Consider the following 57,671-nt stretch of genomic DNA (forward strand, 5'->3'; position numbering starts at 1 on the left):
AAAGTTACGAAAAACTTAATTTATATATTTAAGGCTCACTATTTCACAAAAAATAGAATATCGCTATATTTGCACCAAACAATTCAACAAACATGAAATACAAAAGAATCCTTCTAAAATTAAGTGGTGAAGCTTTGATGGGCGATTTAAATTACGGAATTGATCCTAAAAGATTAGCTGAGTATGCCCATGAAATTAAGAAAGTACATGCTAAAGGAGTAGAAATTGCCATTGTAATTGGTGGAGGAAATATTTTTAGAGGTGTTGCTGGTGCAAGTTCTGGAATGGATCGCGTTCAAGGTGATTATATGGGAATGTTAGCCACTGTAATCAACGGAATGGCGTTGCAAGGAGCACTAGAAGATAACGGAATGAAAACCCGTTTGATGACTGCTTTAAAAATGGAATCTATCGCAGAACCTTATATCAAAAGAAGAGCCGATCGTCATTTAGAAAAAGGACGTATTGTGATTTTTGGAGCTGGAACAGGAAATCCCTATTTTACAACCGATACTGCAGCTGTTTTGAGAGGTATCGAAGTAAGCGCAGATGTCATTTTAAAAGGCACACGCGTAGATGGTGTGTATGATTCTGATCCAGAAAAAAATGCTGCTGCTGTAAAATTTGACTACATTTCATTTGAAGATGTCTTAAGCAAAGGATTGAATGTTATGGACACCACAGCATTTACTTTGAGTCAAGAAAACAAATTGCCAATTGTAGTTTTTGACATGAACAAAGAAGGTAATTTATTGAAAATCTGTGAAGGCGAAAACATAGGAACCGTAGTTAATATATAAGTTTATGGTTAAAGGTTTGTAGTTTATAGTTGACTGCGAACCACCAACAACAAACAACAAACATAAGATTATGACTGAAGAAATTGAATTTATATTAGATAGTACAGAAGAATCCATGAATGGTTCTATTGCGCATTTAGAAAAATCATTTTTGAATATCCGCGCGGGGAAAGCTTCTCCAGCAATGCTAGGAAGTGTTTTTGTAGATTATTACGGGTCTGCCTCACCGCTTTCGCAAGTGTCGAAAATTAGTGTACCAGATGCGAGAACTATTACTTTGCAACCTTTTGAAAAAAGTATGTTGCACCCTATAGAAAAAGCAATTATGGTGGCTAATTTAGGGTTTAACCCAATGAACAATGGAGACGTAATAATCATTAGTGTTCCACCTTTGACCGAAGACCGTCGTAGAGAATTGGCCAAACAAGCCAAAGCCGAAGCCGAAGACGCCAAAATTGGAATTCGTAACGCTCGTAAAGACGCCAATACCGATATTAAAAAATTAGAAAAAGACGGTACCTCTGAAGACATTTGCAAAAGTGCAGAAGAGCAAGTACAAAACTTAACCAACACTTTCATCAAAAAAATCGATGAATTGCTAGCTGTTAAGGAAGCCGAAATTATGAAAGTGTAACTTTCTCAACAAACATAAACGAAACCGTCTCCAATAATATCTTGGAGACGGTTTTTTTATGCCTCAAAATCACTAAATGTGGGTATTGTGAGTGGATAGAGATTACCTATTTTTACAATCCATTAACTAACCTCTTTTTATGAAAACAAACAAACAAACAAACAAACAAACAAACAAACAAACTAAAAGGTAGCGTTTTAACCCTACTTGTAATGCTATTTATAGGATGTATTCAAAGTTGTTCTACTGAAGAATCTTTACTAGAAAATAATGCTACTATTAAGACCGTTACCAAAGAAGAAGCTATCCTATTCCTAAAAAAACATGAAACAACGGTCAGTATAAGCAGTAAAAATGCTACTTTGGCCTTTGATTTCAACAAAATAACTCAAGAAAATCTAACCAATACCTCTGAATTGCTAACAGTGGTACCGGTAATCAATAAAGCTAAAAACCAACGAACCCGTGCACTATTACTAAAGGTAGAAAACTCTATTGAAACCATTCTTTACAGAGAATACGCGGATGTTTCTTCTACAAAAAATAATTTTACAGGTGTTATCCTTATGACGAAATTGAATGGTGATTTCATTAGAGCCTATAGATTAAAGAATAATGAATACGATATAGAGTTAGCACCGGCTAAGGGAAATAAAGCTGCAAAAAATATAATTGCAAGTTCAAACGAAACCGTTGACGGTGGCGAGTTACAAGAAGTAGTTATAGCACCAAAGAAAAAAAGGAATACTTCAAAACAAGTATATTTAACTTTAATGCCATCAGGATCTAGCAATACAACGGAGGAAGGCAACTATGTGTTTATATGGGAAAGTATGGGTGGTGGAGATGGTAGTGCGGAAACTGAAACTGAAGAAGAAGACGAACAAATTGACACAACTGAATTAAAAGGAAAAGAAAAATGTCTTAATGACCTTTTAACTAAGCAAGATAATCCATTTGTGAAAAAGTTATTAGCTAATTTCCAAGGTGATGGTTCAAAATTTGATATTAAAATTATTTCTAAAGATAAGGTAACAAACAAAGATGAAGATGGAAAACTTGTAGAAGTAAATGGCAAAACAATATTTACAAATGGGAGCAATATAATTACAATTGAGATAAATACAAATAGAATAAATAGTCATTCCTCCCTTGATGCCGTAAGAACAATATTGCACGAATATGTTCATGCTGATATTTTCAGAAAGTTAAATTCAATTACAAATGAAGTTGTTAATGACTCTACAGATTTTAAACAAATCTTTGAAAAATATGGGAATCACCATAGTACAATAGCTGCATTGTACATTCAAAGTATGAAAGAAGTACTTAAAGAATTTCATAAAACAAAACTACCAAATTGTTATAATGGTTATAAAAATTACTTTGATGAGGAACCCAGTGATGATTTTTATGAAGCTATAGCTTGGAATGGTTTGAAAGAGAAAAATGTTAAAGCATGGGCAAATTTAACCCAAGAAGAAAAAACTAAAATCGAGACTCTTGCGAAAAGGGATAATCTTTTAATTAAAGCCTCTCCTTGTTTAAATTAATTAAAAAACATATGAAAAAATATTTTAACTCAATAATTCTATTTTTTGGCTTTAACTTAATGTTAAATGCCCAAAATATCAAAAAGGACACACTTTGTTTCCTTCTTGACAAAAAATACATCGTAAATATTGATACTAACCCAAATGAATTTTATATAAAGGATAGCAAAGGGGGGAACAACGAAACCTTAATGTTTATAAAAAAAGAAAAATTAAACAAGAACAATGTTCAAAAAATACAATCATTAAAAAAATTCATCAGATCATCAGATTTTTATGATAAAAAACTAAAATTAAATGACACTAAAGCGGCTGCATTTTTAGGAAATTATGTAGTAATTTTTGCAAAAAAAAACAATAGCCTATATGAGTATTTTATCGTCAGCCCAGCTATAGTAATTCCATAACTATAAACTTAAATTATTAGTCTTTAAAGAACACTAGAAACAATTCGCTAATCAAAAAAATCGATGAATTGCTAGCCGTTAAGGAAGCCGAAATTATGAAAGTGTAACTTTCGCAACAAACATATACGAAACCGTCTCCAAAAGTATCTTGGAGACGGTTTTTTTATGGCTCAAAATCACTAAATGTGGGTATTGTGAATTGATAAGGAATAACTACTTTTATAAACCATTAACTAACAACCATTTTATGAAAACAAACAAACAAACAAACAAACAAACAAACAAACAAACAAACAAACAAACAAACAAACAAACTAAAAGGTAGCGTTTTAACCCTACTTGTAATGCTATTTATAGGATGTATTCAAAGTTGTTCTACTGAAGAATCTTTACTAGAAAACAATGCTGCCATTAAAACCGTGACCAAAGAAGAAGCTATCCTATTCCTGAAAAAACAGGAAACAACAATCAGTATTAGCGGTAAAAAAGCTTCTTTGACCTTTGATTTTAACAAAATTACCCAAGAAAAACTAACCAATACCTCCGAATTACTAACAGTAGTGCCGGTGATCACTAAAGCTAAAAACCAACGAACCCGTGCGCTATTATTAAAAGTTGAAAATTCTATTGAAACCATTCTCTATAACGAATATCCAGATGCCTCATCAACAAAAAATAATTTTACGGGTATTATCCTTATGACGAAATTGAATGGTGATTTCATCAGGGCATACCGATTAAAAAATAATGAATATGATGTAGAGTTAGCCCCTGCAAAAGGGAATAAAACTAGTAAACTATTTTCTACAAAAGATGTCATTGCAATGGAGGAATTAAATGAAGTAATCATAATCAATGACTATAAAAAACCATCAGGTTATATCATTATACTTGAATTCACGCCTCCTTCACCAACAGCACCTTCTTATGAGGTGATTTGGGAAAGTATGGGTGGTGGAGATGGAACCGCAGCTACTGCTGAGGAGGAAGTTGCCGCTGAATTAGCAAAAAAAATTGTAGACTCTATTGATGTATCACAATTAGACCCATGTACAAAAGAAGTATTTGAGAAGTTAAAAACATTAACAAACTCTGATATTGCAAGTATTTTTGAAAAATTTGGTGTACCAGTAAATGGAACTTACAACATTAAAATTGTTTTGGGGACACCACAAAAACCAACTGCATTAGCTGACACAAAATCAGCAGGTAAAAATAACTATATTATAACAATTAGGGACACCTATATTAAAGGAACTGAAAACAACGGAAAACCTCCAACAGATTTATCAATTGCAACAGTAATCATACACGAATTAATTCATGCACATTTCTTTGCATTATTTGATGATTATCACAATAATGGTGACATTTGCGCTTATGATAATTTTGCTTGTTTGTACGAAAAATATGTGACCAAAACTTACGGTGGAAATGATGACGCGCAACATGCCCAAATGTTTGACAATTATATACCCATAATGGCCTCAACGTTAGCGAAATTTAAGCCTGGCCAACCCTATCAATTCTATGAAGATCTGGCTATGTCTACTATGTTCGGTTTAAATTTTTATAATGCAAAATACCCAAAAGGTGGAGATGAAAGAACAAGAATAGAAAACAATCGTCTGTCTGAAGATTATAATAGACCTTTTGGAGAAGCAATACCTAAAGGTGTCCCATGTTCAATAAAATAAATATGTAAACATGAGAAAAATAATATACTTAGTTATCAGTATACTGCTCTTATCTTGTTCATCAATGAACGTTGAGAAACAAATCTTACGAGACTTTATAGATGAACAAAATAAAAACGGCCGCACAATTAAAGTAATTGTAGATAAGTCCTATCCCCGAACAAAATCTTTGGACTACTATGTCATGGCTTATGAAGATAGAAATATTCGTATGGGAGATTGGATAAGAGTTACCCCAAATGGCTACCCGCCATACAATTGGCCAATAGATATAAATGTGGTAAAAGAATTAAAATCGAAATACAAAAACGATATTACCTATTATTGGAAGAAAAAGGATTTTTACAGACCTAAATTCAAAATTATTAGTGAATATGAATCACGTACTAGCAGAAATCCGATCTTTGAAAAGTTTTTATTCTCAAGTGGTTTATATATTTCAAAACCAGTGATGACTTTAGATAACAAATATGCTTTTATATTTTATTCAGATTTTTCAGTGGGTACTGGAGGCACCGCTGGTAGATATGAAGCGGCTTTGCTAGAAAATGTAAACGGAAAATGGAAAATAATTGCTACCTATATTGACCCCAATGTAATTAGTTAGCTTTACTGATTAGACTACAACTAAAAACCGTCTCCAAAAGTATCTTGGAGACGGTTTTTTTGTGCTATTTTTGTCCATCTAATACAAAAATCGCTTGGGTTCAAAACACACTTTTATGAAGCAATTGAGTTGGTTGTTGCTACTTTTTACGTTCTCACTACAGGCGCAATTCCAATGGAATGGTTTGGTGAAAGACGCAAAGACCAATCAACCCTTGCCTTTTGCGAGCATTAGCAGTAACACGGGTTTTCAAACCATCTCGGATGTAGACGGAAAATTCCAGCTCTTGAGTCCCAATCCTATTTTGGATTTTACGGTTTCTTATTTGGGCTATACTCCCTTCCAACAAGTCATCACGCCCAACAAAACGTTTTATGTCGTGGCCTTACAAGAAAAGTCCAATGATTTGAATGAAGTCTTGATTCCCAAAGAAAATGAAGCTTTACAAATTATTCGAAAAGCTATAGCGGCCAAATCAGTCAATAATCCGCAGCAAAAAAACAATAGCTTTTCGTTTAAATCCTATAACAAACTCCTAGTTACCGCCAATCCCGACTCGATTAATGGTAAAATTGATTCGGTTTTTGTAGACAAAACCTATGGTAGAGAACTGGTAAAAGTAGATTCATCTAACTACAAGTTTAAAGAAATCATTAGTAAGCAGCATTTGTTTCAAACGGAGAAAGTATCGCTTTTTCAGTACCAAAACAGCTACTTAAAAGAAGTGATTTTAGGAACCAAAATGGCTGGCTTCAAGCAACCTATTTATGAAATGATCGCGTTCAATTTGCAATCTTTTTCGATTTATGAACCCAAATATGAGTTGTTCGAAACCAAATACAATAGCCCCATAGCCGATGACGCGCCAGAACATTACAATTACAAACTACTGGATTCGGTAGCCATTGACGGCAGGACTAGCTATATGATTTATTTCAAAAACAAGAAAAAGAAAAATGCAGCAGGACTAGAAGGCGTTTTATATATAGACACGGCTTCCTATGCGATTGCTAAAGCTATTATGCGCATAAAAGGCGTGTTGGACATCAGCGGGACTCACGAATTTGTGTATTTGCCTAAGGAAAAAATTTGGTTCCCCTCGGCCAAGACATTTCAAATTGTAAAAGGAAAAAGCGATGATGACATTAAAATTCTTGGTGGAACCATACAGTTTGATGGCGATGTTGAACAAGGATTCAAACCTCGAAAAAAGGAAGCTACCGATATTAGTTATTTGATTTCTAAAAGTTACAATTTTGATATAGAATACAACAAAGCTGTCAAAATCAAACAACCAACGATAGCTATTGACATTCAAGAAGACGCTATTAATCAAACGGATGCTTTTTGGGAAGCGTATAGAAAAGAGAAATTGGATTTGCGCAGTCAAAAAACCTATGCAGCTGTCGATAGCATTTCAATAAAAAATGGCATTGAAAGCAAACTGCTCTTTGGTCGAAAAATCATCAATGGCTATGTGCCCATTAGTGTGATTGATTTTGATTTAAGGAAGTTTGTGAGTTTCAACAATTACGAAGGTTTTCGTTTGGGTGTTGGAGGTATTACCAATGATCGCTTTTCTAAAAAATGGAAAATAGAAGGCTATAGCGCTTACGGCACAAAAGACGGGACTTTTAAATACAGTTTAGGTATTGGTACCCGAATCAATAAGTTTTCGAATACTTGGTGGGGCATTTCATTTACGGATGATGTGCGAGAAATAGCGAGCACCACTTGGACTGTTGACCGAAGAGCGTTCAAAATTTACGACCCAAGACCTATTAACATTAGTACTTTTTACCAATATCAAACGTGGAAAACGACTGTTGAAACCAAGTTTATTCCAAAAACCGAAAGCATTTGGGAAGTATCCAATACTTTTGTGGAGCCAAAGTTTAATTATGTCTACAATCTGGGTGGCAAACTCTTTACGAAATACAATTTGACTACGGCTATGGTTTCGTTGCGTTGGAATCCGTTTAGCGATTATATGCAAACGCCAACGGGAAGAATTGAAACCGAAAAAAGGTATCCCAAATTTACGTTTCAGTTTACCAAATCATTGCCCAATGTGGGCAACAATGATTTTGAGTTTAGTAAAATCGATTTTAGAACCGAATATCAAAAGAATTACTTGAGCGGTCAAAAAACAAGTTTGCTATTTGAAGCAGGCTATACTATTGGCGACTTGCCTTTGACGCATTTGTACAATACCTCGCCGAATAATTTGAATAAAGAAACGATTATTCAGCGTGTGACTTTTGCGGGTAAAAACAGTTTTGAAACGATGTTTTTTAATGAATTTTTCTCGAGTAAGTTTGCTTATTTTCAGTTCAAGCACAGTTTTAATCGCATTCATTTGTTGAAAAAGGTGAAACCTAATTTGGTAGTGGTGAGTCGAATGGGATGGGGCGATATGGAAAAACCAGAACAGCATGTTGGCATTAACTACAAAACCCTACGCGAAGGCTATTTTGAATCGGGAATCGAGTTGAACCAAATTTATAACGGCATTGGACTAAGTGGTTTTTATCGTTATGGGCCGAATCAATTGGAAAAATTCCAAGATAATATTGCGGTGAAAATTAGCTTTATTTTGAATTTGGGATTCTAACTCAGATTTAAAGAAAGTGGTGCTTTGACAATTCACCTTTGACTTATATTTTGCAATTTCTTTTAACCGCAAGGCTCGCAAAGAAAAAAATCGCAAGGTTCGCAAAGTTCTACGTGAGGACAATGCCATTAAGTTAAGAGATTTTAGCTTAATTCTACTATTAAAGGCTTTTTGTCATTCCGACGGAGGAGGAATCACATAATGTGAGTAATTTGTGCGATTCCTCCTCCGTCGGAATGACAACTAAACCAGCAAAATTGAGTTTCAATAAATGATGTAACAAATAGAATTAAGCGGAGATTTTTAATTGAAGATTAACGATTCTTGACCCGAGCGTTAGCTAATTGGCGAAGCATTTTAGATTTTGTGCTAATAAATAAAAAAGCCTTTTTTTTTCAATGTTTTACACATCAGAAATCAAAAATCGTTATTCAAAAATCAGCAATCAGATTATTTGATTATTCCTTAATTTAACGACATTGTACGTAAGGGATAGAAGCGGCATCCTCTAGGGGCGGGGTTCGACCCTAGAGATATAGCGTAGAGCCCGACAGCATAAAACAAAGAGAGCCACTCAATAGTTAGTTGAATGGCTCTCTTTGTTTTATGGTGGCACGCCCAAATTCAACCCAGATTCCGCATTAGAAATTTACTACAACTAAATTCTTCTTCAAAACCAAGAACTTACTCCCATTTTTAAATTCAAAATACGAAAGTATTCCTTCTTCAAAAATAGTCCGTGAGCTCTTGCTTTTATTGAATAATTTAGTTTCGCTACAAAGTCTAATGCGGATTCTGGGTTTAACTTAATGCTCGGAAACCATTTTTAGTCCGATAATGGAGGCGATGAGGGTAAGCAGAAAGAAAATACGCCAAAAAGTAGCGGGTTCTTTGAAGACTAAGAGTCCGACGAGAACTGTTCCTGCGGCGCCTATACCCGTCCAAACAGCATAAGCGGTTCCGATGGGGAGGGTTTGTGTGACTTTGTAAACCAAGGACATACTGATGATAAGGCAGGCAAAAAAACCGAGGTACCAAAAGGTGGCTTCGGTGCCTTGTGCTTCTTTGGCTTTGCCTAAACAAGTGGTAAATCCTATCTCGAAAAGGCCTGCAATTAGTAACAAAATCCAGTTCATACTATGGTTTTATGATTAATACCGAAGGGACTCCGCTCAACCAAACACTTCTGGAATCGACAAGTGCTTTCCAGCTTTCAAGACTTATCATCATCAAATCTTGCTCGGCTAGGAACTCTTTTTTGATGATTTTTTCGCCATACAATGTGATGTTGTTTGGGAATTTATGCTCCAATGAACTTATGGCGCTTCCGATTACAAAATTCGATTTGATGTGTCCGTTTACGTCCAAAACTACTACTTTGGACTTGTTGTTATGGATGAGTTTTTGAGCGTAATCAATCAAGAAGGCATCATCGGCACTGAAGATGGGGATAAAAATGGTGTTTACTTTTTGTAAGTCTTTATCGATTAATATTCCCACAGGCATTTTGGCTTTGAGCAAAATTTGTCGGGTTCTTTCGTCGAAAGGAGAATTGGCAAATAAGCCTTCTTTTCCTGTGAATTTATCCATTAATCGCTCTGGATTAATGATTCTAGTGGTAAAACCAATCACTTTTCCGAGCAAAGTTCCTTCGAAAATTGATTTCCCGAGTCCTACTAATAATAGGTCGTATTCGCCTTGATTGGCGATGTCGGTAATTTCTGTTTCGATGTCGACTGTAGCTTTGAAGATGGTAGTAACTTCCTGTTTTAAGATTTTTGATTCTTCTTGAATGGGCAAAAATGTTGCAGTCTCTTTGTCCTCTAAAGCAAAAGGATGCATCTCGTTGCTTACAGACAAATGCATAGCAGTAACCGAAGCGTCTTTTTGTTTACGAACTAAACTATTCGCTAAACGCAGCAGCGACCTTCCTTTTTCGTTGTTGCCAAAAGAAATCAAAACGCGATATACTTTGGATTGTTCCAATTCTTCTATCTCAACATCGTCTTTAGTCTTGAAAATAAAATTGATTAAGTTAAGGGCTGGTCCCGTCATAAAAGTAGTGACCAATGCCATAATCACCATCATTGTAAATACCGCTGGTGTCAACACTCCCAATTCTAAACCAATGTTTAGTACGATTAATTCCATCAAGCCGCGTGTATTCATCAATGCGCCGATGGTTAAACTATCTCTCCAATTTTGCCCCACAAATTTGGCCGCCAAAGCACTACCAAAAAACTTCCCTACTACAGCTACCAAGATGATGAAACCCGTTACTTGCCATAAGTAAGGGTCGTTGATTAGACCAATTTCGGTACGTAAACCTGTGAATACAAAGAACAAAGGCAAAAGTAAAATAACGGATACGTCCTCTACTTTTTCAATAAAAACGATTCTGAATTTAGCCACATCTGGCATAATAACACCCGTCATAAAAGCTCCAAAAAGCGCGTGGATTCCGATTACTTCTGTAGCATAAGAAGCAATAATAAGTGTGACAAAAAAGATAGCCACGACTGGTTTACTAATCGCTTCTTTGGATGCATATAGATCACCAATTCGCTTAAGAAAAGGTTTTACAATCAGCAACATAATCAGCACAAATCCGACAGCCAAAGAAATCACATATAAAGAACTCACAAAAGAACCCGCTTTTACAATAGCAATTACCGCAGCCAATAAACACCAAGCCGTAATATCATCGGCGGCGGCGCAAGTGATTACGATGGCACCCAATTTGGTTCTGTGAATACCGCGTTCTTGAACGATTCGTGCCAAAACAGGAAATGCTGTTATACTCATTGCAATTCCCATAAATAAACTAAACGAAAGGAATTTTACTCCATCAGGCGCAAATTGGTCATAAACGAAATACGCCAAACCAATTCCGAGCGTAAACGGAAAAATAATACTAGCGTGACTAATCACTACGGCATCGTTGGCTTTGTTTTTTAGTACTTTCAGGTCTAATTCCATCCCAATGACATACATAAAAAGTATTAATCCGATTTGACTTAGGAATTTCAGATTCCCTAAAGATTCTACAGGAAATAAAATCCCCGAGAACTCAGGAAAATAGGTTCCTAACAAAGATGGTCCTAACGCTATACCCGCAATGATTTCACCAATTACAGAAGGTTGTCCTATTTTTTTGAAAATCCAACCAAAGATTCTAGCAACAATAATTATGGTGATGATTTGAGCCAAAAGTATGGCCAAAGGTTCTTTAAAACTGTGTTGCATCGAAACTATAAAATCCAACCAAGCATCTTTTGAACCAACTGTTGTTTTTTTAATATCTGCGCCTTCTAGTAATTTTCCGTTTTGTATAATCCAATACATTAAGGCGGAAAAACCTCCCGTAACTGCTAGATAGAATAGGGTATTTTTGTAATTCTTCATTTATATATTTTAGAAAGTAATGAAATGCTCATTTAACAAAGATGAGAAAATCAAATATAACAATTATATCAGGAACAAGAATATTAACCAAAATTTAAAGAATTTCACAATACGATCAAAAAAACTGCCATCAAACCAATGATTTCCTGCTTTTTTAATCGGGGTTTCGTTACCTTTACGGCTTTTTAACTACTGAAAATGATTAAATGGTTTAGTTTGGGATTTTGGGAACTCATTGCCCGTATTGTCCTTAGAAATAGAATTTTAATGCTCTCTATCATTGCAGCGATTACGGTCTTCTTGGCGCTACAATGGAAAAATATTCATTTTACGTTTACCGAAGCGAATATGTTGCCCGATGACAACATTGCGAATGTAGAATACAATGCCTTTTTGGATAAATTTGGAGAAGAAGGCAATTTGATAATTATTGGAGTTAAAGATTCCACTTTTTTTACGCCAAAAGCCTATGCTGCATGGAGTAAATTGATGAATACTATCAAAAAAAATCAGGAGGTAGACTTGGTGGTTTCGCTCAATGATTTGAAAAAACTGCAAAAAAACGAAGCTTTAGAAAAATTTGAATTGGTTCCTTTTGTAGACGAATCGAAAACTCTCGATCCAAAATACATGCAAACCATCAAAAAAGAGTTGTTCAATGACCTTCCTTTTTATGAAGGATTATTGTTCAACAAACGATCTGGAAGTGTTCGCTCGGCGATTTATATGGACAAAAAAATCGTCAACACTAAGGCTCGTAAAACCTTTGTTTTAGAAAAATTAATCCCTGCGATAACCACTTTTGAAAAAGAAACCAAAATTGACCTTCGCGTTTCGGGGATGCCTTACATTCGAACGCTGAATGCCAAAACGATTACCGACGAGATTAGTATTTTTATTGGCGCTTCGTTATTGATTACTTCTTTATTGTTTTTCTTCTTTTTTAGAAGTTTCAAAGCGACTTTAATTTCTATCGTAATTGTTGTGATTGGTGTGATGTGGTCGTTTGGTTTTCTGGGCTTATTCAACTATGAAATTACCATTTTGACGGCTCTAGTTCCTTCATTGATTATTGTAATTGGAATTCCGAATTGTATTTTCTTGACCAACAAGTACCATCAGGAATTTAAAGTTCACCGCAACAAAGCCAAAGCCCTGCAAAGAGTTACCACCAAAATTGGCATGGCTACTTTGATGACCAACTTGACCACAGCCATTGGTTTTGCCACTTTTGTCGCTTCGAACAATAATTTATTGTTGGAATTTGGCGTGGTAACCTCAATCAATATTATGGCTTTGTTTTTCTTGAGTTTACTATTGATTCCCATTTTTCACAGTTACTTGAATCCTCCCAAAGAAAGACACCTGAAACATTTGGACAGAGGTTCCGTGAAAAAATTTATGGATTGGATTCTTAGAACCATCAAAACCAATCGTATCTCAATTTATGTAGCTTCTGTCGCTTTACTAGTGTTTAGTATTATCGGTATTTATGAAATGCGCATTTCGGGAAGTTTGATTGAAGATATGCCTAAAAAAGAAGCATTCTTTCAAGACATTGTTTTCTTTGAAAAAGAATTTGATGGTGTGATGCCTCTCGAAATAATGATTGATACCAAACGTAAAAAAGGAGTGATGAAACTATCTACTCTAAAACGTATGGAAGAACTAGAAACTGCGATTGAGGAAATCCCCGAATTATCGAAGCCTATTTCGATTGTGAATTTGGTGAAATATTCTAAACAAGCTTACTACAATGGCAATCCTGATTATTATGAATTGCCTACTTCGCAAGAACAAGCTTTTATCCTTTCGTATGCCAAAAATGCTACAGCCAATAGCAAAGAAAACCTGATGAAAAGCTACGTAGATAGTACTGGTCAATACGCCCGAATCACCACCTTTATGCGAGATGAAAACGGTGACCAAATTGCTAAAATCGAGGCCGAAATTAGAAAGAAAGCGGATAAATTGTTTCCGAAAGAACGCTACAATGTCATCATAACTGGAAAGGCTTTGGTATTTCAAAAAGGGACGGGCTACTTGCTTGACAACTTGCTCTCGTCACTGATTTTTGCCTTTTTCTTAACGGCACTTTTGATTGGATTTATGTTCCGTTCGTTCAAAATGATATTGGTTTCTATTATCCCTAATTTATTGCCTTTATTCTTAACGGCTGGTTTAATGGGCTTTTTGGATATCCCATTAAAACCGTCGACTATTTTGGTTTTTGGGATTGCCTTTGGACTATCGGTAGATGACACTCTCCGATTCTTGTCGCAATACCGCGAGGAATTGAAGAAGAACAACTGGAAAATCAAAAAATCAGTGTATGCTACGTTTAACGAATCGGGATTGAGTATGTTTTATACTTCGATTGTGTTGTTTTTTGGATTTTCGGTGTTTATGCTGTCTAGTTTTGGCGGTACGATTGCTTTAGGCGGACTGATTTCGTTGACGTTATTATTTGGTATGCTGTCGAATTTGATGTTGCTCCCGGCTTTGGTACTGACTTTGAATAAAACCTTGGCCAATGAACAAGAATTTATTGAGCCTAAAATTGACATCATCGAACATTCCGACGAAGAGATTGATTCGCTCACTACCGATAAAAAATAAATTTAAAAAGATGAAAAAAATAGTCTTTGCTTTCGCTTTTATGCTCTTAACGCTTGGCGCTTTTGGCCAAACGACGACAATTTACTTGATTCGTCACGCAGAAAAAGTAGACAACTCTAAAAATCCTGATTTGTCTAAAGCAGGTTTGGAACGCGCCGAACATTGGAAAACAGTTTTAACTCAAGTTCCGCTAAAGGCAGTGTACAGTACTGATTTTTTGAGAACGGTACAAACCGCTACTCCAACAGCTACAAGCAAAAATTTGGAGATTATAAAATATGACCCAAAAACTCTCGACCTTGAACAACTCAAAAAAGAGCGCAAAGGTCAAGCTATTTTGATTGTAGGTCATAGCAATACGACGCCTGATTTGGCAAACAAAATCATTAATCAAAAGGTGTATGCGCCAATTGATGATACTGTTTTTGGAAATTTATACATCATTACCATTAGCGGAAATGAAGTAAGTCACCAATTGCTGCAAGGGTTGTAAACCAAGAAACGACTGGTTTCCCTACTGCCCTAGCCCCGATTGTAGTGGAAATCCTTGTGAAAATAAAGACTAATTTTTCTTGACAAAAAAGAGCGACCAGCGGAAGCTCCTTTTTTGGCTTAGAAAAATAGTATTTATTGAACAAGATTGTAACGAAAAGCGGGAAATAGCTCCTAAAAAATAAACACAAAACAATTATATTTGCATAACGCTTAAAGCACCGATTTTTGTTTTGAGCGCGTATTTAAATCTAAAAATCTAAAATTAAGATGAAACACACAAAAGTTAAAGACTTATTAAACAGTACAACGATACTTCAGGAAGTGAATGCAAAAGGATGGGTGAGAACGTTTAGAAATAATCAGTTTATTGCGCTGAATGACGGTTCTACTATTAATAATATTCAGTGTGTGGTTGATTTTGAAAATACACCAGATGAGACACTAAAACGCATTACGACTGGGGCTGCTATTTCGGTTATTGGCTCGTTAGTTGAAAGTCAAGGTGCGGGTCAAAAATATGAAATTCAGGTACAGCAATTGGAAATTTTGGGTGACTCGGATGCGGAGAAATTCCCAATGCAGCCTAAGAAACACTCTTTGGAATTTTTGCGTGAGAATGCGCATTTGAGAGTAAGAACAAATGCTTTTGGCGCGATTATGCGTGTGCGTTCGGTTTTGGCTCACGCGGTGCACACGTATTTTCAAGAGAAAGGTTTTGTGTATGTAAACACACCAATTATTACTGGTTCGGATGCTGAAGGTGCGGGTGAAATGTTTAAAGTAACCGCTTTGCCTTTTGACAACACACCAAGAACTGAGGAAGGTAAAGTAGATTACAAAAAAGATTTCTTTGGTAAAGAGACCAACTTGACGGTTTCTGGACAATTAGAAGGTGAAACGTTTGCCATGGCGTTGGGTCAGATTTATACTTTTGGTCCTACGTTTAGAGCCGAAAACTCAAATACTTCTCGTCACTTAGCAGAGTTTTGGATGATTGAGCCAGAGGTGGCTTTCAATGATTTGGAAGACAATATGGATTTGGCTGAGGATTTCATTCAATTTGTGATTAAATATGTAATGGATAAATGTCCAGAGGATTTGAAATTCCTAGAAGGACGTTTGTTAGAAGAAGAAAAATCAAAACCACAAGCCGAAAGAAGTGAAATGGCTTTGTTGGAGAAATTGAACTTTGTATTGGAAAACAATTTCAAACGCGTTTCGTATACGGAAGCCATTGATATTTTGAGAAACAGTACCCCAAACAAAAAGAAAAAATTCCAATATATCATCAACGAATGGGGAGCGGATTTACAATCAGAACACGAACGTTATTTGGTGGAAAAACACTTTAAATGTCCAGTGATTTTGTTTGATTATCCAGCCAATATCAAAGCATTTTATATGCGTTTGAACGACAATACAGAACCTGGAAAAGAGACAGTTCGAGCAATGGATATTCTTTTCCCTGGCATTGGAGAAATCGTAGGAGGCTCACAAAGAGAGGAACGCTACGATGTTTTGGTAGAAAAAATGAAAGCCTTAGGTATTGACGAAGAAGAATTGTGGTGGTACTTAGATACTAGACGTTTTGGTTCTGCAGTACACTCAGGTTTTGGTCTTGGTTTCGAAAGATTGGTATTGTTTGTAACTGGAATGACGAATATTCGTGACGTGATTCCTTTCCCAAGAACACCAATGAATGCGGAATTTTAAAAAAGTTTACTGTTGTTTAAAATGGTTTAAAGTTGTTGCCTACAACACAACAACTTTAAACCTTTAAACCTTAAACCTTTAAACTATTAAAAAAAATGCTAAAGCAATTTTTAAATTTAAAATTATCACAGAAATTATCTCCACAACAAATTCAGTTGATGAAGTTAATTCAATTGCCTACGCAAGCCTTTGAACAACGTTTATTAGAAGAAATGAACGAAAACCCAGCTCTAGAAGCAGGCAAAGAAGACGACTACGAGAAAGACGAATTTGAATCAGAAGACTACGACGATTATGATGATGCCGAATCAGATCGAATAGAAGCCGATGATATTAATCTTGATGACTATCTTGGCAGTGACGACATCCCAGATTACAAAACGCAAGTCAATAATTATAGTGACGACGATGAAGACCGCGAAAGTCCCTATGCTGCTCCAATTAGTTTTCACCAAGATTTAATCAATCAACTCAATACTTTTATTCTCAACGAAGAAGACCGAGAAATCGCAGAATTCTTAGTGGGAAGTATTGATGATATGGGTTACATTCGAAGAAGCATTCCTGATATCGTAGACGATCTAGCGTTCACGCAAGGCATTTATACCGATGAAAAAAATGTAGACAGACTTCTTCACGTTATTCACGAATTGGAACCCACAGGAGTTGGCGCTCGCGATTTACAAGAGTGTTTGCTTTTGCAACTCAAACACAAAACACCAACAGAATACATAGCACTAGCCATTGATATTATCGAAAATCACTTTGATGCGTTTACCAAAAAACATTACGAAAAGTTAATCCAGAAATGTAATGTTTCGAATGAACAACTCCGAAAAGCCATACACGAAATCGAAAGGCTCAACCCTAAACCAGGCAGTTCATTTGCAGGCAATACTAAAGTTACCGAAAATATTGTTCCTGATTTTGCCATCAGAATTGTGGATAGTGAATTGGAATTAACGTTGAATGGCAGAAATGCTCCATCATTGCACGTTTCTAAAGACTATCAAGAAATGATGCAAACGTACAAAGACTCTAGAGACAAATCGGCACAACAAAAAGAAGCGGTACAGTTTATCAAACAAAAATTAGATTCAGCGAAATGGTTTATTGATGCGATTCGACAACGCCAAGAAACCCTTTTTGTAACCATGAATGCGATTATGCATTACCAAGAAGAATTTTTCCTAGATGGCGATGAGACCAAGTTAAAACCGATGATTTTGAAAGATATTGCAGATTTGGTTGGCCTTGATATTTCGACAATTTCTAGGGTGGCCAATAGCAAATATGTAGAAACACCTTACGGTACTAAATTGATTAAAGAATTTTTCTCCGAAGCCATGATGAACGATCAGGGTGAAGAAGTTTCAACGTTAGAAATTAAGAAAATCCTAAAAAACACCATCGAAGAAGAAGACAAACACAAACCGCTTCCTGATGATCAATTGGCCGAAATTTTAAAAGAAAAAGGCTATCCCATTGCCAGAAGAACCATAGCCAAATACCGAGAACAACTCGATATTCCGGTGGCGAGGATGCGGAAGAAAATGTAGTAGTTTGTTATGCTTCAACCTTTGTGAGGCTTCATTCACTATTAATAAACAAAGCAACTCTTTTTTTGTAACTTTACCCAAAACAAAGAATTATGATAACGGATATTAACGAATTAGACCTTAATAAGACCTACTCTTATGCTGATTATCTAACTTGGCAGTTTGATGACAGAGTAGAGCTATTGAGCGGAAAAATTTTCAGTATGGGGTCAACTCCAAATACCACTCATCAAAGGATATCTAGGGAGTTAACAGGTGTACTTTATAATTTTTCCAAACAACATCAATGCAATTTATTTGCTGCACCTTTTGATGTTCGATTGATAGATAAAAAGAAATCTAAATTAGATCAAGATATTTTTACTGTAGTACAACCTGATTTGTGTGTGATTTGTGACGAAACAAAAATCGATGAAAGAGGCGCCATTGGAGCTCCAGATTTGGTGATTGAAATTTTATCGCCGGGAAATTCCAACAAAGAAATGAAGTATAAATTTGATTTGTACGAAGAAGCCGGCGTTCAAGAATATTGGATTGTAAACCCAGCAGATAAAACCCTTTTTATTTATGTCCTGAAAGAAAATCAATTCATAGGAATGCATCCATTAATTGAAGAAGATTCGATTCAAAGTAAATTATTTCCCGACTTAGATTTTCAATTAGCCGAAATATTCAATTAAAAAAATAACCCTTTCAAGTATGTACTAGAAAGGGTTTTATATTTTTAGATTATTTCTTTTCTTTATCGTCGTGCATCGCGTGATAAAAAGCGGCTCGACTTAAGGGTTCATATTCCTCTGTTTCCCCAAGCATAACGAGTTTGTCATTATCTGTTTTTCGGAAACTGTAATTCGCTAGATTTCCTGTTCGAGTGCACACTGCATGTACTTTGGTAACATATTCCGCAGTAGCCATCAATGCAGGCATCGGTCCAAAAGGATTCCCTTTAAAATCCATATCCAAGCCAGCCACAATTACGCGAATTCCTTGATTGGCTAAATCATTACAGACCGTAACAATTTCGTCATCAAAAAACTGAGCTTCGTCAATGCCAATAACGTCACATCCTTGTGCCAAAAGTGCAATATTAGCAGCAGCAGGAACGGGTGTAGAACGGATTTCATTCTCATCGTGCGATACCACCATTTCCTCGTGATAACGCGTATCAATAGTAGGTTTGAAAATTTCAATTCGTTGTTTGGCAAACTGAGCTCGTTTAAGCCTGCGAATGAGTTCTTCTGTTTTACCCGAAAACATGGAGCCACATATGACTTCTATCCAACCAAATTGTTCTTTATGATTTACTGTATTTTCGAGAAACATTTTGTATTTTTCTACCTTTAAAAATGAATAGTTTTTATTACTTTGTAATGGGAACAAATTTATTAAAAAAGACACACCCTACTCACTATAATACCAAAAGTTATGAAAAAAAGATTGGAGGCTGATTTAGTTAGCATTGCGCACAGAATTCTACAACTTAAAAACAAATCGGATGTGAATGTGCTGTTCTTAGAAACCCAAAAACTATACGAAAAACTGGCGATTTTAAAGTTTGTCGAAGAAAATCTAGGGGATATCAAACCAACCATAGGTCAGGCTGCAATTGAAGCAGAAATTGAAAAAGCTTTTGATTTACCTGAAATAAAAACGGAAATCCCAACAACTGAAGCTGTAATAGAAACTGAAGTTCAAAAGCAAGAACCTATCATTGAAACGGTTTCAATTGTAGACCAATTGCTAGATACTATTGCTCCCGAAGACAGCATTTTGAAGGCGATTACCAGCGAAACAGCAACCAACGAAATTGAAGAAAAAACTCCTATCTCTTTTGCTCCATCTAGTGATGAATCAGAAGTCATAAATGAGACAGCAACGCAACCAAACATACCAATTGAAGAAAAAAAGAATGAGGCCGTTCAAATTTCATTTGAAGAGCTATTGGGCGGAAACTATTCCGAAGCGCAATTCGTAAAAGTAGATAGTACTGAAACTACCAAAACCAATTCAACCTCCGTTTTCGATTTGTCTTTTGATAAAGTTGAAACGCTCACTGAAGAAAAAGAAGACAAACCCAAATCATTGAACGAAAAATTAAGCAAAGGAATTAACATCGATTTGAATGATCGTATCGGTTTTGTCAAACATCTCTTTGGCAATAGTAATGAAGATTATAATCGTGTCTTGAGTCAATTGAATAGTTTTAATAACTTTTATGAAACCAAAACGTTTATTGACGAAATGGTAAAGCCAGATTATAACAACTGGGAAGGAAAAGACGATTATGCTAATCGATTCATGGAAATTGTAGAGAAAAAATTCTTATAACTGATTCTACTCTCTGTATAAATCACTACCCCATCATCAAACACGAACTTCGTTTAATTACGGATTTCGTGTTTTAACTTTTTAAAATATGTCTAAACTATATATCGTACCTACTCCAATTGGCAACCTCGAAGACATGACGTTTCGAGCGATTCGCATCCTCAAAGAAGCTGATTTGATTTTGGCCGAGGACACCCGAACCAGTGTCAAATTGCTCAAGCATTTTGAGATTAGCACGCACATGCACAGCCATCACATGCACAATGAGCACAAAACCATCGAAAACATAATTAGTCGATTGCAAGGAGGTGAAACCATCGCTTTGATTTCGGATGCTGGAACGCCCGCCATCTCGGACCCTGGTTTTTTGATTACTAGAGCTTGTATTGAAAATGGCATTGCGGTAGAATGTCTGCCAGGCGCAACTGCATTTGTCCCTGCTTTAGTCAATAGTGGTTTGCCCAATGATAAATTTGTTTTTGAAGGTTTTTTACCTGATAAAAAAGGAAGACAAACCCGCTATTTGGCTTTGGCCGAAGAAACGAGAACAATGATTCTTTATGTTTCTCCACACAAATTAGTAAAGACTTTAAGTGAATTTATTACTTATTTTGGTGATGACCGTCCCGTTTGTGTTTCGAGAGAATTATCTAAAATGCATGAAGAAAACGTACGCGGAACGGTAAAAGAAGTGCTAACTCACTTTGAAAAAACCGCCCCTAGAGGCGAAATTGTAGTTGTGATTGGCGGCAAACCAATAACCAAAGAAACCAAAAAAAGTAAATTTTCAGAAGAACAATAAAATAGAATATATGAGCCTAACTGCCTTTTTAGAAAAAGTAAAAAACACCCCAAACGCGATTACATTTCAAGAAACTATTGCTGTTATTGAAGCCAATTATGATTTTGAACCAACCGCTTTCGAAAACGGATTGCAACACAATGCGGCTAACGAAAATAACGGCTCTTGCAAATTATTTGCTTTTGCTGCATTGCAACAATTGTCTCCAGAAGCGACATTAGCTTGTTTTGGAGCCTATTATACTGAAGATGTCTTGAAAAATCCAGAAGGCACAGACCATCAAAACATTCGTAATTTTATAAAAACAGGTTGGGATGGCATCGCTTTTTATGGGGAACCGCTGACATTGAAACAACACTAATTGTTATTTACAGCTAACGATTTTTATAAAAATTGTTATTTATAGATAACAAAAATAACAAATAATGTTATTTGTAAATAACAATTTTTACTATATTTGTTTCTTAAAAAGCACAAAATGGAAAATCTTTTAGTAGAATTTCAACAAAAGATTGCTCGAACTTCTTTGGATTTTCAACGGTATTTAATTGATGAAATCGATTGGAACAATCAATTGATTGCTATAAAAGGAGCAAGAGGTTCAGGAAAAACCACCCTATTATTACAACATATAAAAAAACATTTGAATCTAAAGACTACACTATTTGTAAGTTTAGACAACTTGTACTTTATAGAAAACACCGTAATTGATTTAGCCAAAAACTTTTCAAAGATTGGAGGAACGCATTTGTTACTCGATGAAGTACACAAATATGCCAATTGGTCGAGAGAGTTGAAGCTTATCTATGATGATGTTCCAGAATTGAACGTAGTGTTTACCTCTTCCTCTATGCTGGAAATCTATAAATCAGAATCGGATTTGAGCAGAAGAGCGGTGAGTTATGATTTGAAAGAAATGTCGTTTCGGGAATTTATTGTTTTTGAAACAGGAATTGATTTAAAACCAATTGATTTTAAAACAATTATAGAAAATCACACTGAAATTGCGAGTAGTCTTTTGCAACAAATAAAGCCTATCCCCTTGTTTTTGAAATATTTAGAATTTGGAGCTTACCCTTACTACAAAGAAAACAGTAAGTTGTACCACCAAAAATTGATTAACACCATAAACTTAATTATCGAAATTGACATCAATGCAGTTGACCACATCAGCTATGAATTGATTGTTAAACTCAAAAAATTGCTTTTTGCTATCGCTACAAGTGCTCCATTTACACCAAATATCACTAAATTGAGCGAGAGAATTGGGGCATCAAGAGCGGTTTTAATTCAAGCTATAAAACAATTAGAGCGAGCCGGTTTGGTCAACGAATTGTACCGTCCTACAAAAGGAATTGGCGCGCTTACAAAACCTGAAAAATTATTTTTGAACAATACCAATTTGATGTATGCCTTAGCAAAGGAAAATACGAATGTGGGCAATTTAAGAGAAACATTTTTTGTGAATCAATTCAAAAATCTTGCAGTAATTCATTTAGCCGATCAAGGTGACTTTTTGATTGATGAAAAGTATACTTTTGAAATTGGTGGAAAAAACAAAAAACAAATTCAGATTCAAAATGTGAACGATAGCTTTATTGCAAAGGACAATATTGAAATTGGTGCAGGAAATGTGATTCCGGTTTGGCTTTTTGGCTTTCTGTATTAATAAAGTAAACAGGAACCTCTTTTAAATGCTTACAAAAAGGCAATTTGTGGCTCTTTAACCCCGACAGCAGCGGCATCCTTTGTTTTTTTGCTGCCAAAAAAACAAAGATATAGCGGATGGCGGGACCCGTGTTTCCTGAAAAAGCCTTTTGCCTTGGTTGCTAAAAAAATAAATTATACGCCTAATTAACAAGTTATAAAACCCAAAAAAGCATGCGTTGGACACTCAAACCCAAACCTGAAGAAGAAAAAATAAATGAACTAGCGACTGCCTTACAAGTTTCTGGAACGATTGCCACATTATTACTGCAGCGAGGCATCACCACATTTGAGGAAGCCCGACAGTTTTTTCGCCCCTCGCTACACGATTTGCATGATCCGTACTTGATGAAGGATATGGATAAAGCGGTGGAAAGGCTTGAAAAAGCGATAGAAAATGAGGAAAATATTTTGGTTTTTGGGGATTATGATGTGGATGGAACAACGGCAGTTTCTTTGGTTTCGGGCTATTTGAAAAGTTTTTACCCCAATGTTGCGACCTACATTCCGGATCGTTATGACGAAGGCTACGGCGTGTCGTTTAAAGGTATTGATTTTGCAGATGACAACGGTTTTTCGCTAATTATAGCGTTAGATTGTGGCATAAAATCTATAGATCACGTGGCGTATGCCAAAGAAAAGAATATTGATTTTATTATTGGCGATCACCACCGTCCGGGGGAACACTTACCTGATGCTGTAGCGATTTTGGACCCAAAACGAGACGATTGTAACTATCCGTATGATGAATTGTGTGGTTGCGGCATTGGTTTTAAACTCATTCAGGCGTTGGCGGCTAACCGTAACCAAACCCTAGATGATTTGATTCCGTATCTGGATTTGGTCGCAACAGCCATTGCTGCGGATATTGTTCCGATGACGGGTGAGAATAGGGTTTTGGCACATTTTGGTTTGCAGGTGATTAATAGCGATCCGCGTCCTGGCATCAAAGCCATGACACATCAACTCAAGAAAAAAACGCTCGACATTACGGATGTGGTTTTTATTATTGCGCCTAGAATCAACGCGGCGGGTCGCATCAAACACGGGAATCATGCGGTGGAATTGTTGACGGAATTTGATTTTGAACAAGCCCAGCAATTTGCCTCTGAAATTGAAGCCTATAATGCTGAACGCAAAGATTTGGACCAACAAATCACCAAAGAAGCATTGACACAAATTGAAGAAAATGGCGAACAAAACCGATTTACTTCGGTCGTTTTTCAAGACACTTGGCACAAAGGCGTGATTGGGATTGTAGCGTCACGATTGATAGAAACCTACTATCGTCCCACCTTAGTTTTTACCAAAAGTGGCGATAAATATGCTGCATCGGCCCGCTCGGTAAAAGGGTTTGATGTGTACAATGCACTCGAAGCTTGCGCGGAACATTTGGAACAATTTGGAGGACACATGTACGCTGCAGGAATGACCTTGAAACCAGAAAATTATGCCGCTTTTAAGGAAGCCTTTGAAAAAGTGGTGCAAGCAACCATTGCACCCGAATTACTTCAACCCGAACTTTCTATCGATGCTGTTGTCCGTTTTGAAGAAATTACCCCTAAATTTACACGCATTTTAAAACAATTTGAGCCTTGTGGTCCTCAAAATATGACGCCTGTTTTTGCGACCAAAAATGTATTTGATACGGGCTATGGAAAACCGATGGGAAAAGAAGAAGAACATCTGAAACTTTTTGTGCGCCAAAATAATTCGGAAGGAATTCCTGCTATTGGTTTTGGATTGGGAAGCAAACATGCAATAGTAAAAAACAAACAACTTTTCGAAGCCGCTTATTGCATAGACGAAAATGAATGGAATGACAAAATAGAATTACAATTGCGATTGAAAGACATTAGAAACTAAAAATGAAAACAAAAAACGACCCGTACGCTGCTTTACGTTATAAAGAATTCAATACTTTTTTATTGTTACGCTTTGCTATGGTTTTTGCTTGGTCCATGCAATTTATCATTATTGAATGGCAAGTGTATAGCCTAACCAAAAATCCTTTATCGTTAGGGATTATTGGCCTAATGGAAATTATTCCAGCCGTAGCTATGGCATTATTTGCGGGTCATATTGTTGACCAAAAAGAGAAAAAAAGTTTGCTCTTTAAATGTATTGCCGGTTTTTCAATCATTAGTATTGGTTTGTTTTTATTGACTTGGCCTCCTGTCGTTTCAGGTTGGAATATGGATACTGTTTTGTATGCCATTTACTTTATGGTATTTCTAGGAGGAATTATACGCTCCTTTTTAGGGCCTACCATTTTTTCACTTTTGTCGCTAATTGTTCCGAAAAAAGTCTATTCTAATGCTGCCACTTGGAGCTCTTCTGTTTGGCAAGTAGGCTCTGTAGTAGGTCCAGCTATAGCGGGTTTTTCAATCCATTGGATTGGTGTACATTGGTCGTTGTGTATTGTAATTGCTTTTTCTATTTTTTCAATAATCGCCTTGACCCAAATTGAATCCAAACCTATTTTGAATACAAAAATTGGGGAACCTGTTAAAGAAAGTTTGAAAGCGGGTGTGCGATTTGTGTTCACCAATCCCGCCATTTTATCTTCATTGTCACTCGATATGTTTGCGGTTTTGTTTGGCGGAGCGGTAGCCTTGTTACCCATTTTTGCTCAAGACATTTTAAAAGTTGGTCCTGAGGGATTTGGTGTTTTAAGAGCCGCGCCAGCTGTTGGTGCTTTCATAACAATGTTTGTATCGGCATATGTGCCTATGAACAAAAATGCTGGAATGAAACTCTTGATTGCTATTTTTGGGTTTGGAGTGTGTATTATCGTCTTTGGACTTTCTACTTTGTATTGGCTTTCGGTAGTTGCGTTGTTCTTTAGTGGCATTTTTGATGGTATCTCAGTGGTGATTCGCCAAACGATTTTACAACTCAAAACACCTGATGCTATGCGCGGACGCGTTTCGGCGGTGAACTCCATTTTTGTGGGTTCGTCGAACGAATTGGGTGCTTTCGAAAGTGGTGTTACGGCAAAACTAATGGGAACCGTAACAGCCGTAGTTTTTGGAGGAAGTATGACGCTGCTTACCGTTTTAGTCACCGGAATAGCCTCACCTAGCTTTAGAAAACTGGATTTACAAAAAGATTTAGAAGAAATTGAAAAGGCATAGAACAGTAAGCCTATTTTTTGACCAAATGCCAAATACTTATTTTTTTACGAGTAGAAAATCCCAAAGATTCGTATACGTGAATAGCGCCAACGTTTTGATCTGAAACATGTAAAAAAGGAATTTTGTTTTGATCAAAAATGGCGTTTGCAGTATGTGTTACTAACTGTTTTGCGTACCCTTTTCCTGTGTGATCCGGATGCGTGATAACAGCACTAACTTCTATAAAATCGTTCATTTGCATGCGCTCACCTGTTACAGCAACTAATTTACTGTCTTTAAAAATACCATAATAATTTCCCATAGCTGCGGTTTGAGCCTTAAAGTATTCTGGGTACACCAAACTCACCAAACCCAACAAATCGTCCAATTTTTCAGGGCCTAATTTGATGATCGTTTCAGTAATAGGATGCTTACTTCTAGTCGTTAGAATCATTTGACGACAAAGTAATTCCCCTTTGTTTTCAATACTTGAAGGGACATCTGGCAAATTACCAAAAATGTAAAAAGAAGAAGCCATTTGGGCATACTGCTCTAAAATAGTAGCTGCATTTTCAAAAGAAGAAAAGTCCCCAAAAGGACAATAGTCAGGAAGATAAAAATGCCCATTTTGAAAATTTAATCCATACTGACTATGGCATTCTTTCACAGAATTCCCAATAGGATAATCTAATGCATCAAAAGCTATTGGTTCCATATCAATTTAATTTAGTTGAATGTTTTGATTTCAAAAGTTTCACCATCAAAAACACCGTAGGTAAAATAAGTAATCCAATCACCCAGATTGACGTATTCGGCGTTTTCTCCAACGGTATATTTCATAGGCAAATGGCGGTGTCCAAAAACCAAATAATTGTAATGCTTGGTTTCTAGTTTTCGTTTGGCATATTGAATCAACCATTCGCTGTCTTCACCTAAAAAAGTAACATCTTCGGCTCCAGAAATTAACTTGTTTTTTACTGAAAGATATTGCGCCAGTCCAACACCTAGGTCAGGATGCAACCAACGAAACAGCCATTTAGAGAACGGATTGGTAAACACTTTTTTCATGCGTTTGTAGCCCAAATCTCCAGGTCCTTTTCCGTCTCCGTGTCCTACTAAAAAAGTTTTTCCATGAAAAGTATATTCTTGATTGTCATGAAAAACGGGAATATTCAGTTCTTTTTCAAAGTAATCGTTCATCCATAAATCATGATTCCCGACGAAAAAATAAATCGGAATACCGCTATCGCGAATCTCGGCCAATTTACCTAAAACGCGAACAAATCCTTTGGGAACCACGGTTTTGTATTCGAACCAAAAATCGAATAAATCACCCAATAAAAAAATAGCTTCTGCATCTTTTTTTACTTCATCAAGCCAAGCTACAAATTTTTGTTCTCTAGGAAAACTCAACTCAGGCGTGGGCGCACCAAAATGCTGATCGGAAGCGAAATATATTTTTTTGGAGATTGAAGTCATGCAATTTAATTTGGATTTGGTCTTGAATCGTTGGGTTAAATTGTTTTTTTACCACATAGAATCATAGAATTTGTAGTTTTTAAGAGAAAGAAAATAGACGTTTTACTATTCACATAGCTATCTATTGTGAAAAATAGAACCATTCCTCTTTTTCCTCTATGATTTTCTTTTAATCTATGCCTCTATGGGGTTAAATTTTTATTTTATTTGAATTTGACCAATGAGTTATCTATTTCTATACATTATCGCTGGCAAACCATTCTGCGAAAGAAGATTCGGTTTCTTGCAATTTTAAAGAAAATAAGTTAATTCCTTCTGGCAAACGGCTTTTGATTCTTTCAGCAAAATCAACAATCATATTCTCGCTGGTAGGCTGATAATCGACCAAAATCACATGATGTCCTCGGTCTTTTAATTCTTTTGCCAATTCAACATGAGGAGTCGTTTGGTTGAAAACCGTAGCGTGGTCAAATTGATCTACTACTTCTTCTTTGACAATTTTTTTCAAATCGGTAAAATCAATCACCATTCCTAATTTTACATTCGATCGATCAATTATAGGACAGCCGATAACAGTTACTGATAATTTGTAACTGTGTCCGTGTACATTTTTGCATTTCCCATCATAACCATATAAAGCATGACCGGTTTCGAAACTAAATTTTTTGGTGATTCTGATATTACTCATCTGTATTGAATTTGGCAGCAAATTTAAGTAATTTTAGCGGTTTTCGTCTCTTTTTTTTGCTCGGTAATACATCCAATACGCAAATCCAACCAAAACCACGAAAGGCAAATACGAGCCAATTACCACTCCTATTTCATAACTCTTATCAGGAGCTTGGGCTATTTTTTGGGCTACATCTACTTTTTGAAGTAAAGAAAAAGGGGTCATTGTCGTTATTTTTTAAATTGAAGTAAAGCGTTTTTGGTAAAATCAGAAAGCACCAATTGTCCGGAAATCGCAGCACGTTCTAACAATAAAGTTGCCCAATGATCGGTGCCTTCCCAAAACACTTTCTTGATTTCAAGTAAAGCTTGCGGATGGTAGCTGGCTAGTTGTGTGGCCATTTGTTGCACGGCTTCGTCCAAATCTGGAAGGGTTTCAAAAATAGCGGCATACAAACCTTGTTGGTGTGCCCACTCAGCCGATTTCCATTCTTGAGCCGCCAAGGTCATTTGGGACATTGCCATTTTCCCTATTTTACGACTCACTGCTGGCTCAATCACAAAAGGACCAATTCCGATGGCGAGTTCTGATAGTTTGATACTAGCCTGACGAGTACCCAAGGTATAATCACAAGCAGCAGCAATACCAAATCCACCTCCAATGGCTTTGCCTTGAATGCGACCAATAATCACTTTGGGACAAGCTCGCATCGCATTGATTACATGCGCAAATCCTGAGAAGAAAATCGCTCCTTCGGCTTCTGTACTCACCGCTAAAAGCTCATCAAAAGACGCACCTGCGCAAAATACACCTGTACCTTCACTCTTTAGTACCACCACCTGAACGGCATCATTAGCACTTACTTCCTGAATCGCTGTTGTGAGTTGCTGCAAAAGGGCTTTAGGAAAAGAATTGCTGGCGGGGTGACCAAAGGTTAGTGTTGCAATACCATTGGCAATTGTTGTGGTAAGTGTACCTGATGCAATCATTTTTGACATGCTTTTTATTTTAGCGTAAAGTTAAAATTATTTCCATAACCCACTCCTTTTTTTGCAGTGAAAGCATTTTTGTACGACATAAATTTGCGTATTGAGTAATTAAAATACTATATTTGCGCCATAGTCATGGGGATGTAGCTCAGTTGGCTAGAGTGCTTGACTGGCAGTCAAGAGGTCGTGGGTTCGAGCCCCATCTTCTCCACTTTTAAAAACCGCAATAGCTTGTGAAACAAGTGTTTGTGGTTTTTTGTTTTTGATATTTGTACGATTTCTGTACGGTCAAAAAAAATAGCCTACTACTTAGACTATTTTAATTGAAAAAAAATATTTTTTTTTAGCTTCATTTCGTGCATTTCGTGCATTTGAAAAAGTTGATTAATCAAAATCACATCATTAAAAGTATTTCTTCCATATTGGGTGGACAACTCTCGATTAAATCTATTTTCTTTTTTACTTTTAAATATCGTTTTGTTGGTTTGCCCTTATAATGCGTTTTAAAATATTTTTCATACCGCTCTTGGTAAATTTCATCAGTATTAAAAACATAATCAAATACTTTTCCTAAATGTCTGAATTTTTTACTCTCAATTTGTTTTGAATACATCAAACTTTTAAAAGCGGTTCGATGCAAAAAGTAACCACATTGTAAATGTAATTTTCTACATTGTTGTTTTGTACTTGGACAAACAAAATACTGAACCTCTCCTTTGCCTAAATTTGAGGGTTTACCAATAATCTCAACTTTATAATTTTTAGGCTCTCCATTTACAGAATAATCCAAAATCATAAACGCTGTGAAATTTGTCTTTGTTACTGTTATCCTAATATTAGAATGAGGTGTTCCGTTTCTGCTCCAACTAATTGTACCCGATTTAGTACCGTTATTAGTTAAGTAATCCCATTCTTTTAATTTTTTAATCGATAAATACAAACAGTCTTCAACTGTTGTTGGATAATTGCCATATCGTCCCATAGTAAATAACCTAAATTATTAAGGAATATAAATTTGATTTAATCATAAAAAGTAAACAAAAAAATTATGAGCTTTGTATAGCTTTTAATCTTCTAGTCTAATCTTTTCGTTCAATTATATTTTTACATTTAGTATCAATAGCTTTAATTTTTGCTTCTAAAAAAATTATTTTCTTTCTACTTTCAATTGATTCACCCTTGCTTATACTATCAGCCTTTTTCGCTTCAACCAATTGAATTAAAGCATCTTGCTTCATTCTATTAAGAGTTTCCAATTTATCATTCATTTCTTGGTTTAATTTTGATTGCTTATCATATTTTGATTCACAACTAAAAAAAAACACAACAAATATTGATAAGATAAATGCTTTTTTCATATTAAATAAAATTTTAAGGTTTATCAAATCTACTTATTAAAACTCAAATAATAATCTGCTAAATCAAAACCGTTTTCAAAGTCTGTTTGTTCTATCATATCACTAACCGAAATTTTAAACCCTATTGCATTTAATTCGGTGGCTTTGTTTAACCAGTTGTTATACTCTCCCTTATCAGGAAACGAAACAATATTTCTTTTTTTGATAGGTTTCAGCATCTCAAATTTAAAGTTTCCTTTGCTTCCTGTGGCTAACCAAATGTAATGAGGTAACAAAATGCTCATTATAATTGCTGTTTTTTCACTCTCAACAATTGCAATCGTTTTTTGATAGTCTTCATTTACTCGATGCAATCCAAACAAGCATTGACAAAGATTAAAATCAGGCTCTTTGGTGGCACTATGTAACCAGTTTATGTGATTATAAGGCTCTTTTACCCTTTTGCCTGTAAATCTATCGTATTGCATTATTTTACCAGCGTGTATTTGTTCTTTGTCATCAATTTGCCAAAATACAGTTGATAAAAGCCAGCAAAGGTTTGTTCCTGTAATGAAGTAATTTTGCATTGCCCTAAATACCTCATCTTTTGAAAACCGTTCTTTTAAATACTCGGTCAAATGGTCATTTACTCGATTTTCAAAATACATTTTTTCCAATAATTCGAAACTGTGAAAACTTGGTGCAACTGGTGGCGGTTGTACTATTTTTTTAACTTCATTTATAAAACCCGATACATTTGAATAATGATATTTAAACTCATTTGTTAAATATTGAATTGTGCTTTTTTCTAAAAACCATTCCGAAATCCAACACTCATTTTTTGACTGCTCCAATATTTGTGATTTTGGTACAATCGAAATAATACAGTTTAAATCAGTTAACTTAATTGCTTTGTCGGTTATTTCCTTTAATGATAAAGTCTTTATTAAATAGTACTTACTGCCTTTTGGTGGTGCTTTATGGTAATTACAGTTTTGCTCTCTATCACATTTACCAAAGTCATCTGTTAAATAGTTCCCAGTTTCGGTTTCAATGTATAAAACAAATGTTTTCTTGTTGCAATTAGGACAAAGAAACTTTTTACTTCCTTTGTCCAATGTGTATTTATAAGCTTCCATTAATACAAAGCTTTTGCAGTTGTAATGTATGCCACATTTCCGATACTAATACGATTCACTACAATTTTAAAACTGTGTAACCGCTTCATAAAGTTTGACTTGCTTACTGGTCTATAACCATCTTCAATACAAAAACTTTTATATTCTGTGTATAATGTACTTATTGCAGTATAGCCTGTTGAGGTGGTATATTCATACTCATCAATAAACATTTTCACACTATCACTTTGCTTTTCGTAATTGCTTCGGGCGTTTTCAACTGCATCACATTTACTGAAATTCTTTTGCTCCAGTACTCGGTCTAGTCCTTGCAAAATCCAGTTAAACACTCCCGATAATTCATTATTGATTATCTTTTGCGGTAACTGTTTATCCTGTTTGCTTTCGGGTATGGTAACATCAAAACCAATAATTAAAAACCGTCTGAAATAAGCGTTTGTATGTTCTACGTCTTTGGGTAACTCATTACAGTTAAAAATTAGTTTTGCATACTCGTTTAAAATAAACGGCTCTCCATAGGGCAAACGTGCTTCAATTGGTTCGCCCGATGCCATTTGTTTAAAAATATCAGTTTCTAGTTTGCCGTTTATCTCACTTGCATAGTTAACCAGTTTGTTTGCGATTTTTGCCCTAAAATAACCGTTATCATTCGTCAAACTTTGCAATGAATAGTTACTTATGTTTTCAGTTCCCAAAAGTGCATTGAGTATCTCAAAAAATACGCTTTTGCCATTTGCTCCAGTACCGTATAAGATTAACATTTTTTCAAGTTTTAAAACGCTTGGTTTTATGAATATGTAACCGCAATACTCGGCAAACACTCTTTGTTTATCCTTATCAGGCAAAACCTCATCCAAATACTTTTGAAATAGTGGTGCGGTGGCTTCGGGTTCGTACTCAAACGGCAACTGGTGCGTAATAAAGTCTTTGCTTTCAAATGGTCTTAAACCTCTCTTTGTGGGTGTAATTTCAAAAGTGCCATTCTGCAAATTGATTAATACATTATTCTTTTTGGTCTTTGGTGTAGGCAAATAAGCATCGGACAAAAACTGTTTGAATAACTCATCTTTGAACGTATGAATTTTACATTTGAATTTTTCAACTCCCATTTTTAAAGCTACATTGCCCAAAAAAGACTGAAAACACTCTTTGTCTATTTCACTCCAGTAACTGCCATTATACAAATAAATAAAGCCGTTCTTTTTGCATAAACCCCATTTATTTGCAACGGCAATTTTTAAAAGTTGCTCAATACAAAGGATTAAATAATGGTTTTTAGTAAGTCTGAATTTCTCTAACTTTTTACCCAACTCACTAAACAACTCCTGTTCAGCATCTGAAATCTCTATGCCTTTGATTAACTTTTTTTCAAGTGCCTTGTATTGCTTTAGTACGTCTGCACTTTCAGGATATGCCAAAAGCATAAAATCTATTTGCCCAATGCTTTTAGTAAGTTCCTGTAAAATATCATCAGTTGTGGTTTGCATTGGTTCAATGCTATTTGTAAGGCGTACAATATCATTTGTGATGAGTTCTTTAAGATTATCTTTAATATTTTCCATAGTCTAAAACATTGTTAATTGGTTCGACTTTGGGAATAATTCGGGGTTTGTGGTTAAATACCACGCACGAAAACCAGTAAATTTGCAATGCTTCTTTACTATTTCATAAAGTAAACCTTGTTTCTCTAAATCTCGCTTATAACGGCAAATTGATTTTTGCGGTACTCCTGTCGCTTCGGTTACCATTGAAGCGGTGGCGGTGTGTTGCTTCAAATATTCGAATATGGTTTTCTTTTGATTTTGTATTTGCTTAACTTTGCCTTGTTCTAATCCATTAAAATCAAGGCTTTGCGTATTGGTAGTACTCATTGCCTTATTTTTTTAACGGTTTTAAACATTCTAGTAATTCCGCTTTTTTGTAGTATCTGCGGTTTCCAATTCCATAGGCTATAACTTTGCCTTTATTAGTCCAATGCCATAACGTACTACTGTCGATTTGTAGAAAATCACACGTTTGCTCTCGGGTTAATAACTCATCAGGATTGTGAGTGTTGAAACTGTTTTTAAAGTCTTCTAATTGACTTTTAACGCCCTCTTTGATTAACTCGGTTAAAGCTTCGGGGCTTACATTTTGAAGTAAGATTGAATTTGTCATTTTGCAAAGTTTTATTGTATTACTTTGCAAATGAAAGACTGACTTTTGCGGTCAAAAAAGAGTTACATTTTGTGTTTTTTGTGTTTTTTGTGTGTTTTACTAGTTATTTCAAACTATCTTCAAATTTTATGCGGTGTTCTTCTAAAGTATTAAATACTTTACTGTCATAATTATCAGGTTTGTCTTTATTCGTTATTGTTATTTTATAGTTTTGTTTAATGAATGTAATGTAATCATCTTTTTTGATTCTCATTTTATACTTTTCAGTTTTATACTCACTTAAATAAAACCAAACACACATTAATTTAGTATTTGTTTTTTTCTTATCATTATAATACTCATCGAATAGGTATTTAAATAGTTCAAAACAATCTTTATTCCAGTCGTTCGGATTGTGTTTTGGGTGTAAATTTATAACCTCATCATTTTTAATAATTTCAGTTTGTTGAGTTCGGTTTTGTTTATTACCGTTAACTTGCACCTGTTCCAAAACTCCAGTTAAATCAATAAATTTAAGTAGCTGTACACAAAAACTTGCTAAATTTTCATTTGTACATTTTTTGGTATTAGCCTCTTTTGTAAATGTCGTAAAGGGTGTTTCATCAGAATCATAATTATAAGAAACATAATTAATCTTGGCTTTCCTTACTATAAACAAAACCGAGCTTTCAGTTATTTGTTTAATCGCATCTTCTCCAACATAAACCTCTCTTTTATCTTTGTGGTCTTTTAATTCTTTTAAAAAATACTCCCAAAGAGTAATTGCCTTTCTATAAATTTCTTCTAATTCATTCTTTAATAATGCCGAATTGCTGTTATCAATTCTGTTGGTGTAATAGTTTTTGTATTTGGAAAGTTCAAATAAATCTTCATTTGAGTTTATGTATAAATGATTGCAATAACGCCCCTCATCTATTTGATTCCAGTTGTTATTTTCATTTATGATTTGTGAATAAAAAATCTGCTTTACTAAATCTAGTTCGTTAATAATTTTATCATAAACATTATTTTCCATCGGTTTTGTTTTTTCAGGGGTTAATGTTTTAACCCTTTCATTGTACCAATTCATAAATGAAGCCTTCAAACTTTCGTTTTCAATTCTCAAAATCCCAAAGCCATACATAACGGCTTTTTTAGTAAAGTTTAGCCAATTAAGGCTATTGTTGGGCGTGTACTCATTATACAAATCGTATTGACTTTGAATGTATTTTATAAATTCAGTTTCGTTTGAAATAGTCCTTAATTTATTGTAAAAATATAATCCGTTTGAGTGCAACAAACTATTAACTGCACGAATAAAATCTTCTTCAGTTTCAAAACTATTTTCAAGCTTTTCATAAGCCTGTTTGATTCTTTTTTTATTTGTATCGCTAAAGTAAAACAGTCCCTTTTCAAAAACCATTTCTTTAAAAATTTGGTCTTTTTCAGCTTGCGAAATAAATTTAAGTTCATAAATACAGTTTTCTATAAACTTAATGTCTTTCAAAAATAAATGAATCGGAATTTTACCTTTAGTACTATGCAATAAATTAACGGAAACCTTTGTTTTGTCTAATGCTTCTAGTTCAGCATTAATAATTTTAACAGTATCAAAATCATTTTTAGTTTCGGCAATTACAAGTGTTTTATTATAGTTTTCAAACTCATTGTTTAAAGTCAAGCCTAATTGCAAATTCAGTTCATTTATTACTTTATCACAATTAAAATAAAACTCTTTTTTAGAGATACTTTTTTCATTTTCAATTTGTTTTTGGCGGTTCTTTAGAACCTCAGTAAAAATTTCTCTTTCGTTAATGTAGGTTTCCAATAAGAGTGTTAAGTAATCCATATTTCTTGCCTGTGTTAATGTACGTAATGTACCAAATGCACGTTAAATAACAATCTTTTTTTTAAAAATAGTTAGTCAATTCCATAGCAATATCCTTATTACTTTTGCCTATGTAATTTAAAAACATTGCTTCGGTACTATGCCCTGTTACATAAATCAAAAATGAGGTGGGTATAGTTCCATAATTGTTTGTAGCAAATGAACGTCTTCCGATGTGAGAAGTTACAAGGTCGCATTTTTCAAAAACTCCAGTTTCTTTGCGATAAATTCCGCTTTCGGATGCGGTTTCAGAAATTACACTCCCATTAACCTTTTGAGTTATCTTAGCTTCTCTACAAACAATTTTAATATAGTCATTGTATTTTTGGTCTGAAATTGCTCTCGGAAACTCTCCATTTCTTTTGCTTAAAATATCCATTACTTTTTGTGATAATGGTACAGTCATTTCTTTGCCAGTTTTCTTTTGGGTAAACTCTATTAAAGGCTTTAAAACTCCCTCTTTATTCTTTTCAAAACGTATCATTTCTTTTGTAAATCTCATAAAGTCCGAAACCCTTTGCCCTGTATAACAAGAAATCAAAAGCCAGTCCCTAGCATTGTCCAAATGTTCAACTAAATCGCTAGTTTTTTCAATTGCTTCTAATTCGTTTACAGTCAAATAAACGCTTTCGATTTTATGATATTTAACTTTGATACTATCTAACTGGTAACTGGTTTCAAGTCCGTTTGATTTTGCGTGTTTACAAATGGTTTTAATAAAACGGATTGTTCTTGCTATGGTGTTTGGTGCATAACCATTCGACAAACAATAATTTTCAAAATGAGTTTTAAAGTTTGTATCAACATCAGTAAGTAAAAGATTTTTCTTGTAGTGGGTTTGATACCTTGCCAAAAGCTGTTTAATAACATTGCATTTTTTAATTGTGCTTTCGGTTACTTCCGTACGCTTAACATCAATGTAATGAAGTAAATATTTATTAAGTTCCGTTGGTAGTTTTTCGGCTTGTTGAGGTGGGTTATAATAATAGTCAATTTGAGTTTGTAACCACTCTTTGTTTACCTCATCAGGATTAACAGAATTGAACGCATTTAAAACGTGGTTTTCAATTTTATTAAGTTCGTTGTTAACTTCGGTCTGTCTGTTTGTAATATCAATATCCTTAGACTTCTTTTTGTGTTGCTTGTTCCAGTAGTCTTTTAAAACTTCAAACTTTGTATTTGCACCAAAAACAAAATCAGTTTCATTGAAACGATACAATAACCTCAAATGCAAATTTGCTTTTTCTTTAGTTGAGCGATACAAAAAATTAACCGTTGCCATAAATTGAAATTTTAGTCATACAAATATAAATAATCTGTACGGCATTTGTACGGTTAAATACAAAATGTTTCAAACTACATCAAAACAAATAAAAAAACATATCTTTGTAAAGTCTTATAAATATTGATTTTAAAGTATAAATACTGTGATTTTGTAGAATTAAGCAAAATAGTATTTTTGTATTTATAGTAGTCCCATCTTCTCCACAAAAAAGCCTTAGAAACGAATGTTTTTAAGGCTTTTTTTGTTATAATATTTCATTTTTTTTATTTAATCCTGGTATGATGACATTATTCCATTCTCAAAATAATAATACTCCCTGTCATACACCCATTGTTCGTGAACACCCCATCTCCCGACAGTTCTATTTATTTCATTTGGACTACCTAAAGCAATTAACAACATATCATCTGTCATTCCAATCCAAACCATCCCTTTTTTTAATTTAGCATAAAGCGCTTGGCCAAATTTCTTAACGTTTTTGGCCTCAATAGCGGCATAGTCTTTATTCGCTTTTTTAAGTTTATTCTCCTCTTTAATTTTTTCTAATTCTTTTTTTTCTTTGATTCTAATACTAATTAAATCATTTACCTTTTGATTGCGTTTAACCCATAATTCATTAACATATCCACAAACTTCATCAACACATACTCCAAAATATTCATCCTGATAATCCAGAATTAATACCTCTGTATCTTCTTTAAAAGCATAAATTATGTCATCCATTGGAAAGGGTCTTTTTCTCAATTTTGCATCCTTAGATACAATTGCAGTTAATGTCGAATCCTTAACTGCTTTTAAAATTTCTTTAGATTTGATCAAATTAATTTTCTTATCAATTTGAGCAATAGAATCTTTTAAAGAATCAATCTTATCAACAAAACCTTTTCTACTCTTCTCAAGTTGAGTAATTTCATTGTTTACATGTTGAGCGTTTAATATGAAACCATAAAAAAGGAACATAATTAATATTTTTCTCATTTTGCCTTATTTTTTTTTCAAAAGTACAACATTGCAACTAACAACCTCATCCCCTAATTTAGTGATATTTTAAATTCCTATTCTAATAAATTAAAATGTAAAAACATCTTATGAAAAACAAAAGTCCTGTCTAGCCCTGATCGCAGCGGCATCCTTTGCTTTTTTCCTTTAAAAAAGCAAAGATATAGCGTAGAGCAGGTCGAGGCGTGGTTATGGAAAGAAAACGTTCTGCTCCTTATCAATTACCTAAAGCTGTAAGTTAGCCCAATCGAGCCATAATAATAGCCAGTATTGACAAGATGATTGACCTCTTTGGAGCGGTAAAAAAAAGTGTACTGACAATTGAAATGGTTGTAGCGGTACTTGATGCCCACGGCAGTGTGCCAGCGCCAACGAATCAGCTCTAATTCTACCGGACTCTGTGTTCCAAAAAGGCTGCCTTGAACCGTTGCATCATAGGCTTGATACTGCAAACTAGGGTGGATAAAAAAATACAATTCCTCTGTTTTGGAAGTGCCTAATACGCCGCCACTATAAAAATTAGAATGAGCTATGGGTTGCAAATTTTTCAAACCTATTCTAGCAAAAAAACCAGAATTAAGAGCGGTTTGCACGGTTCCTAAAATCGCTTGTCCTTGAAAATGAACATCAAAATTAGGGGTGGTCACGTTTGGAAAAAGCTTTTGGGAAAAACGAAATTGAGCCTGCAACGCAAAGGTATTTTTGATTTGGTTTTGCCAACCTTGCACATGGCGCAACGAAAAGGCATCGTGCAATCCGTTTTGCATTTCTTCGGCATAGGAGTTGGGGCCTACAAAACCAATTTGCACCGCTCCTTGATAAACGATATGGTTGGTCATAAAAAACGTTTGATTGACTTCGCCAAACAAATACCCAGCAAAAGGGCGATCGTTGTCTTTAATGGCGTTGGCCAATCGGGTTCTGGGAGTGTAGATGTATTGCCCTAATCGGAATTCCGTAGTCTTTTTTAATAAAGTTGAGGATTGTTTTTGATTTAAATACGCATAAAACAGGGTAATCCCGTTGGTGTAATAGCGGTCATTTTTTAAAGAAGCATACAAATCATTATCGAGTTCTACTCTCACTTGTTTGCTGTCGAAAGTTTGGGCAAAACCCAAAAAAGGCATCCCAAACAGCAGTAAAAACAAGAGTTTTAACTGTCTCATTTGTAGTTTATAGTCCCTACATGATTCATCACACGCACAATTTTGGCTTTTCGATTGTTGATGTAAGAAGACGAACTTGTGGCTTTGTATTTGCGTGGGTTAGGTAAAATAGCGGCAATTCCTGCGGCTTGCATTTTGGTCAAACTCGAGGCGTCTTTTCGGTACCAATATTCGGTCGCAGCATGGGCACCATATACCCCATCACCCATTTCAATACTGTTCAAATAGACTTCCATGATGCGTTTTTTACCCCAAATCATTTCGATTAGTACGGTAAAATAAGCTTCTAAGCCTTTGCGCAAGTAGCTTCTACCTTGCCATAAAAAAACATTTTTGGCGGTTTGCTGCGAAATGGTACTTCCGCCTTTTATTTTTCGTCCTCTTTCGTTGCTTTTATAAGCTTTTTGCATCGCCAAAAAATCAAAACCATTGTGGGTCAAAAACGTACCGTCTTCACTTGCGATTACGGCTTTTTGCAAATTCATTGAAATATTTTCGATGGGTTCCCAATCGTGACTAAAATGATTCTCTTTCCCGTCGGCTACATTTTCAAAATAGCGAATTACCATTAGCGGTGTAAATGGAACAGGAACGAATTTAAACAGCACTACAAAAAAGATAGAAAGCCCGAAAAACCATAGCATAGCTTTGAAAAGAAAGCGTTTCACTTTACTTCCCAAACTAGATTCTTGTTTCTTCACCGGTTTTTTTGAAGTTGTCTTTTTTGGGGTAATTTTGGTTGCCATTATACTAAATCTGCTAATTCGGTTCCTATTAAACTGCCAATTGCCACACCCATTCCGCCCATGCGGACGCCACAATATACATTTTGGGACAGATTGGTTACTATAGGATTTTTGCTCGCGCCTATTCCCATAATCCCGCTCCAACGGTGTGCAATTTCAATGTCTTGATTCGGCAAAATTACTTCTTTTAATAACTGTTCCAATTTTTTTTGAATAATTTCGGTTTGCCCCATTTCGGTAGTGGTTTCTTCTTCAAAAGCCAAGTTGCGCCCTCCGCCTAATAAAATTCGGTCACCTATATTTCTGAAATAATAATACCCGCGGTCCAAATGAAAAGTTCCTTTGATGTCCAAATTCGGAATAGGTTCTGTAATCAGCACCTGAGCACGCGCAGGTTTCACTTGTCCTTGCGTGAGTTCAGCAGCAAAACCGTTGGTTGCAAACAATAACTTTTGGGTCGTAAAACTAAAATCCCCCAAAGCTACTTCAACACCTGAACCCTTATCCTCAAACCCCGTAACCGTTTGCTGATTCAGAATCAAAATATTGGCTGCTACGGCTTGACGCAACAATTCTTGCATCATATTTCCAGTATCAATTTGTCCTTCAAAAGGATTAAAAATCAGGTATTCTTTTGTCCCTTTAAATCCAAAACGATCCACTTCCTTGGTAAAAACGCCTCCCCTAAAAATAGGATTCAGAATTTCATTGACAAAAGGCATTTTGTTGACACACTCAGTGTACAAACTCTCTTCGTCTTCCAAAAACAATTCATAGCCGCCAAAAGGTTTGTAATCCAAAACCGCATCAGGAATCCGTTTGCGCAACAATTGCAAACCCGACCAACGCTTTTGCACCAAAGCAATTACCTCCTCTTCGGAATGCGTTTTCAAATCTTCGACAATCTCCGAAAGACTTCCAAAACAAGCAAATCCAGCGTTTTTAGTACTCGCGCCTTGTGGCAACATTCCTTTCTCTAACACCAATATTTTGGCGGTAGGAAATCGTTCTCTCAATCGCAATGCGGCGTGCAATCCCACAATCCCACTGCCCACAATCGTGTAATCTACGTTGGTAAACCAATTTTTTATTTCCCAATAACTCAAGTGCATCTGTGAAAATTTTTTATAAAAATAAGGATTTTTTGGAGCTATTTCCAGCTGTCCACTGTATCTTTTCTATTTTAAAGAAAAATAGAAAAGGATGCCTTTCCCATCTGGGCTAAAACTAAGTGCATCACAAGATATTTGCTTTTGAAAAATTTCTCCACGTATGCACGAATAAATGCAAATTTGATTTTTATTCTTAATTTCAAATAACTACTCAGCTTGTCTTGCTTTCAATTGGCTCCAGCTTTAGCTGGAGTTATAGGAATCAATTGTATTGGCTTTAGCCAAATAAAAGCAGCTAATTTTGGCTAAAGCCTTTAAAATTTTCAAATTTCACCCCTCCAACTAAAGTTGGAGGCAATTAATGTCCAAAAAAATACCTGAATAATTACATTTTCACGAATCTATTAATATTATATGTACTTCGATTAGCGTCATTCGTGGCTACTTTCTTTTTTAAGCGAACGCTCTGCAATCCAAAACAAGTCGATTTAAATGATTATTTTTACGTTTTTAAAATTGAAAACAATGAAAAAGATTCTTTTATTAACCCTATCCCTGATGAGTTTAACAACAATGGCTCAAAACACACTGACTCCCGAGCTGCTCTGGAAACTAGGTCGCGTAACACCTCTAGGCCTTTCAAAAGACGGAAAAAACGTCATTTATAAAGTTAGCACACCCTCTGTGGCGGAAAACAAATCCAGCTCTAAGTTGTATTCGCTTCCCATAGAAGGCGGCAATGCCATCGAAATTAAAGACACCAAAGGGCTGCTAAACGACAAAAACAGCTCGCCCGACGGAAAATATCTTGTCTATAACGAGGAAGTAAAAATCGACAAAGTACACGGAAAAGATTTCTATCCCGAACTAGAAAAATCGAATGTACAAATCTACAACGGTCTCGATTACCGCCACTGGGACACTTGGAATGAAGGTAAATTCAACCACGTGTTTTACAAAGAAAATAAAGAAGGTGCCACAGGAATCGATATCCTAAAAGGTGAAAATTTCGATAGCCCACAAAAACCTTTTGGTGGAGACGAAGATTATATTTGGTCACCAGATAGCAAAAGTATTTTGTACGTATGCAAGAAAAAAGCAGGTACTCAATATGCCATTTCTACGAATACCGATATTTATGAATACCAACTCGAAACTGGTAAAACCATCAACCGAACCGAAGGCAATTTAGGGTACGACACGGCGCCTCAATTCTCTCCAGCGGGTCACTTGACTTGGTTGCAAATGAAACGTGATGGTTATGAAGCCGATAAAAACGACATCATTGTAGATTTCAAAGGCATCAAAATGAACCTTACCGCCAATTGGGACGGAAGTGTAGACCAATTTATGTGGAGTCTAGACGGAAAGAACGTCTATTTTGTAGCAGCAGTAGACGGTACCAAACAATTGTTTGCAGTGAACTTCCCCGGAATGACTAGAATAGCGGTAACAGTACGCCAAATTACCAAAGGTGATTTTGATGTAAGCGATATTATTGGCTTTTCTGGCGACCAAGTTTTGGTATCAAGAACCGATATGAATCACGCTGCTGAAATTTTTTCTTATAATCTAAAGAAAAACACTTGGAAACAATTGTCTGATGTGAATACAGCAACTTACAATACTTTAGCGTTAAGTAAAACCGAACGTCGCTATGTCACCACAACCGATGGTAAAAAAATGTTGGTTTGGGTGATTTTGCCTCCAAATTTCGATGCAACTAAAAAATACCCGACGTTATTATACTGCCAAGGTGGACCACAATCGCCTTTAACACAAAGCTATTCCTTCCGTTGGAATTTCTCTTTGATGGCGGCTCAAGGCTATGTAGTAGTAGCGCCAAACCGCAGAGGAATGTACGGCCACGGACAAGAATGGAACGAAAAAATATCGGGTGATTGGGGCGGACAAGTGATGGACGATTATTTATCAGCGATTGATGACGTCGCCAAAGAATCGTATGTAGACAAATCACGTCTGGGTTGTGTAGGCGCTAGTTACGGTGGCTATTCCGTGTTTTATTTGGCTGGAATTCACAACAATCGTTTCAAAACATTTATTGCCCACGATGGCGTTTTCAATACGCAGAGTATGTTTGGCACCACCGAAGAAGTCTTCTTTAACAACTGGGATTTTGGAGGAGCGTACTGGGAAAAAGACAATAAAGTGGCGCAAAAATCATACACGACTTTTAACCCAATCACATTGGTAGACAAATGGAATACCCCAATTTTGATTATTCAAGGAGGTATTGATTTTAGAGTACCGATTGGACAATCGCAAGAAGCCTTTCAGGCTGCACAATTAAGAGGTATCAAAAGTCGCTTTTTGTATTTTCCGGAAGAGAACCACTGGGTATTGAAACCACAAAATGCCCAAGTATGGCAAAGAGAATTTTACAAATGGTTGAAAGAGACCTTATAATTACTATAAAAAAACCTCGCAAATTGCGAGGTTTTTTATAGTAATTATTTCCCATCTATTCTGGATCATTCATTTTAAAAGAATCCATAAAGGCAGTCGTGTAATCTCCTGCTATATAACGAGGATCATCCATTAACTGTCTGTGGAAAGGAATAGTAGTTTTGATTCCTTCAATTACGAATTCATCCAAAGCTCTACGCATTTTGCTAATCGCTTCTTCACGAGTTTGCGCAGTAGTAATCAACTTGGCAATCATCGAATCGTAATTTGGCGGAATAGTATATCCAGAATACACGTGAGTATCTAAACGAACTCCGTGTCCGCCTGGCATATGTAAGGTAGTAATTTTTCCTGGAGAAGGACGGAAATCATTGTAAGGATCTTCCGCATTGATACGACATTCGATAGCATGTAAATTTGGGAAATAATTCTTTCCAGAAATTGGCACACCTGCCGCTACTAATATTTGCTCACGAATCAAGTCATAATCTACTACTTGTTCAGTGATTGGGTGTTCTACTTGGATACGAGTATTCATTTCCATAAAGTAGAAATTACGATGTTTGTCTACTAAAAATTCAACAGTTCCAGCGCCTTCGTATTTAATGTATTCTGCAGCTTTTACAGCAGCTTCACCCATTTTGGCACGCAACTCATCTGTCATAAACGGAGATGGCGTCTCTTCTGTTAATTTTTGGTGACGACGTTGTACAGAACAATCTCTTTCAGAAAGGTGACATGCTTTACCGTAAGCATCTCCCACTACTTGAATTTCGATATGACGTGGCTCTTCGATTAATTTCTCTAAGTACATTCCGTCATTACCAAAAGCGGCTGCCGATTCTTGACGAGCACCTTCCCAAGCTTTCAATAAATCTTCTTCTTTCCAAACGGCGCGCATCCCTTTTCCACCACCACCAGCAGTTGCTTTCAACATCACTGGATATCCAAATTCTTTGGCTAATGCTGCTGCTTGTTCGTATGATTCAAGAATTCCAACAGAACCTGGCACACAAGGTACTCCTGCCTCAATCATAGTAGCTTTTGCAGAAGCTTTATCTCCCATTCGATCAATCATTTCAGGAGCTGCACCAATAAATTTAATACCGTGTTCTTGGCAAATTTTTGAAAACTTAGCGTTTTCAGAAAGGAATCCATATCCTGGGTGAATGGCATCGGCATTAGTAATTTCTGCTGCTGCAATAATATTTGACATTTTAAGGTACGACAAATTACTTGGTGCAGGGCCGATACAAACGGCTTCGTCAGCAAATTTTACGTGTAAACTTTCAGCATCTGCAGTAGAGTAAACCGCTACTGTTTTGATTCCCATTTCTCTACACGTTCTAATAACCCTAAGAGCAATCTCTCCTCTATTTGCAATTAATATTTTTTTAAACATCTTGTTTTTTTTAAAATTACAAATTCCAATCTTCAAATTCCAACGTATTGGATTTTGTGATTTGTCTATTGGAATTTTTAAAAATTATGATGGATCTACTAAAAATAAAGGTTGGTCAAACTCTACAGGAGACATATCGTCTACTAAGATTTTCACGATTTTTCCTGAAACTTCTGATTCAATTTCATTGAAAAGTTTCATGGCTTCAATTACGCAAAGAACATCACCTTTAGCAATTGTGCTTCCAACTTCAGCAAAAACTGGTTTATCTGGAGCAGGTTTTCTATAGAAAGTACCAATAATTGGAGATTTGATGGTGATAAATTTTGAATTATCCTCTTTTGGCGCTGCTTCTGGTGTTGCAACAACTGGAGCAATTTGTGGTATAACTGCTGGTTGAATTGCCGCTTGAGTTGGTAATTGCTGAACATAAGTAGTTTCTGTTACATTACCTTCTAAAGTTGTTCTAATAGTGATTTTCACATCATCCATCTCTAACTTAACCTCAGCAACTCCAGAATTTGCTACAAATTTGATTAGGTTTTGAATTTCTTTTAAATCCATAATTGTTTTGTTTTTAGTTTTAATTTATTTTGTGTCGTAGGCCCATTTTAAATAAATAGATCCCCAAGTAAATCCTCCTCCGAAAGCAGCAAATATAATATTATCTCCTTTTTTTAGTTTCTTTTCAAAATCATGAAGCACTAAAGGTAAAGTCGCCGATGTTGTGTTACCATAACGCTCGATATTAACTAACACTTTTTCTTCTTCAAGGTTCATTCTGTTGGCTGTTGCATCGATAATTCTTCTGTTAGCTTGGTGAGGTACTAACCAATCAACATTTTCATTAGTTAAATTATTTCTTTGCAAAATCAATTCACTTGCATCCGCCATATTGGTTACAGCATATTTAAAAACAGTTTTACCATCTTGAATGATGTTGTGCATATTGTTGGCAACCGTTTCAGCGGAAGTTCTAAGAATAGATCCTCCTGCATCAATTTTCAAAAAGTCACGACCTACGCCATCGCTTCTTAAATATTCATCTTTCAAACCATAGCCTTCATAATTAGGTTCGAATAAAACGGCTCCAGCACCATCACCAAAAATAATACAAGTGGCTCTATCCGTATAATCAATAATAGAAGACATTTTATCAGCCCCTATTAATAGTACTTTTTTATATCTTCCTGATTGTATGTAGGCTGCAGCTGTAGACATTCCGTATAAAAAACTAGAACAAGCAGCTTGTAAATCATAAGCAAACGCATTGGTTGCTCCAATTTCTGTTGCCACATAAACACCTGTTGAAGCTACAGGCATATCAGGTGTAGCGGTTGCCATAATTACCATATCAATTTCAAGTGGATCGATATTGGCTTTTGCTATTAAATCTTGAGCGGCTTTTATGGCCAAAAATGAAGTTCCTCTTCCTTCTTCCTTTAATATTCTTCTTTCTTTAATTCCTGTACGAGTAGTGATCCATTCATCATTGGTATCCACCATGGTTTCCAATACTTTATTAGAAAGCACAAAGTCAGGAACATACCCACCTACTGCGGTAATTGCTGCGGTAATTGCATTCATTGTGTATGACTATTACTATCAAATATTGCTACTTGATTTTTTAATTTAAAAGACCCGAAAATTACAAAATTTATTCTAAAAGTACTGTTTTAGCTTTTCTTATTTTAGAAAATTATAAACAATAAAAAAAACTCCCACAAAGTGAGAGTTCTACTATTTTTTGCTAAAACGTATTAAGCAACAGCTACAGATTTATCTATAACAACTTGCCCTCTGTAGTACATTTTACCTTCATGCCAGTAAGCTCTGTGGTATAAATGTGCTTCTCCTGTAATAGGACAAGTAGCGATTTGAGCTACAGTTGCTTTGTAATGTGTTCTTCTCTTATCTCTTCTTGTTTTCGAGACTTTTCTTTTAGGATGTGCCATTTTACTATATTATTTATCCGTTAATAGTTGCTTTAATTTGTCCCATCTAGGGTCAATATTATCTTGATTCTCTTGTTGTGTATTCTCTTTATTCTTCTCTTTTACTTCTTTTTTTGCAGTCATTATTTTAAGCTTTTCTAAAGCTTCTGATTGCAAAGTACCATCTTTTACCCCAGGATGCACTCTTTTTAAGGGAATTGACAACACTATCATTTCATAAATGTACTGAGCAATATCTACCTCAAATTCTCCAAATGGCAAAATCAATAACTCATCGTTGTCATTATTAAACATTTCTCCGAAACGAACAATTAATTTAATTTTACCTTTTATTGGCAAATCAAATTCTTCCCCTGTTAAATCACAAGGTACTTGAACGGTTCCTTTGTGTTTAAAATCTAATTCTAATAAATTCGCTTTTTTTTCTAAAACTACATTTACTTTGATGTTTGATTTTTCAAACTCACTAAAGTCAAAGATCTCAAAGAACGAATTATTGATTTGGTATTCAAATTGATGTTTCCCTAGCTTCAATCCCACGAATGGAATTATGAATTCTTTTCTCTTGTTCATTTCATCAACAATTTTCCCTATTCTGAATTGTCTGAATCGGGGTGCAAAGATATAAAATTATTATAAATCTAATAATGTTATTCACCTTTTTTTGTTTATAACTGTTTTTCTTTTGATTTTAGTGGATTTGAACTCACCTCTTCATGTTGCATTCTTGATTTATAGATATCTATAGCCAGATAAACGGCTTCTTTAAAAGAAGTAAAATCCGCTTGGTTTTTTCCCGCAATATCAAAGGCTGTACCATGATCGGGCGAAGTTCTTATCTTATTTAACCCTGCGGTATAATTTACTCCTCGACCAAAAGACAAAGTCTTAAATGGAATCAATCCTTGATCATGATACGTAGCAATAATGGCATCGTATTTCTCATAATGATTGCTTCCAAAAAAACTATCTGCAGGAAAAGGACCAAAAACAAGAGTACCCTTGTCGAATATTTTTTTCAACGTTGGCTTAAGCACAGCATCATCCTCTGAGCCAATCACTCCTCCATCACCACAATGTGGGTTCAACCCGAGCACAGCAATCTTAGGCTTATTGATACTAAAGTCCCTAATTAAAGTTTGCCTTACCGTTTCTATTTTCTTTTTAATTAATTCCTCTGTCAAATGCCCCGCTACTTCATTCAATGGCACATGATCCGTAAGTAAACCTACACGCAAATTATCGCTCACCATCAGCATTAAGGCATCGCCTTCTAACTCTTGCGCTAAATAATCGGTATGCCCTGGAAATTTAAAGCCATCCGATTGAATATTGTATTTATTGATTGGAGCTGTAACTAAAACATCTACAATTCCTTCTTTTAAAGCTTTGGTCGCAGCCACAAATGACTTGATAGCATATTCACCCACTTTATCATCGTTGGTTCCTAAATTCAAATCAACACCTTCTCGCCATAAATTATAGACATTAATTTTGCCTAAAACTATTTGATCTAGTTTATCAATACCATGAATACTCGAAGTAGATTCAATGCTTTTCTTCAAAAAGGAAACAATTTTTACATTAGCAAAAATTACTGGAGTACAAAATTCCAACATTCGAGCATCCTCAAAAGTTTTTAAGACTACTTCGCTTCCAATACCGTTTAAATCTCCTATCGAAATTCCAACTATTATATTTTCTGCTGTTTTATTCATGAGCTCCCGTTTTTTATTGCTAATTTTGAACTGCAAATTTAGTAAAATAAAATAAGAATGTTTACAGGAATCATAGAAACCCTTGGCATTGTAACAGAAATAAAAAAAGAGCAAAACAACTTGCACCTTAGCCTATCTTCTGACATTACACCCGAGCTAAAAATAGACCAAAGTGTGGCGCATAATGGCATTTGTCTTACAGTAGTCGCTATAAACGGAACCCAATACACTGTTACTGCCATCTCCGAAACCATTAATAAAACCAATATTGATAGCTGGAGCATCAATGATAAAATCAACCTGGAAAGAGCCATGAAATTAGGCGATCGTTTAGATGGTCATATTGTACAAGGACACGTGGATCAAACTGCCACTTGTGTTGAAGCGTATGAAACCAATGGAAGTTGGCACTACACTTTTGAATACGATCCCAACCGAAGTAACATTACCATCGAGAAAGGATCGATAACTGTTAACGGCGTGAGCCTTACTGTTGTTAATTCAGAAAAAAACAAGTTTAGTGTCGCCATCATTCCTTACACCTACGAACACACGAATTTTCATAATTTTAAGGTGGGTACAATTGTAAATCTAGAATTTGATGTAATCGGAAAATATGTAGCTCGCTTGCATGCGTTAAACTAAAATCCAATTAGGATTTAAAAACCGACCTACAAAAAAAAGCAAAAACTCCAAGTTATCTTGGAGTTTTTGCTTTTAATTTATAATAAATAAAATAAAAGCCATAAAGAATAGAGAGGAAAACCACTATACCAATATAGTCATCAATTGGTAATTTTGGCGGTGGTGGCGGTTTTCTAGGACTTGGCGGTGTTGGAGCTGCATATAATGACATATTACTAATCAAAAGCAACAAAAACCCAGTTATTCTTTTTAAATTGTCTTTCATAAATATGCGCATATTAGCAAACTAATTCCTTATTTGCTTGGCAAAATAAGTAATATTTTTATTGATAAAAAAATAAAAATACTATTTTTATCAGAAAACCCTTCCTGAAATTTTCAAGAAGGGTTTACTTACTTGTGGTCCCACCTGGGCTCGAACCAGGGACCACCTGATTATGAGTCAGGTGCTCTAACCAGCTGAGCTATAGGACCGGTTAAGAGTTTGCAATATTACTATATTTTTTGGTTTAGACCAAATATTTTGGTCGTGGATTTTGAATTTTATCACCATTTACAAAATCAAAAAACGGAATCTACTGATAATGAAGTCCTCAAAAAAATTAAAAAATCATTTAATTTCTTGACATAATTCTATTAAAACTCCATTTGTAGTTTTAGGATGCAAAAATGCAACCCATTTATTGTCGGCACCTTTCTTTGGTGTTGGATTTAAAACCACAAATCCTTCGCTTTCCAATCTTGCTATTTCCGCAACAATATCAGTTACATCAAAGGCAATATGATGAATTCCTTCTCCTTTTTTTTCAATGAATTTAGCAATGGGACTTTCAGGATGAGTGGCTTCTAATAATTCTATTTTATTAGGCCCATTTTGAAAAAAAGCCGTTTTCACTCCTTCAGAAACCACTTCTTCTTCTTTGTAAGCGGGCGCTCCGAATAACTTTTCGAAAAGTACATTAGACGTTTGTAAATCTTTGACCGCTATTCCTATATGTTCTATTTTATTCATTTGTCTCACTTTTAAAAACGCAAATATACCAACTATTGATTGACATACGTCCTGAAATATCCGCATTCTCCTATGACCTCTTGATAGTATTTAGTATCCGAATAACTCGTTTTCAATTTTACGAAGCCATCAAATGCAATAAAATTTACTTTTTCCTCTGGAATCTCCCAAACATTTGCAATCGCACTATACTTCTTGTTGTAGTATTCGTTTCGCTCACATTTTGCAATCATGTATAAGCATTTCGCTTTCTGCTCTTTGTTATTGGCTGCCTCAAATGCTTTTTGATAATACATTTTGGCTAGGCTACAATCCGTAATCATGTTTTTTATTGGCGCTCTAAAACTATAAGGACTAGAACCATAGCCCGAAATTTTGGATTCATAAAAAATACGGGCATTACCAAAATGAGTGATATTATAAAAGGCATTGCCTAATAACAAACTATTGGTATATACCTCTTCCTTAGCCGCAATCTTATCTTGCATTGTTTTGATAGTGGTCAGAAAATCCAATTGCGAATACTTCTTTTTTTGATACGCTGCATGATCACAATCGTGACAATCTTTAATGCTTCCATTAAAAGGATTGCCATAAAAAACCGTATTTTGAAGCGAATCAGATTGCTTCATGAACTCGATAGCTGCAGGAATATCATTTTTGAAAGTAGCTTTGACCGCTTGAAAATTATTTATATCAGCTAACTTTACATCATACACACTTTGCGCTACTTGTTCTAAGTCTGTTTTGTTTGTTTTGGTTAAAAAATCTTTCATGGCTTGCAAATCGGCAGTGACGTCATAAAAATTATTTCCATACCCCCAGTAATCATTGGCGTCATCAAACAATTCAGCCATCACTCTGTTCCCACTAGCTCTGTATAGCGCTGCTAAATATTTTTTACTCCAATTGGCAGCATTTTGGTATCTGAATTCCGGAATTCCTTTTTCTTTGGGGAGTTCGTGGTATAACCAATTCAAATCTTTGATAATTATCTTTTCATTTTGAGCGCTTAACTTTTCAATTTTGCTCAAATTATTTACAAAACGAAGCAAACGCAGCTGGTAATTGGCTAGTTTTTTCGCAGGCATTTTTTGTTCAACTTTAGCATAAACAACCTCAGCTTTCGCGAAATCTTCTCTTAAAGTATATAAATACCCCAAAGCCATATCCCACAAATACGGTTGAGCTGTGGTTCCAGCCTCAGCTATTTTGGTTACTAACCCTAAAACTTTGGCGTCAATCTTCTTTTTATTGTCGGATTTGTTTTCGGTAACGGTTTGTTTTTTTATAGCATTACTTTGCTCTGTTTTAGAGAAAGAATGATTCATATTTTGCTCAGTCTTGTTAATCAAACGCGTCAAGAGATAATCCAAATGCGTAGATTTTGGATCTAATTCAAAGATTTTTTCTATAGCACGCACCTCGTCTTTGTAATATCCTTGAATCGCCCAAAGTGCTGCTTTTTCTTTATTATCTTTGGCCATAGCCAGAGAAGCGTTCCAATCTTTTTCGTCTTGTGGATGAAAATTATATGCCGAAACAACTCGCATTTCGGGGCATTTGTCAAAAACTACTGCATAGAGATAATTTGACTTAGCGTACTCTTTTTCTTTATAATAAAATCCTGCCAAATAAGATAAAGCACGATAATACAACACATTTTTTGGAACAGTTGCTTCTGTTTTTTGAAAAAAATCAAAAGCTTCTTTGCGATAATCACTATAAAAATAAGCCTTCAAGGTTTGAAACCAATACCTATTTTTTAAAAAGGTGTCTTTGGTGTTTTTGTAATTGTTTTCGATTGCTTTTACTGTTTGAGCCCCTTTAAACTTTTTTACTGGAACGGGATCATAACTCCAATAATCCGTGTTTACAGAAACTGTTTCAATTTGTTTTGCTAGGTACAAAAAATCGATAAAGTTTTTAATTTTTGGGTCACTTAACTTCAATTTGGATTCCCATTTCACGACATTTTTAGTGCTTTTTTTGGTTTTATAAAAAGCATAAATATCTTGAACCGCAACAGCGCTACTGTCCAACAAAAAGTAACGAACAGCAGCCGAATCCGCTTTCCCTTTTAGATACGTTTCCCAATCATTTTGAATTGATTCGTTGAACCTCGTGTTATAATTTACCTCAAAACCAATGGAATAAAAAACATCCCCAGACAAGAACAAGGGTTCGTAGGAGGTGTCTACAAAGGTTTCGGGAGTGAAATTAGAATCAAATGAAAAATTATTATAATCACCATCAGAACAGGCGTAGATTATACCATACACCATAAGTAAAACGGCGCTAAAAAACAGCAATAACTTGCTCAAAAATTGATTTTTCATAGTTATTAAAATTGAATTGATCTAAATCGTAAAATAAAATTTCGCTAGGAGATTCTTTGGTGTTTTCTTGCAAATCCGAAGCCATTTCTAACAAATCTGAAGAAGAAATCGCTTCTAATTTCAAAATGTCATTTTCTTGATAAAAAACTCCATTTTTGTAATTTGATTGTATGACTCTAAAATATTTTTCGCTTTCACGTTTAAAATTTTTATCCTTTACTAAATCAGCAACGCTCAGTTTAGCACGAACACCTATTACTTTTTGGTTTTGAATATGAATAAACCAAGAATAAATAGGCAATGCAAAATTGAGTGGTAGCGGATATTTCTTTAAACTTTCCAAATACTTTTCGGCAATGTTTCGGTCATAAATAGAATTGAGTGAATCAGGAGCAATTTTTCCCATGTTGTAATACATCAAAACCCCCGAATCTACATTAGGGATTTTGGTTTTTTTGAAATATTTTACTTGATGCAATCGGATGGTTGCTGAAATTCTTTTTTGGGATGCCCTTTTAAAAACCTCAACAAACTCCAAGTAGCGTTCTTTGGTTCTCAATGTCCAATCGCAATCTAGCTGAATCTCTTGACAAGCTATCCCATTAGCAGTATTAATTCTTGTGATTAAATCGGCTGTTTTATGCGCTACCTCTTTTACAACAATTGTTGAATCTAAAAAAATCTGATTCTTGATGTACACCACAGGAACTACTGTGAATTGCTTAATAGGCGTTTTAAAATGAATCGGACTTGTGGGATAAACTTGATGAGCAGCAACATCTAGAGTAAGATCAAAATAACGCACATAGAGTTTTTGGACGTTGTTTTGAGCCAATACTGCTTGTTCTTTTGGGTTTAATTCAAAAATGGTTTTCCAATAATAAAAGGATATAGCCGGTTTTTTGCTAGGTTGGCAAGCCAAAAGCAAAAGTAATAAAAGCGTAAAACCCAATTTATTTTTCAAAAGTAATATTCCTTAAAAGTATTTAGCAAATATATTAATAACCAGCACGTAAAACACGAAAAGGCTAATTTTTACTATAAATGATATGCCAATAAATCGCTAAATAATTTCGATTACAGTAAATATAATTGTTATTTTGTACTTTCTAATGTTAAACTAATATGTCACCATCCAACTACCGCTTTCTTTTGTTCCTTTTTCTTTTCGTTTGCATTGGCTGTGCCAAAAAAGGAAATATCACAGGTGGTTTGAAAGATACCATTGCCCCAACACTTAAGATTAGTTTCCCAGAAAATTATAGTACCAATTTTAAAGGGAATCAAATCAAACTCACTTTTGATGAATACATCAAACTGAAAGGGCTGGAAAAACAACTCATCGTTTCGCCTCCAATGAAAAATGAGCCGTTAATTATCCCATCAACTGTAACGAAATACCTCACGATTCAAATCAAAGACACTTTACAACCCAATACGACATATAGTTTTAATTTTGGACAAAGTATTACCGACAACAACGAAGGCAATCCTTTGAACCAATTCAAGTATGTTTTCTCTACAGGACCCTATATCGATTCGCTAGCCCTTGGCGGAAGAGTGAAAGATGCTCTTGAGAAAGAAGTAGAATCGTTTGTTTCTGTGATGTTGTATGAAGTGAATGAAAAATTCAAAGATTCAGTAGTGTACACTAGTCCACCAAGATACATTACCAATACATTGGATAGTTTAAAGACGTTTCGTTTAGAAAATCTAAAGGCGGGAAAATACCTTTTGGTAGCTATGAAAGACCGCAATAACAACAATAAATTCAATCCCAAAACAGACAAAATTGGATTTCACAAACAGTTCGTAACCATCCCAAACGATACGGTGTATGAAATTGAATTATTCAAAGAAGTGCTTCCGTTTAAAACGTACAAACCCTACCAAGCCTCAGGCAATCGATTGGTAGTGGGATATGATGGCAAACAAGATTTTTCGAAATCAAAACCTAAAATTACCTTGAAAAACAATACCCAAATCCTTGAAAGTATTGTTACACAATTTCCCAAAAAAGACTCCCTTCAAGTATGGTATAAGCCAATAAAAGCAGATTCCCTTTTGATGAATATCAAGAAAGAAGCTTACGCAAATGATTTTAGTGTAAAAATCAAAAATCAGAAAAAGGACACCCTCAGCATCAGTGCTGTTCAGTCTGGGATTTTGAATATGAGAGATCAGTTCACTTTGGAATCCTCCACACCATTGGTTAAAATTGATCCAACTAAAATAAAATTAACCGATGCCGCTGCCAAAGTCGTAGCATTCACCCACCAATATGATGATTTTCATCAAAAATTGGTTTTTGATTTCAAAAAAGCACCTACTGAAAAATATGAATTTAAATTGCTTCCTGGTGCTTTGACTGACTTTTTTGAAAAATCGAATGACACCTTAACCTATAAACTCAACACCCGAAGCGAAGCAGATTATGGAAACTTAACGGTTGTTTTAAGCAATGCCAAACGATTCCCGATCATTGTAGAGTTGACGGACAGCAAAGGAGAGGTTTTGGCTACTGCATTTACACTAAAAGAGAATAGAGTAGTTTTTACTTCACTTGAGCCTGCCAAATATACCCTAAGAGCTATCTATGACGATAATAATAATCAAAAATACGATTCGGGTAATTTCTTAGAAAAAAGACAGTCCGAAGAAGTCATCTATTTCTCTAAAGAAGTAGATGTTCGAGCCAACTGGGAAGTAGAACAATCCTTTGATTTGAGCATCCCTTACAGTCCCGAACCTAAAAAGAAAGACGAAAAAAACAAGAAAAAATAGCACATGGAAAATAATAATATTGAAGGTTCTTCATGGGCGAAAAGAAATTGGAAATGGCTACTTCCAGCCACAATTACAATCCTATTTTTGACTTTTTATGCTATTATTCCAGTCTTGAGCAACGAAGCCCCTCAAATCATCAAAGCCTATTCTGATACTAAAGTTTTTGAAAAAGCAATTGAAATAGCCAATGCCAATTCGGAAGTTAAAACCACAATAGGTACCATTGAAGCCATCGATAAATTAGCCATTTTGGAAGGCAATATTGTTTATGCTAATAACGATACTTCTATTGCATCGACCATTAGAGTCAAAGGAAATCATAATCAGGGAAAAATGGATTTTACAGCCAACAAAAAAGGAAGTGAATGGATTTTTCAAAAGATAACGGTACGGTGCAAAAATGCAGAAAAAGTAATTCATGTGATTGAATAAAGCGAATTCTTACTCACTTTACTTGATCTCAAAAGCATCTTTATCATTCAAGAAACCTAGTTTTTGTCTCGTTTCCACTAATGTATTTTTATCTAAAGAAGCTATAAAAACACCTTCAGATTCTTGTGGCTCTACAATGTCGCGACCCAAATAATCTTGCACTTGCGAATGCCCGTTATAAACATGATGATTAGCGTCTACTCCTATCCTATTCACTCCAATTGTATAACACATATTTTCAATCGCCCGAGCTTTGAGTAAAGCGTCCCAAGCGTTAATTCGTGTATTGGGCCAGTTCGCTATATAAAGTAAGACATCGTAATCCTCTACATTACGGGCAAAAACAGGAAAACGCAAATCATAACAAATCAGTGGACAAATTTTCCAACCCAAATAATCTATGATTATTTTTTCTTTGCCCGCAGTATACTTTTTATCTTCTCCTGCCAAGGTAAATAAGTGTCTCTTGTCATAAAACTGTACTTCTCCCGAAGGAAAAACAAACACCAATCGGTTATAGAAATTTCCTTTCTCCGTAATAACCAAACTCCCAGTGATGGCTGCATTTTTTAGTTTAGCCAACTCTTGCAACCATACCATCGTTTCGCCTTGCATCGGTTCCGCAACCCAATCAGGATGCATCGTAAAACCTGAAGTAAACATTTCTGGCAGTACAATTAGATCAACTGGTTCATCAATGGTATTGATTTTTTCTTCGAAATGAATTCGATTCGCTGCTGGATTTTCCCAGGTTAAGGGAGATTGTAGGATGGCTGTTTTCATGAATATTTAGGACTACTTTTTCGAAATTTTTACAGGTTTTTTTCAAACAAACAAGGTAAGCTATTTTATGATATGACGAACAAAATCGCGATCGCTTTACCATTGAATTCCAAATTTTATATAAAATAAAATAGCACATATTGAATTAAAACAGCCTTAGAATATTGATGACGCAAAAAAATTGCGAAATAATAAAATGTATTATTTACATTTTAAAAATAAATTGATCAATAAAAACCATGAAAAATTATATAATATGAAAATTTAGTTATTATTTCTATTAATTGTTGGAGGAATATCACTCACAACAAGTACAACCAACGCTGCAATAACAAAACTCAATTTGCAACAAAAAAGCAAAAAAATTGATATTACTGGTCAAGTCTTCGATCAAGATAGCGGCCTGCCAATCGCTGGTGCTATTGTAGAAGCAATAAGCAATAGCAAAATAACGACAATCTCTAATTTTGACGGAGAATTCAAACTTAGTTTACCAGAGAACGAAACACATATTGTTATTAGTTTTATGGGATATGCAAAAGCAGAAGTTGCAGTAGATGGCGCAAACGAATTACAAATTTCATTAAAGCATGCCGAAAATGTTTTAGATCAAGTAATCGTTACTGCGTTAGGCGTGAAAAACACTAATAAGTCAGTCGCTTATTGAGCGAATTGGTTTGTATTTTGTTGAATCGGGCAATCAAATAAGGCAATCACAAGTGATCTACGACCGAAGCAATTCATTCTTTGCAACCATTGCATCGGGACAAATTAATTGGAAGAAAGCTTTAGATGGCGCCACTCATTTTCACTGGTCTGGTATAATAATTGAAACCGATAAAACGTAAAACAGCATCAAAAAAATTTGATGCTGTTTTAATAAATTTAAATCTATCTAATAATCCGTGTCATTAATTTGAGCTAGTCTTATTAAAGTACAATTACTTTCTCAGTAGCTACTTTACCGTTTTCTTCTACCTTTAGTATATAAACTCCTTTAGGAAGTTTTGACACATTTAATTCTGTACTATCTGTTTTCAAAGTTAAAACTTGTTTTCCAGAACTATCAAAAAACGAAATGTTTTTTAAACTATTTGCCGTTGTAGTTATAAATACTTTACCTCCAATTATTGGATTTGGATAAATTCTAAAACCCTGAATTGAATTAG

The 57,671-nt window shown here is 35.2% G+C and carries 56 protein-coding genes and 2 tRNA genes (2 of these 58 cut by a window edge); 25 read left to right on the top strand and 33 right to left on the bottom strand.

Translation table 11 applies throughout. The annotated features are described in order from the left end of the window. The 8 genes from O9307_RS06620 to O9307_RS06655 form a co-directional block, all read left to right on the top strand. A protein-coding gene (locus O9307_RS06620; protein WP_298296681.1) for a patatin-like phospholipase family protein crosses the window boundary here: on the top strand, positions 1-32 show its 3' portion. 754 nt of this gene lie to the left of the window's left edge; 32 of the gene's 786 nt are visible here — the last part of the coding sequence; its start codon lies beyond the left edge, outside the window; it ends in the stop codon at positions 30-32. Between the two features lie 60 nt (positions 33-92). After that, positions 93-800 carry a UMP kinase gene (pyrH, locus tag O9307_RS06625; protein WP_298296684.1) on the top strand — a complete coding sequence of 236 codons (708 nt, stop codon included), beginning with the start codon at positions 93-95 and terminating at the stop codon, positions 798-800. A gap of 70 nt (positions 801-870) precedes the next feature. Then, positions 871-1,434 carry a ribosome recycling factor gene (frr, locus tag O9307_RS06630; protein ID WP_024981875.1) on the top strand — a complete coding sequence of 188 codons (564 nt, stop codon included), beginning with the start codon at positions 871-873 and terminating at the stop codon, positions 1,432-1,434. Positions 1,435-1,646: 212 nt separating this feature from the next. Further along, positions 1,647-2,987 (top strand): hypothetical protein, encoded by a 1,341-nt coding sequence (locus tag O9307_RS06635; RefSeq protein WP_298296692.1) that lies wholly within the window; start codon positions 1,647-1,649, stop codon positions 2,985-2,987. A gap of 11 nt (positions 2,988-2,998) precedes the next feature. Continuing rightward, positions 2,999-3,394, top strand: coding sequence for a hypothetical protein (locus O9307_RS06640; protein WP_298296695.1), 396 nt, complete (start codon positions 2,999-3,001; stop codon positions 3,392-3,394). A 344-nt stretch (positions 3,395-3,738) separates the two neighbouring features. Continuing rightward, the gene (locus tag O9307_RS06645) at positions 3,739-5,091 is read left to right on the top strand and encodes a hypothetical protein (protein WP_298296698.1); all 1,353 of its coding nucleotides are present in this window, start codon (positions 3,739-3,741) and stop codon (positions 5,089-5,091) included. A gap of 64 nt (positions 5,092-5,155) precedes the next feature. Then, complete coding sequence (locus O9307_RS06650) at positions 5,156-5,698, top strand: hypothetical protein (RefSeq protein WP_298296701.1); 543 nt, start codon at positions 5,156-5,158, stop codon at positions 5,696-5,698. A 115-nt stretch (positions 5,699-5,813) separates the two neighbouring features. Further along, entirely contained in the window at positions 5,814-8,312 is a 2,499-nt protein-coding gene (locus O9307_RS06655) for a DUF5686 family protein (RefSeq protein ID WP_298296704.1), read from the top strand. A gap of 806 nt (positions 8,313-9,118) precedes the next feature. Here the strand turns inward: O9307_RS06655 and O9307_RS06660 are convergent. Together O9307_RS06660 and O9307_RS06665 are read right to left on the bottom strand one after the other, a co-directional pair. Further along, entirely contained in the window at positions 9,119-9,448 is a 330-nt protein-coding gene (locus O9307_RS06660) for a multidrug efflux SMR transporter (RefSeq protein WP_298296706.1), read from the bottom strand. A 1-nt stretch (position 9,449) separates the two neighbouring features. Then, entirely contained in the window at positions 9,450-11,717 is a 2,268-nt protein-coding gene (locus tag O9307_RS06665; RefSeq protein WP_298296709.1) for a cation:proton antiporter, read from the bottom strand. Between the two features lie 198 nt (positions 11,718-11,915). Between O9307_RS06665 and O9307_RS06670 the strand changes: the two genes are divergently transcribed. The 5 genes from O9307_RS06670 to O9307_RS06690 all read left to right on the top strand — a co-directional run bounded on the left by O9307_RS06670 (position 11,916) and on the right by O9307_RS06690 (position 18,783). Continuing rightward, on the top strand, positions 11,916-14,336 hold the full coding sequence (locus O9307_RS06670) for an MMPL family transporter (RefSeq protein WP_298296712.1): 2,421 nt from the start codon (positions 11,916-11,918) through the stop codon (positions 14,334-14,336). Between the two features lie 10 nt (positions 14,337-14,346). Further along, a complete protein-coding gene (locus O9307_RS06675; RefSeq protein WP_298296715.1) occupies positions 14,347-14,829 on the top strand; it encodes a phosphoglycerate mutase family protein in 483 nt (160 codons plus the stop codon). A gap of 269 nt (positions 14,830-15,098) precedes the next feature. Then, complete coding sequence (asnS, locus tag O9307_RS06680; RefSeq protein WP_298296718.1) at positions 15,099-16,544, top strand: asparagine--tRNA ligase; 1,446 nt, start codon at positions 15,099-15,101, stop codon at positions 16,542-16,544. Between the two features lie 95 nt (positions 16,545-16,639). Then, complete coding sequence (gene rpoN / locus O9307_RS06685) at positions 16,640-18,103, top strand: RNA polymerase factor sigma-54 (protein WP_298296721.1); 1,464 nt, start codon at positions 16,640-16,642, stop codon at positions 18,101-18,103. 89 nt (positions 18,104-18,192) lie between these two features. Next, entirely contained in the window at positions 18,193-18,783 is a 591-nt protein-coding gene (locus tag O9307_RS06690; protein ID WP_298296851.1) for a Uma2 family endonuclease, read from the top strand. A gap of 49 nt (positions 18,784-18,832) precedes the next feature. Here O9307_RS06690 and O9307_RS06695 read toward each other — a convergent pair whose 3' ends face one another. Further along, entirely contained in the window at positions 18,833-19,426 is a 594-nt protein-coding gene (locus tag O9307_RS06695; protein ID WP_298296724.1) for a thymidine kinase, read from the bottom strand. 102 nt (positions 19,427-19,528) lie between these two features. Between O9307_RS06695 and O9307_RS06700 the strand changes: the two genes are divergently transcribed. The 6 genes from O9307_RS06700 to O9307_RS06725 all read left to right on the top strand — a co-directional run bounded on the left by O9307_RS06700 (position 19,529) and on the right by O9307_RS06725 (position 26,077). Beyond that, positions 19,529-20,431: a hypothetical protein gene (locus O9307_RS06700; RefSeq protein WP_298296727.1), complete on the top strand. Its 903-nt coding sequence runs from the start codon at positions 19,529-19,531 to the stop codon at positions 20,429-20,431. 88 nt (positions 20,432-20,519) lie between these two features. Further along, entirely contained in the window at positions 20,520-21,233 is a 714-nt protein-coding gene (rsmI, locus tag O9307_RS06705) for a 16S rRNA (cytidine(1402)-2'-O)-methyltransferase (protein ID WP_298296730.1), read from the top strand. A 10-nt stretch (positions 21,234-21,243) separates the two neighbouring features. Next, on the top strand, positions 21,244-21,594 hold the full coding sequence (locus O9307_RS06710; RefSeq protein WP_298296733.1) for a HopJ type III effector protein: 351 nt from the start codon (positions 21,244-21,246) through the stop codon (positions 21,592-21,594). Positions 21,595-21,711: 117 nt separating this feature from the next. Beyond that, positions 21,712-22,902 carry an AAA family ATPase gene (locus O9307_RS06715; RefSeq protein WP_298296736.1) on the top strand — a complete coding sequence of 397 codons (1,191 nt, stop codon included), beginning with the start codon at positions 21,712-21,714 and terminating at the stop codon, positions 22,900-22,902. 212 nt (positions 22,903-23,114) lie between these two features. Continuing rightward, positions 23,115-24,806, top strand: coding sequence for a single-stranded-DNA-specific exonuclease RecJ (recJ, locus tag O9307_RS06720; protein WP_298296739.1), 1,692 nt, complete (start codon positions 23,115-23,117; stop codon positions 24,804-24,806). A gap of 2 nt (positions 24,807-24,808) precedes the next feature. Further along, positions 24,809-26,077 (top strand): MFS transporter, encoded by a 1,269-nt coding sequence (locus tag O9307_RS06725; protein ID WP_298296741.1) that lies wholly within the window; start codon positions 24,809-24,811, stop codon positions 26,075-26,077. A 10-nt stretch (positions 26,078-26,087) separates the two neighbouring features. On the opposite strand, the gene O9307_RS06730 is transcribed toward O9307_RS06725, so the two are convergent. The 5 genes from O9307_RS06730 to O9307_RS06750 form a co-directional block, all read right to left on the bottom strand. Further along, complete coding sequence (locus O9307_RS06730; protein WP_298296744.1) at positions 26,088-26,771, bottom strand: GNAT family N-acetyltransferase; 684 nt, start codon at positions 26,769-26,771, stop codon at positions 26,088-26,090. A gap of 11 nt (positions 26,772-26,782) precedes the next feature. Next, the gene (locus O9307_RS06735; RefSeq protein ID WP_298296747.1) at positions 26,783-27,535 is read right to left on the bottom strand and encodes a UDP-2,3-diacylglucosamine diphosphatase; all 753 of its coding nucleotides are present in this window, start codon (positions 27,533-27,535) and stop codon (positions 26,783-26,785) included. A gap of 235 nt (positions 27,536-27,770) precedes the next feature. Then, positions 27,771-28,223, bottom strand: coding sequence for a 6-carboxytetrahydropterin synthase (locus O9307_RS06740; RefSeq protein ID WP_298296750.1), 453 nt, complete (start codon positions 28,221-28,223; stop codon positions 27,771-27,773). A gap of 33 nt (positions 28,224-28,256) precedes the next feature. Further along, positions 28,257-28,430 carry a hypothetical protein gene (locus O9307_RS06745; RefSeq protein ID WP_298296753.1) on the bottom strand — a complete coding sequence of 58 codons (174 nt, stop codon included), beginning with the start codon at positions 28,428-28,430 and terminating at the stop codon, positions 28,257-28,259. Positions 28,431-28,435: 5 nt separating this feature from the next. Beyond that, on the bottom strand, positions 28,436-29,203 hold the full coding sequence (locus tag O9307_RS06750; protein ID WP_298296756.1) for an enoyl-CoA hydratase/isomerase family protein: 768 nt from the start codon (positions 29,201-29,203) through the stop codon (positions 28,436-28,438). A gap of 128 nt (positions 29,204-29,331) precedes the next feature. Between O9307_RS06750 and O9307_RS06755 the strand changes: the two genes are divergently transcribed. Then, positions 29,332-29,405: transfer RNA gene (locus tag O9307_RS06755), tRNA-Ala, on the top strand. 183 nt (positions 29,406-29,588) lie between these two features. On the opposite strand, the gene O9307_RS06760 is transcribed toward O9307_RS06755, so the two are convergent. The 12 genes from O9307_RS06760 to O9307_RS06815 all read right to left on the bottom strand — a co-directional run bounded on the left by O9307_RS06760 (position 29,589) and on the right by O9307_RS06815 (position 41,002). Then, the gene (locus O9307_RS06760; RefSeq protein ID WP_298296759.1) at positions 29,589-30,176 is read right to left on the bottom strand and encodes a hypothetical protein; all 588 of its coding nucleotides are present in this window, start codon (positions 30,174-30,176) and stop codon (positions 29,589-29,591) included. Positions 30,177-30,273: 97 nt separating this feature from the next. After that, positions 30,274-30,552, bottom strand: coding sequence for a hypothetical protein (locus O9307_RS06765; protein WP_298296762.1), 279 nt, complete (start codon positions 30,550-30,552; stop codon positions 30,274-30,276). Between the two features lie 29 nt (positions 30,553-30,581). Continuing rightward, positions 30,582-31,670 carry a DUF6371 domain-containing protein gene (locus O9307_RS06770; RefSeq protein WP_298296765.1) on the bottom strand — a complete coding sequence of 363 codons (1,089 nt, stop codon included), beginning with the start codon at positions 31,668-31,670 and terminating at the stop codon, positions 30,582-30,584. Beyond that, positions 31,670-33,232 carry a phage/plasmid primase, P4 family gene (locus O9307_RS06775; protein WP_298296768.1) on the bottom strand — a complete coding sequence of 521 codons (1,563 nt, stop codon included), beginning with the start codon at positions 33,230-33,232 and terminating at the stop codon, positions 31,670-31,672. The genes O9307_RS06770 and O9307_RS06775 overlap by 1 nt, the downstream gene beginning before the upstream one ends. 3 nt (positions 33,233-33,235) lie before the next feature. Continuing rightward, positions 33,236-33,541, bottom strand: coding sequence for a hypothetical protein (locus tag O9307_RS06780; RefSeq protein ID WP_298296771.1), 306 nt, complete (start codon positions 33,539-33,541; stop codon positions 33,236-33,238). A gap of 4 nt (positions 33,542-33,545) precedes the next feature. Beyond that, positions 33,546-33,827, bottom strand: coding sequence for a helix-turn-helix domain-containing protein (locus O9307_RS06785; protein ID WP_298296774.1), 282 nt, complete (start codon positions 33,825-33,827; stop codon positions 33,546-33,548). A 103-nt stretch (positions 33,828-33,930) separates the two neighbouring features. After that, positions 33,931-35,655, bottom strand: a complete 1,725-nt coding sequence (locus O9307_RS06790; protein ID WP_298296777.1) for a hypothetical protein — start codon at positions 35,653-35,655, stop codon at positions 33,931-33,933. A gap of 61 nt (positions 35,656-35,716) precedes the next feature. After that, positions 35,717-36,976, bottom strand: a complete 1,260-nt coding sequence (locus O9307_RS06795; protein ID WP_298296779.1) for a tyrosine-type recombinase/integrase — start codon at positions 36,974-36,976, stop codon at positions 35,717-35,719. Between the two features lie 270 nt (positions 36,977-37,246). Further along, positions 37,247-37,957 carry a hypothetical protein gene (locus O9307_RS06800; protein WP_298296782.1) on the bottom strand — a complete coding sequence of 237 codons (711 nt, stop codon included), beginning with the start codon at positions 37,955-37,957 and terminating at the stop codon, positions 37,247-37,249. A gap of 242 nt (positions 37,958-38,199) precedes the next feature. After that, entirely contained in the window at positions 38,200-39,144 is a 945-nt protein-coding gene (locus O9307_RS06805; protein WP_298296785.1) for a lipid A deacylase LpxR family protein, read from the bottom strand. Beyond that, the gene (mtgA, locus tag O9307_RS06810) at positions 39,141-39,890 is read right to left on the bottom strand and encodes a monofunctional biosynthetic peptidoglycan transglycosylase (protein ID WP_298296788.1); all 750 of its coding nucleotides are present in this window, start codon (positions 39,888-39,890) and stop codon (positions 39,141-39,143) included. The genes O9307_RS06805 and mtgA overlap by 4 nt, the downstream gene beginning before the upstream one ends. Further along, on the bottom strand, positions 39,890-41,002 hold the full coding sequence (locus O9307_RS06815; RefSeq protein WP_298296791.1) for an FAD-dependent oxidoreductase: 1,113 nt from the start codon (positions 41,000-41,002) through the stop codon (positions 39,890-39,892). Before O9307_RS06815 ends, mtgA begins: the two co-directional genes overlap by 1 nt. A 525-nt stretch (positions 41,003-41,527) precedes the next feature. Here O9307_RS06815 and O9307_RS06820 point away from each other — a divergent pair. Beyond that, the gene (locus tag O9307_RS06820) at positions 41,528-43,429 is read left to right on the top strand and encodes a S9 family peptidase (RefSeq protein WP_298296794.1); all 1,902 of its coding nucleotides are present in this window, start codon (positions 41,528-41,530) and stop codon (positions 43,427-43,429) included. A gap of 55 nt (positions 43,430-43,484) precedes the next feature. Here the strand turns inward: O9307_RS06820 and accC are convergent, their stop codons facing one another. The 6 genes from accC to pdxA all read right to left on the bottom strand — a co-directional run bounded on the left by accC (position 43,485) and on the right by pdxA (position 48,504). Continuing rightward, positions 43,485-44,831, bottom strand: a complete 1,347-nt coding sequence (gene accC, locus O9307_RS06825; protein ID WP_159689783.1) for an acetyl-CoA carboxylase biotin carboxylase subunit — start codon at positions 44,829-44,831, stop codon at positions 43,485-43,487. Positions 44,832-44,915: 84 nt separating this feature from the next. Further along, positions 44,916-45,395, bottom strand: a complete 480-nt coding sequence (gene accB / locus O9307_RS06830; protein WP_064715720.1) for an acetyl-CoA carboxylase biotin carboxyl carrier protein — start codon at positions 45,393-45,395, stop codon at positions 44,916-44,918. 24 nt (positions 45,396-45,419) lie between these two features. Further along, positions 45,420-46,418 carry a beta-ketoacyl-ACP synthase III gene (locus O9307_RS06835; protein ID WP_298296801.1) on the bottom strand — a complete coding sequence of 333 codons (999 nt, stop codon included), beginning with the start codon at positions 46,416-46,418 and terminating at the stop codon, positions 45,420-45,422. Between the two features lie 173 nt (positions 46,419-46,591). Further along, positions 46,592-46,786, bottom strand: coding sequence for a 50S ribosomal protein L32 (gene rpmF / locus O9307_RS06840; RefSeq protein WP_159689777.1), 195 nt, complete (start codon positions 46,784-46,786; stop codon positions 46,592-46,594). A 9-nt stretch (positions 46,787-46,795) separates the two neighbouring features. Beyond that, a complete protein-coding gene (locus O9307_RS06845) occupies positions 46,796-47,359 on the bottom strand; it encodes a DUF177 domain-containing protein (protein ID WP_298296805.1) in 564 nt (187 codons plus the stop codon). Between the two features lie 95 nt (positions 47,360-47,454). Continuing rightward, positions 47,455-48,504 (bottom strand): 4-hydroxythreonine-4-phosphate dehydrogenase PdxA, encoded by a 1,050-nt coding sequence (pdxA, locus tag O9307_RS06850; RefSeq protein WP_298296809.1) that lies wholly within the window; start codon positions 48,502-48,504, stop codon positions 47,455-47,457. 57 nt (positions 48,505-48,561) lie between these two features. Here pdxA and O9307_RS06855 point away from each other — a divergent pair, with 57 nt between their 5' ends. Beyond that, entirely contained in the window at positions 48,562-49,149 is a 588-nt protein-coding gene (locus O9307_RS06855) for a riboflavin synthase (protein ID WP_298296812.1), read from the top strand. Between the two features lie 52 nt (positions 49,150-49,201). On the opposite strand, the gene O9307_RS06860 is transcribed toward O9307_RS06855, so the two are convergent. The 5 genes from O9307_RS06860 to O9307_RS06880 form a co-directional block, all read right to left on the bottom strand. After that, a complete protein-coding gene (locus tag O9307_RS06860; RefSeq protein ID WP_298296815.1) occupies positions 49,202-49,414 on the bottom strand; it encodes a hypothetical protein in 213 nt (70 codons plus the stop codon). A gap of 135 nt (positions 49,415-49,549) precedes the next feature. Further along, positions 49,550-49,623, bottom strand: a tRNA-Ile gene (locus O9307_RS06865). A 136-nt stretch (positions 49,624-49,759) separates the two neighbouring features. After that, positions 49,760-50,161, bottom strand: a complete 402-nt coding sequence (mce, locus tag O9307_RS06870; RefSeq protein WP_298296818.1) for a methylmalonyl-CoA epimerase — start codon at positions 50,159-50,161, stop codon at positions 49,760-49,762. Positions 50,162-50,193: 32 nt separating this feature from the next. After that, complete coding sequence (locus O9307_RS06875; RefSeq protein WP_298296821.1) at positions 50,194-52,500, bottom strand: hypothetical protein; 2,307 nt, start codon at positions 52,498-52,500, stop codon at positions 50,194-50,196. Next, positions 52,460-53,464: a hypothetical protein gene (locus O9307_RS06880; RefSeq protein WP_298296824.1), complete on the bottom strand. Its 1,005-nt coding sequence runs from the start codon at positions 53,462-53,464 to the stop codon at positions 52,460-52,462. Before O9307_RS06880 ends, O9307_RS06875 begins: the two co-directional genes overlap by 41 nt. A 161-nt stretch (positions 53,465-53,625) precedes the next feature. Between O9307_RS06880 and O9307_RS06885 the strand changes: the two genes are divergently transcribed. Both O9307_RS06885 and O9307_RS06890 read left to right on the top strand, forming a co-directional pair. Further along, positions 53,626-55,284 (top strand): Ig-like domain-containing protein, encoded by a 1,659-nt coding sequence (locus O9307_RS06885; RefSeq protein ID WP_298296827.1) that lies wholly within the window; start codon positions 53,626-53,628, stop codon positions 55,282-55,284. 3 nt (positions 55,285-55,287) lie between these two features. Further along, positions 55,288-55,719, top strand: coding sequence for a cytochrome c oxidase assembly factor Coa1 family protein (locus O9307_RS06890; protein ID WP_298296830.1), 432 nt, complete (start codon positions 55,288-55,290; stop codon positions 55,717-55,719). Positions 55,720-55,737: 18 nt separating this feature from the next. Here the strand turns inward: O9307_RS06890 and O9307_RS06895 are convergent, their stop codons facing one another. Then, entirely contained in the window at positions 55,738-56,502 is a 765-nt protein-coding gene (locus O9307_RS06895; protein WP_298296833.1) for an amidohydrolase, read from the bottom strand. A 343-nt stretch (positions 56,503-56,845) separates the two neighbouring features. Here O9307_RS06895 and O9307_RS06900 point away from each other — a divergent pair, with 343 nt between their 5' ends. Beyond that, the gene (locus O9307_RS06900) at positions 56,846-57,169 is read left to right on the top strand and encodes a carboxypeptidase-like regulatory domain-containing protein (RefSeq protein WP_298296836.1); all 324 of its coding nucleotides are present in this window, start codon (positions 56,846-56,848) and stop codon (positions 57,167-57,169) included. Between the two features lie 263 nt (positions 57,170-57,432). On the opposite strand, the gene O9307_RS06905 is transcribed toward O9307_RS06900, so the two are convergent. After that, positions 57,433-57,671 carry the end of a S8 family serine peptidase gene (locus tag O9307_RS06905; protein ID WP_298296839.1) on the bottom strand. The gene runs 6,352 nt beyond the window's last position, so only the last 239 of its 6,591 coding nucleotides appear in the window; its start codon lies beyond the right edge, outside the window; the stop codon is at positions 57,433-57,435.

It is taken from the genome of Flavobacterium sp. (genome assembly GCF_027531905.1).
Classification (GTDB): Bacteria; Bacteroidota; Bacteroidia; order Flavobacteriales; family Flavobacteriaceae; genus Flavobacterium.

Bases quoted from the DNA above. Each gene is read 5' to 3' on its own strand.
- O9307_RS06835 (WP_298296801.1), bottom strand. From the start codon at position 46,418: ATGAATGCAATTACCGCAGCAATTACCGCAGTAGGTGGGTATGTTCCT.
- O9307_RS06785 (WP_298296774.1), bottom strand. From the start codon at position 33,827: ATGACAAATTCAATCTTACTTCAAAATGTAAGCCCCGAAGCTTTAACC.
- mce (WP_298296818.1), bottom strand. From the start codon at position 50,161: ATGAATAAAATAGAACATATAGGAATAGCGGTCAAAGATTTACAAACG.
- pyrH (WP_298296684.1), top strand. From the start codon at position 93: ATGAAATACAAAAGAATCCTTCTAAAATTAAGTGGTGAAGCTTTGATG.
- mtgA (WP_298296788.1), bottom strand. From the start codon at position 39,890: ATGGCAACCAAAATTACCCCAAAAAAGACAACTTCAAAAAAACCGGTG.
- O9307_RS06700 (WP_298296727.1), top strand. From the start codon at position 19,529: ATGAAAAAAAGATTGGAGGCTGATTTAGTTAGCATTGCGCACAGAATT.
- O9307_RS06855 (WP_298296812.1), top strand. From the start codon at position 48,562: ATGTTTACAGGAATCATAGAAACCCTTGGCATTGTAACAGAAATAAAA.
- O9307_RS06745 (WP_298296753.1), bottom strand. From the start codon at position 28,430: ATGACCCCTTTTTCTTTACTTCAAAAAGTAGATGTAGCCCAAAAAATA.
- recJ (WP_298296739.1), top strand. From the start codon at position 23,115: ATGCGTTGGACACTCAAACCCAAACCTGAAGAAGAAAAAATAAATGAA.
- O9307_RS06765 (WP_298296762.1), bottom strand. From the start codon at position 30,552: ATGAAAAAAGCATTTATCTTATCAATATTTGTTGTGTTTTTTTTTAGT.
- O9307_RS06790 (WP_298296777.1), bottom strand. From the start codon at position 35,655: ATGGATTACTTAACACTCTTATTGGAAACCTACATTAACGAAAGAGAA.
- O9307_RS06815 (WP_298296791.1), bottom strand. From the start codon at position 41,002: ATGCACTTGAGTTATTGGGAAATAAAAAATTGGTTTACCAACGTAGAT.
- O9307_RS06650 (WP_298296701.1), top strand. From the start codon at position 5,156: ATGAACGTTGAGAAACAAATCTTACGAGACTTTATAGATGAACAAAAT.
- O9307_RS06730 (WP_298296744.1), bottom strand. From the start codon at position 26,771: ATGGAACCAATAGCTTTTGATGCATTAGATTATCCTATTGGGAATTCT.
- O9307_RS06695 (WP_298296724.1), bottom strand. From the start codon at position 19,426: ATGTTTCTCGAAAATACAGTAAATCATAAAGAACAATTTGGTTGGATA.
- O9307_RS06655 (WP_298296704.1), top strand. From the start codon at position 5,814: ATGAAGCAATTGAGTTGGTTGTTGCTACTTTTTACGTTCTCACTACAG.
- accC (WP_159689783.1), bottom strand. From the start codon at position 44,831: ATGTTTAAAAAAATATTAATTGCAAATAGAGGAGAGATTGCTCTTAGG.
- O9307_RS06795 (WP_298296779.1), bottom strand. From the start codon at position 36,976: ATGGCAACGGTTAATTTTTTGTATCGCTCAACTAAAGAAAAAGCAAAT.
- O9307_RS06640 (WP_298296695.1), top strand. From the start codon at position 2,999: ATGAAAAAATATTTTAACTCAATAATTCTATTTTTTGGCTTTAACTTA.
- O9307_RS06860 (WP_298296815.1), bottom strand. From the start codon at position 49,414: ATGAAAGACAATTTAAAAAGAATAACTGGGTTTTTGTTGCTTTTGATT.
- frr (WP_024981875.1), top strand. From the start codon at position 871: ATGACTGAAGAAATTGAATTTATATTAGATAGTACAGAAGAATCCATG.
- O9307_RS06890 (WP_298296830.1), top strand. From the start codon at position 55,288: ATGGAAAATAATAATATTGAAGGTTCTTCATGGGCGAAAAGAAATTGG.
- O9307_RS06635 (WP_298296692.1), top strand. From the start codon at position 1,647: ATGCTATTTATAGGATGTATTCAAAGTTGTTCTACTGAAGAATCTTTA.
- O9307_RS06820 (WP_298296794.1), top strand. From the start codon at position 41,528: ATGAAAAAGATTCTTTTATTAACCCTATCCCTGATGAGTTTAACAACA.
- O9307_RS06740 (WP_298296750.1), bottom strand. From the start codon at position 28,223: ATGAGTAATATCAGAATCACCAAAAAATTTAGTTTCGAAACCGGTCAT.
- O9307_RS06735 (WP_298296747.1), bottom strand. From the start codon at position 27,535: ATGACTTCAATCTCCAAAAAAATATATTTCGCTTCCGATCAGCATTTT.
- O9307_RS06750 (WP_298296756.1), bottom strand. From the start codon at position 29,203: ATGTCAAAAATGATTGCATCAGGTACACTTACCACAACAATTGCCAAT.
- O9307_RS06675 (WP_298296715.1), top strand. From the start codon at position 14,347: ATGAAAAAAATAGTCTTTGCTTTCGCTTTTATGCTCTTAACGCTTGGC.
- O9307_RS06665 (WP_298296709.1), bottom strand. From the start codon at position 11,717: ATGAAGAATTACAAAAATACCCTATTCTATCTAGCAGTTACGGGAGGT.
- O9307_RS06805 (WP_298296785.1), bottom strand. From the start codon at position 39,144: ATGAGACAGTTAAAACTCTTGTTTTTACTGCTGTTTGGGATGCCTTTT.
- rpmF (WP_159689777.1), bottom strand. From the start codon at position 46,786: ATGGCACATCCTAAAAGAAAAGTCTCGAAAACAAGAAGAGATAAGAGA.
- O9307_RS06875 (WP_298296821.1), bottom strand. From the start codon at position 52,500: ATGAAAAATCAATTTTTGAGCAAGTTATTGCTGTTTTTTAGCGCCGTT.
- O9307_RS06660 (WP_298296706.1), bottom strand. From the start codon at position 9,448: ATGAACTGGATTTTGTTACTAATTGCAGGCCTTTTCGAGATAGGATTT.
- O9307_RS06845 (WP_298296805.1), bottom strand. From the start codon at position 47,359: ATGAACAAGAGAAAAGAATTCATAATTCCATTCGTGGGATTGAAGCTA.
- pdxA (WP_298296809.1), bottom strand. From the start codon at position 48,504: ATGAATAAAACAGCAGAAAATATAATAGTTGGAATTTCGATAGGAGAT.
- O9307_RS06725 (WP_298296741.1), top strand. From the start codon at position 24,809: ATGAAAACAAAAAACGACCCGTACGCTGCTTTACGTTATAAAGAATTC.
- O9307_RS06670 (WP_298296712.1), top strand. From the start codon at position 11,916: ATGATTAAATGGTTTAGTTTGGGATTTTGGGAACTCATTGCCCGTATT.
- O9307_RS06760 (WP_298296759.1), bottom strand. From the start codon at position 30,176: ATGGGACGATATGGCAATTATCCAACAACAGTTGAAGACTGTTTGTAT.
- O9307_RS06800 (WP_298296782.1), bottom strand. From the start codon at position 37,957: ATGAGAAAAATATTAATTATGTTCCTTTTTTATGGTTTCATATTAAAC.
- O9307_RS06885 (WP_298296827.1), top strand. From the start codon at position 53,626: ATGTCACCATCCAACTACCGCTTTCTTTTGTTCCTTTTTCTTTTCGTT.
- O9307_RS06770 (WP_298296765.1), bottom strand. From the start codon at position 31,670: ATGGAAGCTTATAAATACACATTGGACAAAGGAAGTAAAAAGTTTCTT.
- O9307_RS06775 (WP_298296768.1), bottom strand. From the start codon at position 33,232: ATGGAAAATATTAAAGATAATCTTAAAGAACTCATCACAAATGATATT.
- O9307_RS06780 (WP_298296771.1), bottom strand. From the start codon at position 33,541: ATGAGTACTACCAATACGCAAAGCCTTGATTTTAATGGATTAGAACAA.
- accB (WP_064715720.1), bottom strand. From the start codon at position 45,395: ATGGATTTAAAAGAAATTCAAAACCTAATCAAATTTGTAGCAAATTCT.
- O9307_RS06895 (WP_298296833.1), bottom strand. From the start codon at position 56,502: ATGAAAACAGCCATCCTACAATCTCCCTTAACCTGGGAAAATCCAGCA.
- asnS (WP_298296718.1), top strand. From the start codon at position 15,099: ATGAAACACACAAAAGTTAAAGACTTATTAAACAGTACAACGATACTT.
- O9307_RS06645 (WP_298296698.1), top strand. From the start codon at position 3,739: ATGCTATTTATAGGATGTATTCAAAGTTGTTCTACTGAAGAATCTTTA.
- O9307_RS06715 (WP_298296736.1), top strand. From the start codon at position 21,712: ATGGAAAATCTTTTAGTAGAATTTCAACAAAAGATTGCTCGAACTTCT.
- rpoN (WP_298296721.1), top strand. From the start codon at position 16,640: ATGCTAAAGCAATTTTTAAATTTAAAATTATCACAGAAATTATCTCCA.
- rsmI (WP_298296730.1), top strand. From the start codon at position 20,520: ATGTCTAAACTATATATCGTACCTACTCCAATTGGCAACCTCGAAGAC.
- O9307_RS06710 (WP_298296733.1), top strand. From the start codon at position 21,244: ATGAGCCTAACTGCCTTTTTAGAAAAAGTAAAAAACACCCCAAACGCG.